The organism is Ruegeria sp. CDSB022, from assembly GCF_059611145.1.
In genome coordinates this window covers 1-40,525 of sequence record NZ_JBXWOZ010000023.1, presented here as the reverse complement: position 1 = coordinate 40,525, position 40,525 = coordinate 1, and the positions used below count along the sequence as shown (strand labels likewise).

Below are 40,525 nucleotides of genomic sequence, written 5' to 3'. Positions count from 1 at the left end.
ATTGCGGGCAATGGCCGGGCTTTTCTGGGATATTGGTGACCTTGCCAGGCCACTCTGACCGCGCGCCACAAAGGATTTCATCCATACCTGGATCGGGCGGGTATCGCACTCCCGACTGTAAATGACCGCTTTCACGGATTGCGGGAGTTGTTATCGCACATGCAGCGAACGTCTTCTTCCCGCCCGCTTGTGCCGAAAGCTATGTGTTGCAAATGGAGATAGCGATGGCTTAAGCCCCCTGCCCTCTAATAGCTTTGCGCATCTATTAAGTAGCCGCCCACAGGCTCGATAGAGGTGCCGCAAACATGTTGTCTGCAAAGGGTACAACCTGATCGTGGTCGTAGAGAACGAGCCCTTGAACAAATTTATCACCACACGCTTCTGCCAATTTGCGCATCCCGGAAAAGTCGCTGGAAGTAACCGTTGCAGACGACTTCACCTCGATCCCGACGATCTCTCCACGTCTGTTTTCCAGAACGATATCTACCTCGTTTCTGTCTTTGTCGCGGAAATGAGAAAACGTGCACCTTTGTTCGCTCCAGGTGCCAATCTTGCGCAATTCACTGAACACAAATGTTTCCAGGATCGACCCGAAGGGTGTCTTTTCCTTTTTGACAGTATCAGGGGTGACGTTGCGCATCGCTGCAAGAAGTCCTGCATCAAGAAAGTGCAGCTTGGGGGATTTGGTGAGGCGCTTCAGACGATTTGTGAACCACGGCTGCAAACTGTGCACGAGAAAAAGGCTTTCGAACACGCGCATGTATTTCTGGGTGGTCACATGATTCAACCCAACGGCGGCACCTAACCCCGAATAGTTGACCAGTTGACCGGAATGCTCCGCGAGAACTGCCAGTAGTTTCGGCATGATGGCGAGCTGTTCGATCTGGGCCACGTCGCGGACATCCCGCTGGACAATAGCGTCGACGTAATCGTGGTACCAATCCTGCTTTCGTCCCCATCTTTTCCGTCCAAGTGCCTCAGGATAGCCACCAGAAAGAACTGTCTCTACAAGGTCATCTCCGATGACCAGCTTGTCTACGACGGGGTTCTTTGCGTCAAACGCCCTGTCGATAAAGCCCGATTTTGTTTCAAGGATTTCTGTCTGGCTGAGGGGGAGGAGACGAACAATTTCCATTCGACCTGCAAGGGAGTCCGCGACCTTCGGTATGGTCATGAGATTGGCAGAACCGGTTAGCAGAAACCTCCCTGCCCTTCTGTCATCATCCACCGTTTTCTTAATTGCCAGTAGTAAGTCTGGTGCCCGCTGAATCTCGTCGATTACTGCCCGATCCAGTCCTCGTACAAAACCGACCGGATCATCGACAGCTGACTGCAAGACGGTCGCGTCATCCAATGTTAGAAAAGGAACCTTGTCGGAAGCGATGTCTGTGGCAAGCGTTGTCTTGCCAGACTGACGGGGTCCCGAGATAAGAACAACACGGGTGTCCGACAACGCCTCTTCAATTCTTGTTTTAGCGAATCTTGGATACATGCTTGAACCATCTCATTCTGACCGATTGAAAGTACGGTTACGACCAACTGAAAGTCAATGACCGACTAATTGAAAACCGCGATACTGAAGACTGAAAGCGCTGACTGAGTTTTGGTCGCCATAACAGGTGTACCTTTTTCATGGTATCTTTCAGTGGTCAGGACGAATTCTTATGAATACGAGCCTTTGGTGCCAACAGAGCTGTAGGTTTCATTTCACCACTGTCTAACTTCGCTAAAAGGGTAATCATGTAAGACACGTGAGACTGTATTTTCTCAGCGCGTTGGAAGATGTATCCCAAAACCATGAAACAAATAGCTGGGCCATGTGTCGACTTCATAGCATACCAGGTTTGTCCAAGTCGTAGATATGCAGCGATGTCGTCCATCAGACGATCACAATGTGCTTGATCCCGTGCAAAGCGTAGTTCGGAGCATAACCGTGGAAAACTGTGCTGCATTTGATCTGGGGAAACTTGAATCCGAGAGATTTTCTCTTTCTTAACTTCTGGATTCAATGAGTCCTCTTTGTGCCCCTCAATTTCAGTGTCATTGCCCCTCAAATTTTCTGTATCGGTTTGCGTAATCTCCGAGATTTCCACAGATATTTCAGACAGTAATTTGCTAAGTACGTTTGCGTCCGGTTTGCGGCGCAGAGCGTTGCGTACAGTCACCATCAGGTCTGAGATTGTGCTATCGTCTGCAACGAGTTCCCTGAGGTGAGCCAGGGCTGCCGAAACCTTGTCGCGGAGCACAGTGAATTCAAGAACACGGTCAGTATGTTTCTGAGCTTCCTGGATGAATTCCCCATGCCGCTCCGACAATGGCATCAGGGACAGCCCAGATGCGTTAACCACCCTGCCCTGTCGATCCCGGCGCGCCCAGCGTTTACCGTTTGCGCTCATGACGCGACGGATTAGTCCGAGCTCAACAAGTGCTGAGATGTGACGTTCAACAGTTTGAAGGCTGACGTGAGTTCGTTTGGCAATCGCAGCGTTGGAAGCGAAACAAACATGGTGATCATCCTGGTCCGCAGAAATCTGATCTACACTCACAAATGAGATCATTGCTCTCAGCACATTGAGGGATGTTGACTTGAGCCCGAGGGGTTCTCTGGCTTCTTCAACGGCTCGAAGAAGCATCCATTTTTTAGGCGTAATAGCCCCCTGCCCTGCCATTCTTGACAAGGTTGCTCCACTTGGAGCCAATCCTGTTAGTGTTTTCATGATTTTATGTCAGCAGACAAAGAAAACCTGTTCACCCAGAGGCGTTTTTTGTTGTCTCGTGATTCGCGGGCTGTTAGGGTTTAGGTGTCAAATCTATAACCACTAGTTGGTTTTCAGCCCTCGGAGCCTTAGGTTTCGGGGGTTTCTTTTTTGCTTTTCTCCTTTTGCTCATTGCCTCATGTAGAGTTAACACCTGTTAACTCGCTTATTCCTCGGCGCCTTCTTTGAAACGCTCGTAGGATTTCTCAATAATTTGACCAAGGTTTTCCTCAAGCCAACGTGCATAAGCTTCATTCTCCCCTGATCTTTTGATCGTCATGTTCACCGCTGAACTGTTGGTCTTGATGACAACGTCAGGTGCCGGATGAATTTCCTGTGCTGCTTCCTTGTGGGTCAAGCTACCTAGGAGCCCGTTCAATCGATCGTCGGAATCAGATGTATTGAGCTTATCTAGAAACCTTTTTGCCCTATCCGCTGTTATTACTTTCTTTCGCAATGCTTCAGCGAGAGCAGTCCACTTCGGGCGGCCAGACTTCGGCGCCGGCCCAATCATATCCCCGAGATCGTCAGGAATGTCGTTGGTGACTCGCTCCAATTGCGATAGCGTATTCTTGGATATCGCCAGTGCTGTGATCGCTTCCGAACGGTCATATCCTTGGTTGAGAATTTCGCGGGCGAACCGAGCCCTCTCATAATAGCTGAGATCAACACGCGAAGAGTTCTCCAGACCTTTCGCTTGAAGCGCCTCCTTGTCATCAAGCGTTCGCACCAGCGCGCGTACTGGCTGGTTTAGATGCTGACAGGCTAAGATACGACGGCGACCGTAAACTACTTCGAAGTGACCATCAACTTCCTCTGAAGGGCGCAGGAGGACCGGAACCTGCTGACCGCCTGCCTCCTTGATGCTTTCGGCCAGCTCAAGAACGGCTGAATCGACGTACGGTTCGGCTTCTGAGTTAACAGGTGTTAACTCGATACCAAGCCTGTCTTTTGGGCCCCAGGGCAAAATAAGCGAGGTATCGATGTCCTGGATGCCTCCGGCTCCAACACGGACTGATGCAATCGTGCCGCGAGGAAGTGCTGCATTTGCACGTTCCGTATTTGCAGGTGGAATAGGCGGGTTTCCGGCTGCCGCAGCAATCGCCGCTGCCATGCTGGTTTTGTTTTGTTTAAGTGCCATTTCAACGGCCCCACGCGGTTTGAATCATGTTTGAAACTTCATGTCCGACGGCATCCATGCTTGATCGGGCACGGTCATAGGTCGATCGCGTCATTTCCGATCGAACAACTTCGTACATTGTCATTTTCAGCATCGCGGCGTCGGCGATAGCCGTGCTTCTCAGCGCAGTCGCGCCAATTACCCGATCCTGAAACAATGCACGCATTAGGCTGACAATCTGTTGGGAAGGTGTATCAGATGGATCGTCTCTGGTTATGAGAAAGCGGAAATTGTCGTGAACAATAGGAATCCCGGAGTTCTCAAATTCTTCCAGGTAAGCCGAAGTCATTTCGAGAAACTGCTGGGTGGAGGCTACATCCAACATGCTTGGCGTTAATGGAACCATCACAGACGTCGCAGCAAACAAACCGGCAAGTGTCAAAAAGCCCAGAGAAGGAGGGCTATCGACGATGATTACATCATAGTTTGCTTCGACAGACTCAATCGCGCTGGCGAGCCGATTGTAGAAAGGAATGCCCTTTCGTGCGTACACAGCGGTTTCTGTCTCGAACTCTGATAGGATTAGTTGGGCGGGGGAGAGATCCAGTCCAGGAAAGTATGTGGTCCGAATGCACTCGCGCATTGAGACTGGATCCTCATAACGCAATGCGTCGTAGATAGAATTGCCGTCGAATTCGATTTCGGGTTGAATGCCGCAGAACCCAGTCAAGCTACCTTGGGGGTCAAGGTCGATTGCTAGAACGCGATAGCCTTGAAGTGCAAGATAATGACATAAGTGAATGGCCGAAGTGGACTTCGCTGAGCCACCTTTGAAGTTCATAAGTTGAATGACCTGAAGCCGGTCGTCGTCGCGACGGCCAGGAAGGTATTTACCAGGTTTTCTGGAGCTGCCCTCAAGGATCTGCCGCATTGCTAAGATTTCGGACCCGGAATAAAAGCGCCGACCGTTTTTGTTTACGCTCGGCTCGGGAAGTGAGCCTTCAGCGTGACCTTTTCTAAGGAACTGACCGGTTGTACCAAATAGGTCTGCCACTTCTGTCGCACTAAAGAGGCGGAGGGTTTTTGACAGCTCGGGAGAATACGCCTGAGTTAAGTGAGTCGTCAGTGCAACTTGTAGACGATCAGAGATTTCACGTGTAACGTGAGACTGCGTCGTCGCAGCAATGGGTGTGGTCTGTAGCATAGTTGCAGTTTTCCTGCTCATTTTTGTTTGGTTGCGCAACTTGGGTATATTTAGGCACTCGTATTCCGATTCATGTCAAGAGAAAAATCAATAACTTGTGGATCGTTTTGCAGCCAACACAAGCGCCCCGAAGTTAACAGCTGTTAACTCAGGTTGCCATCGAGCACTCAAGAGGCGATCGGGGAATGCAAATTACCGCTCAGAATTTGGCCTCGGATCCCGCTCTTTTCCGGGCTGTTTGATTTCGAGAAATTTGTCTTCCGAAACGAATCGACAGTCAATCTCGGGTGTGAATGTGCATTCACGACTTACTCAATTTGAAGTTCGACTGCTTTAGATATAGCGCAATACAGTAAATCGCCGTGGCGTCCGTACGTTGGTTGCGCCTGCTATCAGGCGACAGCTTTACCAGCTAGTTAGGGTCGGGCGGCAGGCATTTGATTGCCGAGTTTCTTGGCTGACGATCGTCGCTGTTGCAACTTTTTGGGCAATGATCTTCAGGGAGAGGGAAGCGGCGGAACAACAAATGGCGGCACTGCGGTTCAATTGAAGCGGTGTCGACTTTACCCCAACAAATCTGTTGCCGGGTTCTCGGCTATATCAACGTCATCGTAATATGTCTGCGCCTGGGCCATGGAGCGATGCAGAGACAGGCGCATGGCGGCCTGGATCGGGGCGCCGTCCAGCGCCGCCTGAGTCAGGAAGCCCGACCGAAGCCCGTGTGGGCTGGCGAAGTCCTCCGGTAGCCCAGAAAGCTTGAGCCGGTGCTTGACGATCTGATAGATCGCATCGGGGGACAGGCGCCGTTTCAGCACACGGTCGGCCTTGGATATCGGGCGAAAGAGGGAACCGTCGCTGATCTTCCCGACTTCAATCCAGTGCACCAGCGCCTGTGCGGCGCGGCCTTTGAGCACCAACCGTGGTGTTTCACCTTTGCGGGTGGTCTTGGTTTCCAGCAGGGACAGCCAGATCAAGCCTTTCTTCTCAACTTTATCGCATGACACGTCCTCGCGCATCAGCCCGGTGATCTCGGAACGACGTCTACCGCCCGAGGCCCAGCCCAGCATCAGGATGGCCCGATCTCGGCAATCGCGGCGGGAACCGCGACAGGTGGCCAGAAGCTGCTCAAGGATGTCACGCGTGATGGGATGGGCCGATTTTGGGGCAGGGGGCCGGGCTGCCGCCCGGCGCGCCTTGGCCCGGGCCTGTTTGACCTGTGGCGCACCAAAGGGGCTGGTGAGGTTCTTCATCCGGTGGAAGGCCAGCCAGGAGGCGATACGGCGGTCCAGTGTCGAGGGAGCCGGGCAGATGAGGGATCTGCGCAACCCTTGTGCGATCAGCGCTTCGGCGGTTTCACGGGCAACATCCGTTTCCAGTGCGTCGCTTAGGTCGCGCGCGTGATCAAGTATGAAGGCGAGGGCGGTGGCCTCGGATTCCGGCCAGTCCAGCGCCGTGCCAAAGCGTGCGGATTTCCAGGCGGTGATATACAACAGATCGCGCTCATAGGCGCGCAGCGTGTTCTCCGGTGTGCCGCGGACATAAAGATCGGTGAGCGCCTTCTGATCAGCAGCGGAGAGGGCAGGGGAGGCGGTGGGGAGATATAGGGCAGGGGGCTTCATGGGCACCAATTTACGCCGGTTTCTGCTGAAAATCAATTAAACATGATAAGGGGAACTTATCGGGTGTGATGGTGATTTGAAAACGCAACAAAAGTAACGAGCAAAAAGCTCGATTTATGAGCGTAAATCAAATTGAGGTTTTACTCTGTAACAGAAATCATGCAGGTGAGGGACACAGATCGAAGCGGAAAATTGAAAATCTCCACCACTAGACCGTCAACCGCCCTTTTTGGTTTGGTTCAGTCAAATATTCAATAATTTGCCAAGGCCCGTCTGCCAATTGCGCTCTGCTAAAAAAGGCTTGGTTCATCGCGCACCCATTTTCTGGCGCAGATGCCGTGCGAGCGCTGCCACTCGGCGAGGTTGGGCTCGGCTGGGCGGAAACATCATTTGCAGCGGCTTGGGTGGCGGGAGGTAGTCGCCCAATAGGGTTACCAGCTTTCCGGTTCTGACATCATCTCCGACATCCAGTTCCGACTTCAACACAATGCCATGGCCTGCCAGAGCCCAACTGCGGATAAGCGAACCATCATTTACAATCCGGTTTCCCTTAACCGGGATAAGCTGACGCTCGCGGCCTGCGCCAAACTCCCAAACGTTGTCGAGCGAACCACCAAAACGCATAATCAGGCAGTTATGATTTGTGAGGTCTTCGGGCAGTTCTGGTGCTCCATATGTCGCCAGATAGCTTGGTGCTGCACAGACGAACCGCTGGTAGCTCCCGAGATTGCGTATTCGGAGCGAGCTGTCGGTGATGTCTCCAAACCGAACAGCCAGGTCAAAACCCTGGCCCACGAGATCGACATAGGCATCGGATAGCGACAGTTCTATTGAAACGGCCGGATTCTCTTCGGTGAATTCAGCGATCACGTCAGAAACAATACCACGACCAAAATCGATAGGCGCACTGACGCGGATTGGGCCAGACAGGGTTTCGGCGCCGTGACGAATGCGAGTGTCGAGGTCTGAAACTTCACTGAGAACGCTCTTGGCGCCATCGAGCAGAACGCGGCCTTCTTCGGTCAGACTGATTGAGCGTGTTGTCCGGTTGAACAAAACCACACCATAGTGCGTTTCCAGCGCAGCGAGCCGTTCGGAGACGGTTGTGCTCGACAAACCAGTCTCTCGGGCTGCTGCAACAAGGCTGCCTTTCTCGGAAATGGTCAGGAAGAGGTGAAGGTTGTCGAGAAGCATTGGTCGGCATTTCCGGATTATGTGTCCGATGAGTGACTGTTTATCCTGTTTCGTCGGCGGCGTAAATCTACGACACCAACGAAACAGCAAAGGAACGACCTGATGGCCAAGCTGACCATTGTCGCCAACATCATAGCCAATCCCGACAAGATCGACCTTGTCAAAGCAGAGCTCACCAAGCTCATCGACATCACCCGGTCTGAAAGAGGTTGCATCAACTACGACCTGCACCAAGACAACGATAACCCGGCTCATTTCGTGTTTTTTGAAAACTGGGAAAGCCGTGAGTTGTGGCAGACCCATATGGGAGCCCCGCATCTGGCTGCATACATGACGGCGACTGATGGAGCCGTCGCCGAATTCACATTGAATGAGATGACCGCCATCGGTTGATGGGGAACCTTAGAGAGGAACACGTTATGAAGGCTGTTGGATATCGTGAGGCAGGATTGATTGATCGGGCGGACGCTTTGATCAATTTCGAGGCAGATAGACCGGAACCGTCCGGCCATGATTTGCTTGTTAAGGTGCAGGCTGTCTCGGTGAACCCGGTCGACACAAAAATTCGGCAGCAGCGTGCTCCTGAAGGCCGTGCTCCCGATGTGCTCGGTTGGGATGCCGTCGGGAATGTTGAAGCCGTCGGCGAAGCGGTTACCGCGTTTAACCCGGGAGATGTCGTTTGGTACGCAGGAGCAATCAATCGTCCAGGGACCAATGCCGAATACCATCTGGTGGATGAGCGCATTGTCGGCGCCGCCCCTAAGTCCATACCAGTTGCATCGGCCGCTGCGATGCCCCTTACGACTCTGACAGCATATGAAATGTTGTTTGACCGCTTGCGTGTAGAAGTGCCCGTGCCTAGCGGAACCAAAACTCTGTTGGTCATTGGGGGCGCGGGCGGTGTGGGATCGATCACCATTCAGTTGGCGAGGGCTTTAACCGACCTCACTGTGATCGCCACTGCGTCGCGACCCGAAACACAAGACTGGGTTCGGGAGTTGGGAGCGCACCATGTGATCAGCCATGCAGATCCGATGGGTCCGCAACTCGAAGCGCTTGGTGTCAAAAGCGTGGATTTTATCTACTCGACCAATCATTCTCATTTATATGCGGCCCAGGCGGGGGAAGTGATGACGCCTCAAGGTCGTTTTGGTCTGATCGATGATCCCGAAACTTTTGACATCATGCCATTCAAACCCAAGTCGATCTCAGTACACTGGGAGTTCATGTATACCCGGTCGCTGTTTGCGACTGGTGATATGCATCGACAGAGCGATATTCTGAATCACGTTGCCAGTTTGATAGATGAGAGAGAGATCAGGTCTACCGCGACTGAGACGCTTGGTTCGATCTGTGCTGCCAACCTGATCAAAGCCCATGCTATCCTCGAAAGCGGCAAGGCAAAGGGCAAGCTCGTCCTTGAAGGATTTTGAAATGGAAATTGAACGGCTCGATCACGTGAACATCGTGACCAACAGACTGCCTGAACTGGTGGCGTGGTATGAAGAGATACTTGGTTTGAAGCCAGGACCACGCCCCGACTTTCCGTTCCCCGGGGCTTGGATGTATGCAGGTGAACATGCTTTGGTTCACCTAGTGGGTCGTGAAGGACAACTCAGTGTTGGCTCAGAAGTGAAGCTGAAACTCGAACATTTCGCATTCTCGGCAAAGGGGATGAGTTCATTCGAGGACAACCTCGCGGAACGCAGACATCCGTTCAGAAGAACAAATGTCCCCCGCACCAATCTAGTCCAGTTTCATCTGGCTGACCCCGACGGCAATCATATCCATATCGACTTTGACGAAAGTGAATAGCTGGAGAAATCCTGGCGATAAGGGTGTCCAATATATCGCTGGCTCCGGTCGTTAAAAATGTGGGCGACGGTTCTGAGATAGTAAGTACTAACTATCGGGAACTTCTCCCGATGTACCTCGAACTTTCAGGGTCGCGGAATACTCGAAATGACGGACTGGTAGTTCGGGTGTTCGCATTCGGTCCAGAAGGATCTCGGCCAACCGCTTGCCTAACATTTTCGGGTCGATCGCCATGGTTGTTAGGCCGGGCGTCGAGACGGCAGCATCCTCGATGTCATCGAAGCCTACTACCGAAAAATCATGTCCGGGTTTCAAACCTGACTGGATCAAGCCGAAGCAGGCACCAAGCGCTACAACATCTCCGTTACAAACAATGCCTGTCACCTCGGGGTGTTTGTGACGGAGCGCTGCGACAGCGTCAAATCCGGCGCGCTTGGTCTCCTCACATGGCCAGATTATTGGGCGCACGCCATCCAGTTTTTCACAAACGCTAAGGTAACCGGCGATGCGCTCCTCGCGCACCGACGTTTGCTCGGTGCCGCCAAAATAGGCGATGTACCTGTGTCCCAAATCAATCAAATGCTGTGTGGCTTGAGCAAGAGCCTCTGTGTTTAGAACACCAACGTGATCAAGGGACTGTGATACCTTGCGCATGAAAGTAACAGCGGGAACACCGTGGGTTTCCAGAAGCTCCATAGCGTCCTCGTTCGTGTCGAGCGCCGGCACCCAAATCAAACCACGGCGACCAAATCTGATGCAGGCTTCCAGGAGGCGGTCCTGACGCTGAAGGTCTCCTTGTGCATCGAGGACCGACACCATGAAACCTTCGGTTTCGAGCAAGTCGACAGCGCCGCTGACAACCTCTGCGTTAAACGGGTTGGCCAATTTGTTAATGATGAAACCGATTTCGCGATTGTCGCCCGATCGCATTGCGGCCGCCGCTTGATTTGGGACGTAGCGCAGACGCTTGGCTGCGCTCAGGACTTTCTGACGGGTCTTCTCTGAAATTCGACCAGTGTCACGCATAACCTGGCTGACGGTTGGAACCGACACACCCGCTTCTTTGGCAACGCTGGATAAGGTGGGTTTTTTCGTCATGGGTCACAGTCTTGGTATAACGTTTGCCTAAAGTCGCAAGCGGTTTTGCAAATGGCAAGCAGTTTATGACGAACGCTTGGGCGCAAGAGGCTTGACTCATGATACAACGATATATCATAGTAACTGCATTCTCCCTCGGACTGATCCAAGGTTGTCGGCGAGGGAGGGAGGTTGCCTGGTTTTGGACAACCTCAGACATAGGGAGGAAAACATGTCTATTCATTCGAAGCTGGCGGGAGCCGTGTCCGGTGTGGCCATGCTTGTTGGCGCTGTCACCGTGCAAGCTGAAACTCTGTTCTGGTCGACCCAGGCCCGGCCAGCCGAAGAAGCGCAGGCGATGCGGACCGAGGTTCTTGGTGGCTTCGATGGTGGAGTGGATTACCAGCCGAACGAAGACGGCCCTTGGCTGACGCGTTTGCAAGCTGAACTACAAGCGGGCTCGGGTAGCATTGACTTGCTGGGTTCTTTGCACGGCAACTTCTCGGCGATGAACCCTGATGACCTAATGGATCTCAGTGATCTTGGCGTCATGTCGGCCTCAGACACTTTCAATGATCTGGCCAAGCTGGGAACTGACGGCCTGCACTACATGCCTTGGATGCAAGCGAGCTACATCATGGCCGCCAATAAGGAAGCGCTGCAATACCTGCCTGAAGGTGCGGACATCAATGCGCTGACCTATGACCAGTTGATCGCATGGGCGGCGAATGTAGAAGAAGCAACTGGCCAGAAGAAATTCGGCTTTCCTGCAGGACCCAAGGGTCTAAAACACCGCTTCTTCCAAGGCTACCTCTACCCGTCCTACACTGATGGTGTCGTGCGGACATTTGCATCGCCCGAGGCTGTGACAGCATGGGAGAAGTTCAAAGAGCTGTGGAGCCATACAAACCCTGCATCGACCAACTTCTCGTTCATGCAGGAACAGCTGTTGAACGGCGATGCCTGGATCGTCTTCGACCACACCTCGCGCCTTGCACAGGCGTTTAATGAGCGTCCTGACGATTTTGTTGCCTTCCCGGCGCCTGCTGGTCCGACCGGCCGTGGCTTCATGCCTGTTCTGGCAGGTGTTGCCATCCCACGCACCGCGCCAGATGCAGAAGGTGCCAAAGCGTTGGTGACCTATTTGATGCAGCCCGAAACACAGATTGCGACCCTAAAGGCCACAAACTTCTTCCCTGTGGTTGAAGTCGAACTGCCAGACGATCTGCCGCCTTCGGTCAAAGCTGCCGGCGAAGCGGTTGCCACGATGAGCGGCTCACCAGATGCTAATCCTGGCCTGCTGCCTGCAGGTCTGGGTAGCATGGGTGGGGATTTCAATCGTGTTTACGTAGATGCGTTCGAGCGCATTGTTCTGGCTGGTCAGCCCATCGAGCGGGTTCTGGAAGATCAAAAGAAACAGCTGGAAAAGATCATGACTGAAACAGGCGCGCCTTGCTGGGCACCAGATGCACCATCGGAAGGTGCTTGCCCGGTCGAATAAGACCTTCCCTGACTGCCGGGCCGCCGAAGCTGTGGCCCGGCTCCCCCAGCAAAATCCCAATTTAAAGGAGTGGTCCGATGGAAGCGCGGCTTTTGCCCTATTTTCTGATCCTCCCGGTGACGCTATTTCTTTGCCTGTTTTTCCTCTATCCGTTTGCGCTGGTTGCGCAGCAGGCTTTTGGAACAGGGAACGGCTTTTCACTGGATAACTTTCGCGAGGTCGTGAGCTACTGGAAGTTCCCGATCTCGATGAAGAACACCTTTCTTCTGGCCGCGGCCGTGGTACCGATCCAGCTGGCGTTGTCACTTCTGATGGCCACGATGGTCACGAAAATGGAAAAGGGCCGTGATCTGGTTCTGTATATTTGGACCATTCCGCTGGGTATTTCTGATCTTGCCGCCGGTATCATCTGGCTGGCGATCTTCGAGCAGTCGGGTTTCCTGAACTCGATGATGGTCGGGCTTGGTGTCACTGACCAACCTGTAAGTTTGCTGAGTTATCAAACACCGTGGGTAGTGTTCCTGGCGATTATGCTTGCTGAGATTTGGCGCGCAACTGCGATCATGCTGGTGATCCTTGTGGCGGGCATCGGCCTGATCCCCAAGGAATACTACGAAGCTGCGGATGTGTTTGGCGCCTCGCGCTGGAAACAGTTCACGCGTATCACCCTGCCGCTATTGCGCCCGTCGCTGCAAACGGCCCTGGTCCTGCGCGTCATCCTGGCCTTCGAGGTCTTCGCCGTGGTTGCAGCTCTTGGGGGCACGATCTTCCCGGTGCTTATGGGCGAGATCTACGCCTATCAGTTTGACCTGCAAAATAGTGGGGCAGCAGCAGCGCTGGCGATCATCGTTCTGATTATCTCTATCGTCTTCACTCTGATCATCATGCGCGCTCTGCGCGTCCCGAAAGGAGCCACGATATGATGGCTGTAGCAGACGTTGTGGCCCCTGACGCCCGCAAGGCGGGTAGGGGGCTCTATCGAGCAGGCGTGATCTTGCTGTGTGCCTGGGTGATCATACCGCTCTACTTACTGTTCGTGAACACAATGTCCTCACCGGATACGGTAAACAGTTTCCCCAAGAGCTTCATCCCGGAGTTCAATATGGGATCCCTGGAATTCTTCATGGGGTTCCAGGGAATGCTGAGGGCGCTGTGGAACTCGGTTGTGGTGGCTTTGATGACGATGGTGATGTCCATCGCCATCGGAGCCCCTGCGGGCTACGCCCTATCGCGGTTCGACTTCCGTGGGAAAGAGCTGTTCCGGCTGCTGATCCTGCTGACCCGGGCCTTTCCGCTGCCCTTGCTGGCGCTGCCCCTTGCGGTTCTCTTTATCCGCACAGGTCTGGATGACACGGCCTTCGGTCTGGCGCTGGTCCACACGACCCTGGCGATCCCATTCGCAGTGCTCATCACCTTTTCGCTCTTCTCGGGTATCCCGCTGGAGCTCGAAGAGGCAGCCTGGACGCTGGGCTGCACGCGGCTGACCGCCTTCACCAAAGTGATCCTGCCTTTGGTTCTGCCAGGGATTACAGCCTCAGCGATCTTTGCATTCGTGATCTCGTGGAACGAAGTGTTCGCAGCCGCTGTGCTGACGATCGAGAACCGGACATTGCCCGCATTCCTGTTGCAAACCCTGGGTGAGGCTCCGTTACACCTGAAGTTTGCAGGCGGATTCATCCTCGTGGTGCCTGCGCTGATCTTCATCTTCGCAGTGCGCAAATATCTCTTTGCCATGTGGGGCATCGCCAACCGCTGAGCGGTGGCTGAAAGGAAACTGAAATGGCTGAAATACAGATCAAAAACGTCGCCAAGAACTTTGGGTCCTACCAAGCTCTGCATGACATCAACCTGACCATCGCAGACCAGGAATTCATGGTCCTTCTGGGGGCATCGGGCTGCGGTAAGTCTACGCTTCTGCGTATCATCGCCGGACTTGAGACGGCTACAACCGGCGAAGTCTGGATCGGAGGGCGTCGTGTGGATCACCTATCGCCCAAGGATCGCGGCATCTCGATGGTGTTCCAGAATTATGCGGTGTTTCCGCACCTAACGGTGTTCGAGAACATTGGCTTTGGTCTGCGGATGCAAAAATTGCCCGATGATGAAGTTAAACGTCGAGTGGAGAGAACTGCTGGGTTAATGCACATCGAGCAGCTCCTTAAGCGCTATTCAGGCGAATTGTCAGGTGGTCAACGCCAACGGGTCGCGGTCGCACGTGCCTTGGCGATGCAGCCGGACGTAATTCTGATGGACGAGCCCCTATCAAACCTTGACGCACTGCTGCGGATGGAGATGCGTGCCGAGCTGAAGGGCGTTCTGGCCGAAAGCAAGACCACCGCAATCTATGTAACCCACGATCAGGTCGAAGCTATGTCCATGGCCGACCGGATCAGCGTTATGCATCTGGGCAAGATTGTTCAGGCAGCCACGCCCATCGAGGTGTACAGGGATCCAGCGGCCGAGTTTGTAGCCAGTTTCATCGGCAATCCGCCAATGAATTTCCTCCCCGCTGAAGCTGCGGGCTCTGGTCGCTGGACAGTGGCCGGGCAGAACCTTGACGGTCCGGCAAATGGTAAGGATCTGAAATGGGCCATCCGCCCGGAAGATCTACGCATTGCGGATCAGGGGTTTGGAGCGCGAGCCAAGGTTGTAGAACCTTTGGGCGCACATTTACTTGTGACTTGTGATGTAGACGGGCACCAGTTCCGTGCAGTTCTGGACAGTGAGCTCAGCGTGAAACCTGGTGATGTACTTACCCTGGCACCGCAAGAGGGAAGGGGGCGTTGGTTTGACCCCGAAACCACTCTGGCCGTCGCTTAAGGGGGAAACAGGATGAGCCAAGCTCTGATCGATCAGGCCCGAGGCGTCATGGAAGGAAATGATAGGGGCACCTACACCGTTCCTACCCATGGCCTCTATCCTTTCCAATGGAACTGGGACAGTGCTTTATCCGCGCTTGGCTTTTCGCATTTCGACATGGATCGGGCCTGGGTCGAGGTCGAGACTCTTATGGCCCATCAGTGGGACGACGGTATGGTGCCCCATATCATTTTCCACGAACCTGATGATGGGTATTTCCCGGGTCCTGACGTCTGGCAAACAGGTCGAGATGTGCCCACGACTGGAATTACCCAGCCAGCGGTTGCGGGTTTTGCGTTGCGCAAGCTTTATGATCGGACTGAAGACAAAGCGGTCGCGCGTGAGCGTCTGGCCAAGCTCCTGCCCAAGGTCCATGCATGGCACAAATGGTTCTACCGCGACCGCGATCCCAAAAGCACGGGATTGGTCGCAATCATTCACCCGTGGGAGTCTGGCAGAGACAACTCGGTGGATTGGGATGAAGGGCTGGACGCCGTGCCGATTGAGGGTGTCGCGCCATTTACTCGGCGCGATACGACACACGCCAACCCAGATCACCGCCCGTCGGACGAGCAATACAAGTGCTATATCTGGCTGGTCGAGTACTTCCGAGGGCTTGGATGGGATAATGCGAAGCTCCACGATGCCTCGCCCTTTTGCCTCGTTGATCCGGGCTTTAACGGCATCCTGATACGGTCTTGCGACGATGTTGCGGATTTGGCCGAGTTCTTAGGCGAATCTTCGATGGCTTCGGAGGCGCGTGAGATGGCCGCAAATGGCCGCGCGGCGCTGGAAAGCCTCTGGAACCCGGCGCTGGGGCAATACACGTGTTACAATCGTGCCGCCGGTCACCTGCAAGACACACCCACGATTGGTGGGTTGCTCGCTGCAATTGCCGATGTCCCTCATGTTCGAGCTGATGCGCTCGCACGGAGGATCGCTTTGTTGGCCGAGCAATGCGGCTATCTGGTGCCCAGTCACGACCCAATAGATGGCGCTTTTGACAGCCTGCGCTATTGGCGCGGACCGACATGGTTAATCGTGAACTATTTGATTGCTGAAGGTCTTAGCCGATCTGGGCAGGGGGGAACGGCACAACGCATCCTCGCAGACAGCCTGAAGCTTATTCAGAAAAGTGGCTTTGCGGAATATTATGACCCAAACAGCGGCGAGCCCTGTGGTGGTGGAGATTTCACCTGGACCGCAGCCATGGTGATCGAAATCCTCAAGACCCAAAAAGTGTCAGCATGAAACGTTCGCGCATCAATGAGATCATGGACCAAGCAGCTGAGTTCATTTGCTCTCATGGCTTTGCTTTGCCGCCCTTCGCCAATTGGAGTCCAGAGGAATTCAAGGCTCGTGAAAGTGATGCGCGTCATGTGATTGACGCACGTTGCGGTTGGGACATCACTGATTACGGTGACGGTGATTTTGACAGGATGGGCCTGTTCCTATTCACACTGCGCAACGGGTTGCAGAGTGATTTAGCCAAGGGCGGCGGCATGTGTTACGCCGAGAAACTGTTGATTTCAAGGCAAGACCAACTGTCGCCAATGCACACGCATGTTCTGAAAGCTGAGGATATCATCAACCGCGGTGGCGCAACTCTGATTGTTGAGCTTTTTGGCTCAGACGACGCGGGTGGTTTTGCAGAGGATCGCGGCGGTGAGGTCTGGCTGGACGGCATCCGACATCATTACCAACCGGGCGAGAAGCTGCGCCTGGCACCTGGTGAAAGCGTTACCCTGCGTCCTGGTGATTGGCACGCATTCTGGGGCGAAGGAGGGGATGTGTTGATTGGTGAGGTCTCAACCATCAATGACGACGAGACCGACAATATCTTTCGTGAACCCATCGGCCGCTTTGCCGAGGTTGAGGAGGATGTTGCTCCAACACATCTACTGGTCAGCGACTATTCTAAATGGCTTGGTTGATTGATGAAACTTGCAATGACCAACTGGCGTTGGCGTTGGAACGCAACTTGTTGGACGAGCTGCGTTGCCAACAATCGCAAGGTGATAACAGCACAATTAATTTGGTCTGCCAAACGGATGGCTCCCTGAAGGGCGGGCTTCTGGGCACAACATCTTATGGTTGGTTGTTGCTCAAAGTCTTGTGGGTGGCCCAGCCTTTCCGGCGTCAGGGGTTAGCCCGCGCTTTGTTCGACCGCGCCTGTACCTTGGCCAAGGCGAGTGGCTGTCACAGTGTATGGCTCGATACATCCAATCCCAAGGCGCGCGAGATCTATCTGCGTTGGGGGTTTGTACAGTTTGGCAAGCTAGAAAACGGACCGGATCGTGGGCCGTCAGAACACAGCCGTTGGTTCTTGCAACGGCCCATCACCTGATCCGCAACATAAATCCTATGATTGACCCCGCCAACAACCCTCGAAGCTTTCTGGAACACCTCTTTTCCTCCGCCGTTGCTGTGGCCGACCCCATGCTCGTGGTGCCCCGACACTTGCCAAAGCGCCCAAAGGGGCGGCTGCTGGTGATAGGAGCAGGCAAGGCCAGTGCCCGCATGGCCGAAGCCGTTGAGGCGCATTACGGCCCGTGTGAGGGACTCGTCATCACCCGGTATGGGTTTGCTCGACCCTGCAACGGCATCGAGATTGTCGAGGCGGCGCACCCAGTGCCGGACTCTGCGGGTGAAGCTGCAACGATCCGGATGTTGGAGATGGTTCAGGGTACGACTTCAGAGGATACGGTAATCGCCTTAATCTCGGGTGGGGGGTCAGCGCTGCTTTGTGCCCCGGCAGAGGGTGTAACCCTCGCCGACAAGGTTGCGCTCAACCAAGCGCTCTTGGCCTCTGGCGCACCGATCGGAGACATGAACATCGTCCGAAAACACCTGAGTCGCGTCAAAGGTGGACAACTGGCGGCGGCCTGTGCACCAGCACAGATGCTTAGCTTGCTGATTTCCGATGTGCCGGGTGATGATCCGGCGCTGATCGCCTCGGGCCCAACTGTGGGTGAAAAAAGCAGTGCAAAGGATGCAATCGATATCCTGAAGCACTACGGAATTACTGTATCAGAAGCGATGCTGTCTAATTCCAGCGTCATCCCTCCGGATGATCCCATCTTTTTGCGCGCAGAAACGCGCGTGATCGCTGCCCCGGTGCAATCCCTTGAGGCTGCTGCCGCGGAGGCAGAGGCCCAAGGCTGCAAGGTGCATCTTCTAGGAGATGCATTGGAAGGAGAAGCAAGAGTACTGGCAGCGCATCAGGCGGCGGAGGCCCTGTTGTTGCAGTCAACAATCAAGCGCCCGACCTTGCTGCTATCCGGTGGTGAATGCACCGTTACAAGGCGGGGAAACGGCATTGGAGGTCCCAATGCCGAGTTCACGCTGGCCGCGGCATTGGCTCTGAACGGGGCGGCGGGCATTCACATACTGGCTTGTGACACAGATGGCGTAGACGGTGCGGCAGAAGTGGCCGGTGCTTATGCAGGGCCCGATACGCTAGCACAAGCGTCCGGCAAAGGCGTCTCAGCCCGAGAAGTGCTGGACCGCAATGATGCCCATAGTTTCTTCGGTGCAATCGGAGGTCAAATCGTTCCAGGACCAACCCTCACAAACGTTAACGACTTTAGAGCGATTTTGATCCTTCCCAAGTGATTCAAGCACGAACATCGGGAATTAGAATGGGTCAATAAATCCTGGGCCCTGGGCATGTCTATGTACCGGAATATGTAGAGCGCAGCAGCTGATATCGTAACTTCAACAAAGTAAGCTACGGTATGTATTTTGAGGGTGCCACGATGGAAAGTTTGCGGTTGTTCGAAAACCCTTCTTTGCGCCGATGGGTTAACCCGCCAATCTGAACTATAACTTTGCAACACAACCCGACCCGGGCAACAAAGTCCAATAGATCCACCGAAAAAAGTCTTACAGGACTATCGGAAGCTTCAGCGTAACGCTCGCTCCTCTTTCGACCTGGTTGATTGAAATTTGCCCTCCGTGGCGGTGCGCCACGGCAGAGACGATTGACAAGCCTAATCCGCTGCCTTCGGAGTGTTCCAGTTGCGAAAACCGAGCGAACGCTGCGTCGCTTTGGTCAGGCGAAAGACCCGCTCCGTCATCGGCCACAGTTAAACTGACGGAGCCGCTGTCACACTGCAGCACAACTGAAATTCTGTTCAACTTAGCGCCGCCGTGCTTTACCGCGTTATCCAGCAGGTTCTTTATTGCTTCAATTAGGAATACTCGATCACCTGACACCATGATCGCTGCGCCAGGCATCGTGACATCAAATTCGATACCCTTCGCGAGGATGTGAACACCCATCTCTGCGCAGGCCTCCTCTACAACCGAGCGGAAATCAATCTCATCCATTTGATCTTGGTGCGTTGGTTGCCTGAGCCGCTCAAGCGACAACAGTTGTTCGGCCACAGTCGCAGAGTTTTTTGCTGCAATCACAAGCTCTGAAATACGCTTGCCCCGGTCCTCATCCGTTTTTGCTTCCTGAAGTGCTTCGGCCATGGATTGAACGGCTGCTGCCGGGTTTCGCAACTGATGCGCGGCTTCGGAAATGAAGGTCTGGTGGGCGTTGATACTGTGCTCCACCTGCGCAAAAAGCCGGTTCAGGGTTTTGACGATGCCTCGTACTTCGATCGGGACCGACCGTTTGATTACGCTGAGGTCGTCGGGCGACCTCAGCGCGATCGCTTCCTGTAAATCGAGCAACGGCCGTAGACCGCGGGCGACGCCGAACCACACGACAATGGCAAGCGTCGTCAACAAAATGCCCATCAGAATTGCAGCGCGGATCGACAACTGGTTGGCAAATGCGTTCCTGTCGGCCATGAGCTGCCACACAGTTACGGTCGCGTCTCCCACCAGATTTTCCAACGTGACGCGTTCGGTCATCCTGAGAACCCGGACTGGAACCTCCCGGTGAACAGACTCAAAAAGATAGGGTATGTAAGGGTCTTGCTGGGCGGATGAAGCAGATGTGGGTGGATATGCGTATCCAGTGACATAGCTGCCACCTGGACCAGTCACGTGATAGAATATCTCTCCACCTGATGCTTCGTGGATCATACTGCGCGTAGACGGCAGCAACGCGTCGCCGCCCGAGATTGCCACATCGCGTGAAATAGCGAGTCCCGCTGATAGTAAGCTCTCATCAAAGAGCTCCTGCGCGGTTTTCTGAGCAACGTTGAAACGCCAAAACCCAAGCAGAAACGCAAGCAAAACCAAAGGCGTGAGGATCAGCAGGAATAACCTTAACCTGAGCGACCGCTGCGGTATCACTTCTGCACCTCAAGCAGGTAGCCAAGCCCGCGGGCCGTTTTGATTCTGATGCCCAGATCCTGAAGCCGTTTTCGCAACCGCGACACATGGGGTTCCACGGCGGAATCCTCGATGTCCGCGCCGACACCATAGACATAGTCGGTCAATTGGCTTTTGGGGACAATCCTACCTCGACGTTCAAGCAGGCATTCAAGCACGGCCAATTCCCGGCGTGGCACGTCCATTACCTCTCCGTGAACGGTTACCTGCCGTGCAGAGCGATCGAATTCCAATCCGCCGATGGTTTCGCGCGCGCCATAATCGAGGTCCTTTCTGCGCGAAAGCGCCCGAATGCGGGCTTCCAACTCATCCATCTCGAAGGGTTTGACCAGATAATCGTCAGCGCCCATATCCAGACCCAACACACGGTCGCTTGTCTCTGATCTGGCGGTCAACAGGATTACAGGGGCGCCATCCCCGCGACTGCGCAAGGATTGCAGGATTTCCAAACCGGACCGACCCGGAAGGTTAATATCCAGGACGATCAGGTCTGCACCTTCCTGTTCCAAATAGACGTCAGCCTCGTCGCCATCGGTCAGCACGTCAGCCGCATGACCACGATCACGCAGGCGATAAGCAATTGCGTTGGCAAGTGGCTCATTATCCTCGACGATTACAATCCGCATCGGGTCTCCTGCAAGTTTCGCGCAAGGTTGGCCCTTCATGATTGCTAGATGGGAGGGGGAATCAACCCCACAGTTCTATTTGCGATCATGGTGGTGCCAAGCGTGCCGTCGTGGTTGTCTGGTCAACAGGGAGGAACCAATGACCAATTCCAACTTTACCCGTCGCGCGGTCGTGGGGCTGATCGCTGCCGCCGGAATGGCCGCGCCTGCCGCTGCCGAAGTCGATTTCTCGGGCAAGACCATCGAGTGGGTCATTCCGTTCTCGGAAACAGGTGGTTCGGCCAAATGGGCGAACTTCTTTGCGCCGCTTCTGTCGGAGGCGCTGCCGGGCCAGCCAACCGTTGTGGTAAAATTCATGCCAGGCGCAGGATCAACCAAAGGCGCCAACTGGTTTCAGGAACAAGAGCACGACGAAGGCACGCTTTTGTTCGGCACATCCGGTTCAACCCAGTTTCCGTATCTTCTGAGCGATCCGCGCGTGCGTTATGAATACAACGACTGGATTCCAGTCATGGCGTCGGGCACCGGGGGTGTCGCCTATCTGAACGCGGAAGATGGTGCGAAATTCGACGGATCGGCAAATGCGCTGAAGGACACAAGCTTTATCTATGGCTCGCAAGGCGCAACCCGGCTGGACCTAGTACCGCTACTGGCGTGGCAGATGCTGGGCATGGATGTTGAACCGGTCTTCGGCATTAAGGGTCGCGGTGATGGCCGTCTTATGTTCGAACGTGGTGAGGCCAACATCGACTATCAGACCTCATCGGGTTTTCTGGGCGGCTCGGCCCCATTGGTTGAGGCCGGTCAAGCTGTTCCGATGATGACTTGGGGTGCACTGGATGCCGATGGCAACATCGTGCGCGACCCGACGTTCCCGGATATCCCGACCTTCAAAGAGGTTTGCGAAGCAACCGATGGCTGTGAAACCAGCGGTGAAGCGTGGGATGCGTGGAAAGCCTTCTTTGTTGCGGGATTCCCGGTTCAGAAACTGGCCTTCTTGCCGGGTGATACCCCGCAGGATGTCGTCGACACGTACACAGCAGCCTTCCAAGCTGTCACTGAGCGTGCGGATTTTGCCGATATCTCGTCCAAGCGAGTTGGCAAGTACCCAGTGTTTGTCGGAGACGGCTCCAAAGCCGCCTTGCAAACTGCAACGAGTGTGGATGACAACGCCAAGCAGTATGTCCTGAACTGGCTTAAAGATTCCTACGGCGTGGAGCTGAACTAAGCCAGCCCTTCACGGCGCGTGCCCTCTCACACGAGGGCGGCGCCATCTGAATTTTAAAAAAAATTGAATGAAAGGCGGCCGCTATGGAGGTTTTCGCCACAGCCCTTCCTGCGCTTGGTGATGCGTGGGCTCTGATCCTGCAACCTATCGTTCTGGGCTATCTTGTGCTCGGCGTTGTCATGGGACTGGCCGTGGGAGTATTTCCCGGGCTGGGCGGTATCGCCGGCCTGTCGCTTTTGCTGCCTTTCATGTTCGGCATGGACCCGATCCTGGGTCTGGCGCTGATGATCGGAATGGTCGCCGTCGTGCCGACCTCTGACACGTTTGCTTCTGTCCTGATGGGGATACCAGGCAGTTCGGCCTCGCAGGCAACTGTGCTTGACGGCTTCCCGATGGCAAAAAAGGGAGAGGCCGCGCGGGCGTTGTCTGCTGCCTTTGCCTCATCCCTGTTCGGGGGTTTGGTCGGTGCAACATTCCTGACCATGTTCATTCTGATCGCACGGCCAATCGTTCTGGCCTTCGGCCTTCCCGAGATGCTAATGATCACCATCCTTGGCCTTTCGATGGTGGCTATTTTGGCGGGGCGCATCCCGTTGAAAGGCGTTGCCGCCGCTGGGCTCGGTCTGATGGTTGGTACCATCGGCGAGGCGGACGCGGGTGGCTCGCTGCGTATGGCCACCTATGACATTCCCTATCTGACCGATGGCCTGAAGCTGGTCATTGTCGGCTTGGGCATTTTTGCCGTCCCTGAAATCGTTTCCCTGCTCCGTCAGGATCGGTCGATTGCCAAGGGAGCTTCGTTGGGGGCCGGATGGCTGGATGGCGTCAAGGACTGGTTCGCCAATATCTGGCTTTCGGTTCGATGCTCAATCATCGGTGTGATCGTAGGTGTTATTCCCGGACTTGGGGGCTCGGTTGTTGACTGGATCGCCTACGGCCATTCCGTGCAGACAACCAAAGACAAGAGCAACTTCGGCAAAGGTGAAGTGCGTGGTGTGATCGGGCCGGAAAGCTCGAACAATGCAAAAGAGGGCGGCGGTCTGGTGCCGACGCTACTGTTTGGCATCCCCGGATCCGGGTCGATGGCGATCTTCATCGGAGCCGTAGCTTTGCTGGGTTCAGGTGATATCGAGGTTGGCCCCAGCATGTTGCAAGACAATCTGGATATCACGTATTCGATCGTCTGGTTGCTGGCTCTGGCCAATGTTGTAGGCACCATTCTGTGTATCGCGGCTTCAGGCGGTATCGCTAAGCTGACCACAATCCGATTTACCTACCTGGCACCGTTCCTGTTCATGCTGATCAGCTTTGCGGCGTTCCAGTCGGGTCAGAATTTCGAAGATCTGTTGGCCCTGTTCGTGATCGGCCTGATCGGCATCTTTCTGCGCCGCTTCGACTGGTCGCGCCCGGCGTTTCTAATTGGCTTCGTGCTGTCGAACCCGGTTGAAAAGTTTACCAACCAGGCATTCCAGATTGCTTCGTTCCGTTTCCGCAAAAGCTTTGGCGAGGGTATGGAATATGTTTTCAGCCCCATTGTGATAATTCTGATCGTAGTCACGATTGTCTCAATCATTCTGGGCATCCGTCAGGCCAAGATGATCATGGCCGAGGGAGAGGTTCAATCCGGCAGCAAACGCGCGCCGCTGGTCTTCCTGCTGGCGATCATGGCTTATCTGGCCGTTGCTTTGATCAACGCCAACATGATCCCGGACTACAATATGACCGACAAGATCATCCCTCTGGTGATTGGGTATGTATCGTTATTTTGCTGTGTCGTTCTGCTGATCCAGATGATGCGCCGGCCCGAGGGCGATGCGATCTTTGCCGACAAGGAAGTTGCCGGTGAGGACGCCAGCGCGCCTCACGGCTTGTGGTCCACACTCGCATGGTTCGCAAGCCTGATCGCGGCAACCTGGGTTGTGGGTTTTATCCTCGCGCTGATCGGGTTCCTGATTGCGTTCCTGCGCGTTCGGGCCGGGTCCAGCTGGCAGATGACGCTGATCCTGACAGCCTGTGGCATCGGTTTCATGTGTGTCATGGCAGGCGCGTTGAACCGCGATTTTCCGCCGGGTTTGTTGCAGGACATGGTTGACCTGCCATGGCCGCTGAAATGAGTCCCGCCGTCGCAGGCGTGCGCGATACCCGAAGGGGCGCGACATGACCCAGACCGGAATTCCGTTCATTTTCATGCGGGGTGGCACATCTCGCGGACCCTACTTCCGACGCTCTGACCTGCCGGAGGATCGGGAGACTCTGGCAGAGGTTCTGATCGCTGCGGTTGGCGCTGGACACCCGTTGAATATTGACGGGATAGGCGGCGGCGCGGCGGTCACGACTAAGGTCGCGATGCTGTCGGCTAGTGACGAAAACTGGGCAGATATCGATTACTTCTTCGCCCAGGTTTCGGTTGAGGAAAAGCTGGTCGATTTCAAACCCACCTGCGGGAACATCCTGTCGGGCGTCGGCCCTGCAGCAATCGAAATGGGTTTGGTCGAGCCGCGGGGCGATGAAACCGAAATCCGCATTCGCGCTGTCAACACCGGAGCGCAGGTGGTGGCTAAGGTGCCGACACCTGGCGGTGAGCTGACCTATCAGGGTGATGTGGAGATTGCCGGCGTGCCGGGGCGTGCCGCACCAGTGCACCTAAGTTTCATGGGCGTTGTGGGTTCATCCACCGGCGCATTCCTGCCCACTAGTCATCTGCGCGACACAGTGCAGGGTATCGAGCTAACCTGCATGGACGTCGCGATGCCGATGGCCATTGCGCGCGCCTCTGATTTTGGTCTTACCGGATACGAAAGTGCAGAGGAACTGGACAGCAATCGCGCGTTCTTTGACCGGATGGAGGCCGTTCGGATTGAAGCGGGGTTGTTGATGGGAATGGGCGATGTATCCCAGTCCGTGACCCCAAAATTCGGCATACTTGCCCCTGCTCGGGACGGGGGCACACTTGCAGTCAGGTATTTCATGCCGTGGAATACACACCCGACGATGGCGGTAACAGGGGCACAATGCATGGCCTCCTGTGCGTTGACGCCGGGAACTGTTGCAGATGGGTTATTGGAACGAGCCGCATCTGGGCCTGCCGAAGTCGTTCTTGAGCACGCTTCGGGTAAAATCGATGTTCTTGTGGATTTCTCCAGCGAAGATGGTTTCACTCTCAATGCGGCGGGATTGGTGCGAACGGTGCGCAAGCTGGTAGATGGCAAAATCTATGTACCGCAATCTGTGTGGGATGGGAGTTGAACAGGCATAAGCTAAATAGTATACTACGGTATACATAAGAGGAGATGTCACGATGAACGACTACTCTGAATGCCTCGATATTGCCCGGCAGGAACTTAAATTGGCGCAGGCTGCATTGCGTCTGGATATGGCGAATTATCCGACGCCAATCGCTGGCTGCGATGAGCAATTCAATCATTTGCTGGATCAGAGCCAACGTGTCTGCAATGCGCTCGCGGCGCTTGAGGCACCGAATTTTGTTCCAACACCTAGAAAACTGGAAACCGGGCAAGGTATTGAAAGTCGATGAAAATCCACGTTCTGGATGACTGGTTTAACACGCTACGCGGCCTGCCTTGTTTTGCAAAGCTTGCAGATCATGACGTGACGGTTTGGACAGATCACGTCGAAGACATCGGCGTGTTGGCATCGCGGTTACAGGATGCCAATGCTGTGGTTTTGTTCCGGGAACGCACCAATATTACCCGAGCGTTACTTGAGAAGCTGCCTAACCTGCGGCTGATCAGTCAGCGCAGCGTATATCCCCACGTCGATGTGCAGGCATGTTCTGATCACAATGTACTTTTATGTTCGAACATGCACGGCGGCACGCCGTCTTATGCCGCGGCCGAACTCACATGGGCACTGATCATGGCCGGAATGCGTGATCTGCCTTCGCAGATGACATCGGTCAAGGCAGGGCACTGGCAGGCCGGAGTGGGCAAGACGCTACGTGGTCGCCAATTGGGGCTTTATGGCTATGGCCGCATTGCTCGTGCCGTTGCAGGCTACGCTCAGGCGTTCGGGATGAATGTTGTCTGGTGGTCATCTGAGAATGGCCGGTCACGTGCACAGGCCGACGGAGCTACGGTCGCGCCGAGCCGGGAGGCGTTTTTTGCTGATAGTGATGTGGTGTCGGTCCATGTGCGCCTGAAACCGGACACGCGTGGGATCATCACCGCATCGGATTTTGCACAGATGCAGCCCGGAGCGATGTTCGTGAATACTTCGCGGGCCGGGCTTCTTGCTTCGGGTGCATTGCTCGAGGCGCTTAGTGTCGGTCGCCCCGGCAAAGCCGCAATCGATGTGTTCGATACGGAGCCGTTGACCGACCCAACCGATCCGTTGCTGGCGCATCCCAACCTGATCGCGACGCCGCATATCGGTTTTGTGACCGAGGACGAGTTCGACTTGCAATTTGCCGACATCTTCGATCAGGTAAACGCCTATGCCGATGGCGCTCCGATCCACATGATCAATCCCGAGGTTTGGACCAACGCAAAATAAGACCGGCCGCGATCGGTGCGCCGATGATCACCAGTACGATCCGTGTCAGGTGGTGGGTGATTACAAACCCCAGATCAGCGCCAGAGACTATGGCAAGAACGGTCATCTCAGCCTGACCTCCAGGCGCAAACGCAAGAAACGCCTCGAGCGGTTGACCCAAGCTGAGTGTAGTCAAAACTGCCGTGAAACCGGCAGCCAGAATGGCGAGTATAACAACGTAGGCAACGCCAGCAGCAACAACCCGACGAAGCTCAGCCCATGTCACACCAACGAAATTTACACCTATCCCGCATCCGATGAAGTACTGCGCCGCTAGAATGGCTTCGCGGGGCGGTCGGGCATGGATGAAATCCCCCAGAGACAATGCAGCCGTCAGGATCATCGGCCCAAGGATGGACGCTCCGAACAGGCCAATTCTTTCGCCGCCCTTCCAGCCAACAAAGGCTGCTACCACCATGAGCAGAAGCTCGTTAACCGGTAGTTCACTGGCGGGCTGGCCAATAGGTTTGGTGAGTTCGGCATCGTAGAAAATCGTCAGAAACAGTGGTGCTAGCGTCACGATGATCAACACGCGCGTTCCGTGGATCAGCGACAGTGTTCTCGGATCAGCACCGGCCTCAGTGCCAAATATGATCATGTCTTGAAGGCCACCCGGCATGGCGGCGTAAAACGCTGTCTTGTCGTCGAACCCCCAGACCTTGCGGAAGAACGGCACGCCGACCAATGCGATTAAGAAGATGAAAAAAGGGATCAGCATGATTGACGCTGCCATTTTCGGCAGGTCGGCAAATAGGCTGGGTGTGATCGATGCGCCAACCGCGACGCCCAGAATGGTTCTGGCCGCGACCGAGATCTGGCCGAACCCTGCCATCGGCGCATGGGCAAGAGCTGCAATCAGACATGCTGTCATGGGGCCAAACAGAAACGGCAACGGCAGATTTAACGCCCAGAAGATTAGCGTTCCAAGCGTCGCAAGGCCAAGTGTCATTGACCTTTTCATCAGCATAGCTGGTTGGTTTTCCGAGCTGGGCAAAACTTGGTTTCCGGGGTCATTGACTCGCTTTGTATCCAAGTGTATACATCTGGACTCAGATTGCAAGCGTGAGTGCTATGACCATCCAGGACGATCCAAGACAGCCCGGCCCACAAGGCAATTCCACCTATCAGCGCCTTCTGGACGAGGTTCGCGAAGGAACCCTTCTTCCTGGCGACCGCCTGAGGGAAATTGAATTGTCCGAACGGTTGGGCGTCAGCCGGACGCCGATCCGCGAAGCGATCCGGCAGCTTGAGGCGGACGGGCTGGTTACCCATGTGCCAAGGCTGGGCGCAACGGTTCGCAGCCTCGATTATGCCGAAGTAATGGAGCTTTACGAGATGCGCGCCGTGCTTGAAGGCACAGCCGCCCGATTGGCAGCACGGGCAGCATCAGATGTTGAGCTTGATGAGTTGGAGGTTCTGAATGATCGGCTGGCCGAGGCTGGCACAGGTCTGGACGCAGCCCGGATAAACCGGATTTTTCACGCCACTTTGTTGGATGCGGCCAAGAACCGGTTTCTGGCAAAGTCCATGCTGTCTCTGCAAAAGGCACTGCTGATCCTCGGGCCATCGCAATTGTTGGACAGTGATCGGACAGAAACTGCGGTGGCCGAGCATCGGCACATCATGGCCGCCCTGAAATCGCGCGACGGGGCCGCAGCAGAAACCGAAATGCGCGCGCATATCCAGGCAGCCCAACGAATGCGCATCCGCGCGCTGCAGGAACGAGACCGCACAAGCGATCAAAGCCAGTAGGAATACGGGACATGGCCACCCAAACGGAAGCTTATGATATCGCGGTGATCGGTGGGGGAAACGCGGCCCTATGTGCGGCAATGACCGCGGCCGAAGCAGGCGCGAGGGTCCTGATTCTGGAAACCGCGCCCAAACCGTATCGCGGGGGAAACTCTCGCCACACGCGCAACTTTCGCTGTATGCACACCGGCCCTCTGGGGCCCTTGATCGAGGAATACAGCGAGGATGAATACCTTTCCGACCTGTTGAAAGTCACAGGCGGCAAGACTGACGAACATCTGGCGCGTTTGGCGATCCGAACCTCGGAAGATTGCTTGCCGTGGATGGAAGAGCACGGGGTTCGCTTCCAACCGTCTCTTTCCGGTACGTTGTCCCTTGCCCGGACTAATGCGTTTTTCATGGGGGGCGGCAAATCTCTGGTGAATGCCTACTATCGGACAGCCGCCGGGTTGGGGGTCGACGTCCGGTACGAAGCCGCAGTCACGCATTTGGAGCTGAATGGTGATCAGATCGAATGGGTCGATTTCACCTTTGAAGGTCAAGAACATCGTATCACTCCCAAAGCCGTGATTGTCGCATCAGGCGGGTTTCAGGCCGACACTGATTGGCTCACCCGTGCTTGGGGCGAACCTGCAAAGAACTTCCTGATCCGCGGTACGCCTTACAATCGAGGTGTAGTGCTGGCCGACCTTCTGGATCAAGGCGTCGAGAGCGTTGGCGATCCGACCCAGTGCCACGCCGTTGCCATCGACGGGCGCGCGCCGAAGTTTGACGGCGGTATCGTCACCCGTCTGGACTGCGTTCCATTCTCAATTGTCGTCAACAAGGACGCCGAACGATTCTATGACGAGGGCGAAGACGTCTGGCCGAAGCGCTATGCGATCTGGGGTCGACTTGTGGCTGCGCAACCGGATCAGGTGGGGTACGTCATCATCGACGCAAAGTCGCTGAACCTGTTTATGCCATCCGTGTTTCCACCGCTTAAGGCGGACACGTTGGAAGAACTGGGCGGGATGATGGACCTACCAGCCGACAAGCTGACGGCGACCGTCGCCGAGTTCAATGCTGCGTGCGGGGATACCAGCAGGTTTCATTCGACCGAATTGGATGGCGTAACGACCTCTGGTCTGACGCCGCCCAAGACCAACTGGGCTCGCCCTATTACTGAGCCTCCTTTCTACGGCTATTCGCTGCGCACCGGTGTGACCTTCACCTATCTGGGCCTGAAGGTAGATGAAACCGCGCAATGCTCGACGACAAACGGCAAGATACAGAACCTTTGGGCGGCAGGAGAAACTATGGCCGGGTCAATTTTGGGGCAGGGGTATCTGGCCGGGTTCGGCATGACCATCGGAACCGTTTTCGGACGCATTGCAGGACGAGAGGCCGCTTCTTATGCAAACTGACCTGATTCAGGAAGCCCGCCGTCAGGCCGAGATCTGCAATGCCTGCAGGTATTGCGAAGGCTATTGCTCGGTCTTTCCGTCGCTACATGCCGAACGCGCATTCTCGGATGGCGATATCACGCAATTGGCCAATCTGTGTCACAACTGCCGAGGATGTTACTATGCCTGCCAATACACTGCCCCGCATGAGTTCGACCTGAACCTGCCCAAGGCACTGGCCGAGGTCCGACGTGACAGTTGGGAAAGCTTCGCCTGGCCGCAACCCCTAGCGCGCCGCTTCCATACTCATGGTGGAGCTATCGCTCTGGCTCTGGTCGTTGGCTTCGCGCTTTTGTTTTGGGCAATTCGTATGATCGGCTCGGCTGGGGGTGAAGGCTTCTACGCAGTGCTCTCTCACAACGCGATGGTAGCGATCTTTGCTCCGGCTTTCTTGCTGCCACTGTTCAGCATCGGCATCAGCCTTCGGCGCTACTGGTATGTAGTTGGAGGCAAACCTATCCAACTCCGCGACCTGAAAGCCGCGCTAACCCGAGCAGCCAGGATGCAGGACCTGGCTGCGGGCCATGTGGAGGGTTGCAATTTCGAGGACGAAGATCGCTTCAGCCAGGCCCGACGCCACGTGCATCATGCGATCATGTACGGGTTTCTGCTGTGTTTTGCTTCGACCTCGGTGGCTACGATCATGCATTACGGGTTCGACATGCACGCACCTTACGGGTTCTGGTCATTGCCAAAGCTGTTTGGCGTCACAGGGGGCGTTTTGCTCACCGTTGGTTGCTGCGCGATGGTCTTGCTGAAGCAGAAATCAGACCGCAACCTCGGCGACGCATCAGCTTGGGGCGGAGACTTCGGATTCATCTTACTGCTTGGGTTTGTGGCGTTAAGCGGGCTTGTTCTCTACGCTCTCGGTTCATCGGTCCTGATGCCTGCGCTGCTTGCTATACATCTTGGATCGGTCCTGGCGCTCTTCCTCCTTACGCCCTACACAAAAATGGCTCACGGTTTCTATCGGATGGCTGCGTTGGTGCGGGATGAGCAACGTCACAGGAATTGAGGTGCACATGGGGCACTAGGTCTAGTTGACAAAAGGGATTAACATCGTTCGGCGGGCATGAATCAAGCTGGTATCTGCGATGGAGACCAGCTTGGCACGAAACCTAATGTCGGACGAGGAGTGGGCGTTCTTTGAACGGTTCAGTTTTTTGGTCAGTTCCCCGAGCGGGCGCGAACTTACCAACCATCGCCTTGTTCTTGATGGTGTTTTCTGGATTGCACGTACAGGTGCCTCATGGCGAGACCTGTCTGAGGAGTTTGGGAAGTGGTCGAGTGTCTACCGACAGTTCCGCCGATGGACTCTCGCGGGGCTCTGGGAACAGATCCTGGAAGCCTTGAACCAAAGTGGAGCTGTGCCGGATGCCTTCCAAAAGTTTGCGACAAAACTGTATGAAAGCCCGATTTCGAGCTGCGCTTTCAAGTCAATCCGATCTTCATCAACACGTCAGGGTCCCTTCCAGCCGCTATTCATCGTCCAGCTTCGTGGCATTGACTGCCAGTTTGAGAAGTATGTCCGAAAAAGCTTTGCGGTCATCAGCACTGAGCGCCGCCAAAACTCTGTCTTGTCTTGTCTTGAGGTATTGCGCGGCCTTGTCTTGTAGGGCTCGTCCGGCAGGTGTGATCCTGAGCAGGGCCTGCCGTCCATCCTCTGCATCGGGTGAACGTTCTATATATCCTTCCGCCACCATCCGGTGAACAGCCCGGGACACTGTGTTGCGCGGTCTGCGCGATATGTCGGCGATGTCTTGCGCCTTCATTTCATCGAAGTGCGCCAGACAGGCGAGTAGAACGAACTCAGCGCGAATGATTCCAAAGTCGCTCTTGATCGCATCATAGGCTGGACCAGCGATTGAACCGGCCAAATAAGTGATGCGGTAAGCTTCAGGAAAGCCAATCGTTTCAAAAAGCGAGATAAAATCCTCGGCTGGTTTGCCCTGCTTTTCGTGCGTCACGCGTGCTTTCCCTTTCCCGACATCTCCGGGCTTGCCAGAATCGTTGGCTCATTGCAAGTTGTTCCACGTGGAACAACATCGGCATGTGTGAAACCTGATACCGAAGGAGACGGCGATATGTCTGGAGCGCGCAATCGGCTGACCATTCCTGACCTCGCTGCAAAGAAAGCGGCTGGCGAACGTCTGGTCATGGTGGCCGTTGGCGAAGCGCTAACAGCTTCTTGGGCAGAACGCGCGGGTGTAGACATTGTAGGGGTGGGTGACAGTCTGGGTATGACGCTTCACGGGCACGAGAATACGCTCGCGATAACGGTCGACCAGATGATAATGCATACGCAAGCCGTACGGCGGGGTGCGCCGAACACTATGAACATAGTGTCGATGCCCTACGGGTCTTACGCGACGCCGGACATAGCCGTGAAGAATGCTGTGCGGATGATGAAAGAAAGCGGGGCTGATGCGCTTAAGCTGCAACTGGGCCGCGAGGGTGCGCATATCATAAGCGCTGTCGCGGATGCGGGCGTCCCGGTGATGAGCCATGTAGGACTTTTGCCGCACAAAGTGCATTTGTTTGGCGGTTTCAAAATACAGGGGCGGACGGCAGAGGCCGCGATGGAGATCCTGGAAGACGCGCGCGCCATTGAAGCGGCAGGAGCCATTGGTCTTGAGATTGAGGCAATGCCTTATGAAGTCGGAAAAGCCGTAGACGAAGCGGTGTCAATCTTCACTTTTTCAATCGGATCAGGATCGGCTGGCACCTGCCAGTTATTGAATGGCTACGATCTGCTTGGTGCCTTTGACACATTCAAACCAAAATTCGCAAAACGTTATGCAAACCTTGCTGAGATCGCCACTGCGGCCTTCGCTGATTGCGCCGAAGACGTTCGGTCCGGAAACTTTCCTGACGCCGATCACAGCTACCAAATGAAACCCGAAGAAATCGAGCGCTTTGCAGCGCTGTGCGCCACAGGAGGATGACATGGACGGAAACGAACCCATCACCCGGAACGGTCAGCGTATCCCCAACGGGATGCTTCAGGACAACTATCCTCGCAACATGTGGTGGGTCGCTGCACATAGTCGCGAGGTGACGAGCAAACCGCTAGCGCGGTGGATATTAGAGACGCCAGTAGTTCTCTACAGGCTTGAAGACGGTACACCCGCCGCTCTGTATGACCGTTGCCCCCACCGGTGGGCCCCTTTGTCAGAAGGTCACGTCGATGGTGACAAAATCGTCTGCCCTTACCACGGCATGGAATTCAATACGGAGGGGCTTTGCACTAAAGCACCGACCCAGCACATGAAGCCCAAGCGGGCCGAGATTCCCTCGTTTGCTGTGCGCGAAGCAGGTGCTTTCATATGGATATGGATGGGCGATCAGGACAGCATCGACTGCGATCCGCCTGAGGTGGACTATCAAGTCGATCCGAATTGGTCGTTCCTTGACGGTTACTATGAAGTCGCGGCCAACTGGGTGCTGATACGCGAGAACGTGATGGATCTGACGCATATAGCTTTCCTGCACAAGAACACGTTCAAGCAGAATGACTGGGTCACCCCACCGGATCATTACATGGAAGGCGACACTGTCTGCTACGAGCAGGACTTTGACCTTGCGCCGCTCTCACCGCTTTTCTGTGCTGGTATGGGCTTGCCCGAAGACAAGCCAGTCAAGCGCACGCAGAAGGGGCGGATGCCGTCGTTGTCTATCTCTTTTTCGGACTGGGTTGTGCATGATCCAATGCCAGAACCCGACGCACGCGCTGATTTCGTTATGCGGGGCTGCCATATTGTGACCCCTTCAGTCAGAGGCAAAACGCACTACTTTTGGGGCGCGGCCTTTGACGTACCGTCAATAACTGATGATGTGGTTGAAAAGACCAAGGCCAGCATCGTTGCCGCTTTCGACGAGGACAGACATCTGCTGGAAATCATGCAAAAACAGATCAGCAAGGATCCGCGCAGGCTCGATTTTCTTGAAGTCACATTGGGCGCTGATGGCGCTGGCATCTTTGTCCGCCAGATTTTGAATAAGAAACTCAAGGCCGAAGGCCGACCTCTCTGACACGTTAAATGTTGTCTTAGGAGTAAAGTAAACATGCTCAACACGGTAGCCACCAAAACAACATCGCAGATGCCGCTGACTGTGCGTGAGCGGCGCTCGGCTTTCTGGGCCAGCAGCGATGCCCATAATCCCAATGGTTATATGGTTTACAATCACACATTGATCCCTTCGACCTTTGGTGAGGCGGAGCAACAGTACTACCACCTGAAATCGGCTGTGCAGCTGTGGGATGTGGGTTGTGAACGGCAAATCGAGCTGGTCGGTCCGGACGCCGCGAAACTCGTTCAGATGTCGACACCACGAGACATCAGCCAGATGACACATGATAGGTGTTTCTACATTCCCACCGTCGATGGGAAAGGTCATATGACTAACGATCCAGTTCTGCTGCGTCTGGACGAGGACCGGTTTTGGGTCTCAATTTCCAACAGCGATCTAATGCTCTACTACAAGGGAATAGCCGCCGCGTTGAACCTCAAAGTAGAGGTTTTCGAACCGGCGGTCTCGCCATTGGCAATTCAAGGTCCGAAGGCTGACGAATTGGCCGCGCGTGTATGGGGTGGCAAAATCCGCGATCTTAGGTTCTTCCGCCACATGCGCGTGGACGTGAACGGCACGCAAATGATCCTCGCTCGGTCAGGTTTTTCCACACAAGGTGGCTTTGAACTTTATTTCGAAGGCAACGAGGATGGTGATGTGGTCTGGAACCAGCTTATGGAAGCTGGTCGCGATCTGGACGTGCGGGCAAGTGCGCCGCACCAATCCGAGCGTATCGAGTCGGGAATGCTGTCATTCCTAGCAGATATCACTTTCGACATGACGCCATTTGAGGCTGGTCTGGGAAGTCTGTGCGAGACAGAGCGCGACATAGGTTGCCTTGGATGGGCGGCCCTACGCGAAAAGCGCGAGCCGGATCGGCAGCTACGCCCTATCGAGATTGCCGGTGATGGGCTGCCGCCTCAGGGTGAATTCTGGAGTGTTATCGCAGACGGCCGTCCTGTCGGACGGATCTCGTCCTCATGCCGCGCATATAGCTTCGACTGTAACGCGGCAATCGGTTTGATTGATCGTAGTCATTGGAGTCCGGGCACTGCTCTCGAGATACTTACGTCCGATGGTTTGCGCGAAGCGACGGTCAAAGAGAAGTTCTGGGGGAGGTTCTGATGGCCGCACGTATTGCCCGCCCGCGTCGGAGTTTCATTTTTACACCGGGTCTGCGCCCAGACATGTTTCCGAAGGCCCTGGCAAGCGGTGCTGATATCGTCTGTGTCGAGTTGGAGGACGGGATAGCGCCAAAGGACAAAGCTGAAGCGCGAAAAAAAGCACTGGCTCTTTTCGAAACGCCGCAAGCCGACGACGGTGTCGATCGTATTGTACGGATCAATTCAATGCGCGAACGGTTCGGAATCGAGGATGTGAACGCGATCCTTTCTACTAATACTCCGCCACCAGCCCTGATGATGCCAAAAGTCAGGACCCCTGACGAGGTCGTTATTCTGGACCAGCTTTTAAGCGAAGCGGGCCACACCACTCGGCTGCACGTCATCATCGAAACAAATGAAGGGTTAGAGGCGGCGTTTGAGATTGCCCGAAGTTCAGATCGGATCGACGCGATGTTTTTTGGGGGCGTTGACATGGCTGCCGAGCTTAGATGCCAAAACAACTTCCAGTCCCTGATTTACGCCCGATCTCGGGTCGTTCACGCCTCGGCTGCCGCCGGCCTCGATGTGATCGACGTTCCATTTCTCGACCTCGATGATCCGGATGGAATGCGCAAGGAGGCCGAACTGGTACGTGAACTGGGCTTCGCAGGAAAAGGATCCGTGCATCCCAAACAAATTGCGAAGCTGAATGAGATCTTCACGCCGACGGATGCACAGATTTCCACTGCGCGCCGCGTTATCTCCGAGTTTGAGAAAGCCGACACCGGACTTGTTGTGATTGACGGCAAACTGATTGAGAAACCGGTACTGCGTGAAATGCTCCGCATCGTTGCAATAGCTGATCGTTTGGAAGCGTAAGCGAACATTGGTGTACTATACTAAATTCGATCAAGTTGGGCTCGAAGAGACCGTTGGCGGTCCGAAGCAAACATTTGAACAGCTTGTAATAGTGGCGGAACCTAGAAACTCACTGGAACCAGATAATGTTTTTCTGGCGCGCCCAAATCGAGCGGCAACGGAACTAAGATTTTGCCCGCTCGCGATAAAACGCGGTCCTCGGTTGCACGGATCGCCAAGTTCGGGCAAACGACTTCAGTCTTCCGCCCGGTAGAGAATTGTGCCTCTCTGATTGATGAGACGCACTTCGCCGGAGGAAGGATGGAAGTAAGCTTCTACACGCTTGCCATCTGGCATGCTCCCATAAACCTCCCAGCATCCGCCATCCTGCTTCATCCGGTTCACCGTCCAACCTTCCGCGGTGATCTTCTCGGTCAGTTGCTCTTCCGTAAGCCAATCCTCGGCTGCGACGTTCTCGCATTGATACATGCCAGTTGCTTGGGTCATTGTCGGCAATGCAATCGAAATCACCAAAATCCACGTTTTCATTTGTTGTCCTTTCGTTAGGCGGTGCGAGTGCGTTTGCGGTTGAGATTTTTCCAGATCCTGAACGCTTCGAGTCCCGCCAAAGGCACGAAGTGTACAAGAGCAGGTCCAAGGTTGTTGTGGACGAATATCCAATGCATCAGCGTTGCGACTGCCGCCGCATAGACCCAGCGCTGAAGCGACTTCCAAGCCGGGCCCAATGTACGGACTGACCAGTCGTTGGAAGTCAGAGCAAGTGGCACAAAAACGAAGAATGCGAGCCAACCGGTCCAAATTCCCAGTGCCAGTGCTTCTCCGAGGACCGCCTGTAAGCTACCCATGTCAAACAGGTAGAGAACAGTATGAAACGCCGCATAGGCAAAGGCCCCTACACCAAAATATCGGCGTCGCTTCATCATCCACTTCCAGAACCCGGAGGCCGGAAAGAGCATGCGCATCGGAGTGAGCATCATTGTGATGATCAGGAACCGGGCGGAGAATTCACCCGTCGGATGCAATAGCATCTCGGCAACAGGCTCACCTTCACTCCCAGGTTGACCGGAGACCAGGGCAAGAACCATCGGAAACGATGGCAGCGCAATGAGACCCCACACAAGACAACGAGAGTTTAGTATCTGCCTAAGCACTGAGAGCCTCATGGTTTGAGCGCACGCATTCTTCGTTGAACGCGTCAGCGGCAAAGTTCCGTCGAAAATTCGCGCGGCTATGGTTTTCTTTTCAGAATGAAAAGACTGATGATCAACTCAGTTTGCCGAAGAACCCAAGCCTGTCACAAAGCCATAAGATGCTTCGACCAAGTCGAAGACGACATCCAATTCCGCCGTGTTCATTGGCGTGAAGATCATGACGAAACCGCCCCAGCCGGGTCTTTGATCTGCCCAAGGATGGCTGACAGCCCAACCTTTTTCAGTTGCTACTTTCGCGAGCGCTGGCGAAAGCGACGCATGCAAGCTGCCGTCAGGGTGTATGTGGCCAAATTCACGCCCGCCTACAATGACCTCCGGTCGTGCCAGCGCCTGACCTTCGTTGATCCAGAAACCCAAGGCTCCGGGCAGGGATACAATCGTTGGCTTGATCTGAACGCCCGGCAAACCAGAAACTCTTTTCAGAAGCGCTTCTGAAATTCCCGGCACCGGCTCTACCCCGATCTGAATATGCGGCACACCATCCGTTGTAAGAGGGATGGGTGTCTCACGCATTGGCAGGTTTGTAAGGTCAGCAAGTGCGTGGGACGCCCCAAAAGCGCATACAAGGGAAGCTATACAAAGCAGGCGATCTACCTTCATGTTTCTATCTCCCTTTGGCAGGCGTTAGCCATGATAGGCTTGGCTGACCGCGAAACTGTCTTCAAACCAATGCCACAAAACCACCTGACCGTCGCGAACCTTGGCGCGCAGTGCGAACGTAAATTCGCCAATATCCTTGCCGGACTTTGTCGTTTTCCCGTTCATCTTACCGAAGACCGCAACCGTGTCGCCAGACGCGAAAACATCGGTATTCTCCCACATCGTGGTTTCAAAGTTGGACGAGAATACACCGAGGAACTCAAAAATTGCCTCTTTGCCTTCGGCGCCACCCACCCAGGGTAATGTGGTGTCGCCTTCGTTATGCCAGACCATGTCGTCAGCCATCAGATTGGCCATGCTCTCCATGTCGCCGCTGCCCATAGCGCCCATGAACGCCATGACTGTCTCAAGACTTGCCTGCGTGTCTTCACTTCCATCAGCCGCCGACACCTGAGTACCCAGGGCAGCCGCCAAAGCCGAAAGGCCCAGGGCCTTCAGCGCAATTCTTCGTTCCATTTTCGGTTTCCTTTCATAACCTCCAGCCCGGCATTTTTCAGGGGCCAAGCTGTCTGGATTGTCGGATTAGCGACCGGCGAGCTGTTGCAGCGCACCCGCCCAGTCTTCGACGTGGTAAGAGCGGACGATCTTGCCGTCGTCCAGTTCGTGGATATCGATGGTCATGATGTCGAAGCTCCGGCCCTCACCGTCGACACCGAACATCAGACCAACGGGTGTGCCGGTGGCTCGGCTGCGGACGATGACGAAATCACCGGCCTGGTGCATGGCTTGCACCGACCATTCGAGGTCCGGAATGAGCTTTCCGAAACCACCGATTTGGCCAAGAAAGGCGTCGCTGGATTTGTTGGACCCCGAATAGTCGCCGATGCTTTCCCAATCGTCAGAGATTGAAGCTTCAAAGGCCGCCACGTGATCTTGCGACGCAGGGTTACTCAACAGGTCGTAGAAGTTTTGCACGGTCGCGGTGTCGTCCGCCCATGCTCCGCCTGCAACTGAAACAAATGCAAATGAAAGCGCCAGGTTTTTGATCGTCATGTGATGCTCCAGATCAATGATGAGGGGTGGGTTCACTCATGGCACTCTGCGGTGTTTCCGCCGGGTGGTTCCATTCCAATTCCGGGTGTTCGCGGAAGGCGAAACGTTCGAGATAGCTGGTTACGACCTGAACCACCCGATCCAGATCCGCCTGAGACGTCGCACTCATCACCAAGCGCAGACCCGACGCGTCCTGTTTGAGATCACACCGACCAAATGGGAATTTCACCCAAACGGTATCCGCATCGCACCATGCTTCGACCTTGCGACCGAAGTGATGACAAAGGCTGTCAGATATCGCCCGCCTCGTTGGGTTGAAAATGTCGCGTGCAGTTGCATCGGTTGGCTCCGTAAGGCTTGCACCCAAAGTATTTCCGCTGCATTGTTTTGAAAATTGACTGATTGCCGACAATATAATTCCGCAAAGCAGAACAATGATCGATCATCTCAGACATATGGCGATTTTCGCGCGCGTGGTCGACGAAGGATCGTTTCGTGGCGCCGCAAAAAGCATTGGCCTGGCACCGTCACGGATCAGCGAAACGGTGACAGACCTAGAGAACTTTCTCGGCATCACCTTGCTCTATCGCACAACCCGAAAGATCGCGCTGACCAATGAAGGGCGTGTGTTCTATGGCCGTGCGGTGGAAATGATCCGGAGTGCTGAAACCGGCTTGAACGAGTTGAACGCGTTGTCAGTGGAACCTGTCGGAGCGCTACGGGTCTCCGTGCCTGCTTTTATGTCGTCGTCAGCGCTTTTGACGGCAATGGGTGAGTTCGCAAGAACGCATCCGCATGTAGCGTTGTCGCTGTCATTTACCGATCGCCCCGTAGATCTCATCGATGACGGATTTGACCTGAATATCCGAGTGGGATGGCTCGACGACAGCTCGATGATGTCTCGAAAACTTGGTGAAATCGGGCGAACACTTGTCTCTGGCGCCGAATATGCAGCGTGTCGGCCAAAACCAAAACATCCCGATGATTTGGAGGACTGGGACTGGATCAACTATGCCCAGCGATCTGATACCATTAAGTTTATTTCGCGGAACGAAAAGATCGCGAGGGTGGCAGGCAAATCCCAGATTCGAGTGGATAACGTGGATGCATTGCACCACCTTACACAACAGAACCTTGGTATTACTGTGTTGCCTCACTATCTGGCGGAACGCGGCCTCAGATCGGGGAGCTTCGTAGACCTTCTGCCCGATTGGAAACTCCGACCACTCGGAATTTACGCGGTGTGGCCAGATCAATCGCGGCGCGAGAACCTGACTGTGCACTTTGTACGTTTTCTGGCGGAGAACCATCAGAGTTGAGCATTGTGCTTGGCCGGTCAACCCGCTCAGGAAGGTAGTCAATACTTCGGTGACCTGCGTCATTTGGAACCAGCAGCTCGATCCAGGCATTGGCGACGAAGGTACTGCCGAGCTTTCGCCCGGATTGAGCAAGCTATGTCGGTGCCATGTTTATTCCGAGCCACATGTCGCGCCTGAAAGTCTTCCGCTACCCCCGCATTTCCCAATGTTTAACAATCGGACTCAAACAATTTGGCAAAACCAGCCAGAC

General features: G+C 54.9%; 41 protein-coding genes and 1 pseudogene. 25 read left to right on the top strand and 17 right to left on the bottom strand.

Annotated elements, in window-relative coordinates:
- Positions 1 to 265 precede the first annotated feature (265 nt).
- The 6 genes from AC2FIZ_RS19990 to AC2FIZ_RS19965 all read right to left on the bottom strand — a co-directional run bounded on the left by AC2FIZ_RS19990 (position 266) and on the right by AC2FIZ_RS19965 (position 7,893).
- Entirely contained in the window at positions 266 to 1,492 is a 1,227-nt protein-coding gene (locus AC2FIZ_RS19990) for an ATP-binding protein (protein WP_496791565.1), read from the bottom strand.
- Between the two features lie 157 nt (positions 1,493 to 1,649).
- Positions 1,650 to 2,717 carry a helix-turn-helix domain-containing protein gene (locus AC2FIZ_RS19985; protein ID WP_496791563.1) on the bottom strand — a complete coding sequence of 356 codons (1,068 nt, stop codon included), beginning with the start codon at positions 2,715 to 2,717 and terminating at the stop codon, positions 1,650 to 1,652.
- A gap of 205 nt (positions 2,718 to 2,922) precedes the next feature.
- Entirely contained in the window at positions 2,923 to 3,897 is a 975-nt protein-coding gene (repB, locus tag AC2FIZ_RS19980; protein WP_496791562.1) for a plasmid partitioning protein RepB, read from the bottom strand.
- 1 nt (position 3,898) lies between these two features.
- A complete protein-coding gene (repA, locus tag AC2FIZ_RS19975) occupies positions 3,899 to 5,101 on the bottom strand; it encodes a plasmid partitioning protein RepA (RefSeq protein WP_496791561.1) in 1,203 nt (400 codons plus the stop codon).
- 542 nt (positions 5,102 to 5,643) lie between these two features.
- Positions 5,644 to 6,699 (bottom strand): tyrosine-type recombinase/integrase, encoded by a 1,056-nt coding sequence (locus AC2FIZ_RS19970; RefSeq protein ID WP_496791560.1) that lies wholly within the window; start codon positions 6,697 to 6,699, stop codon positions 5,644 to 5,646.
- Between the two features lie 306 nt (positions 6,700 to 7,005).
- Positions 7,006 to 7,893 carry a LysR family transcriptional regulator gene (locus AC2FIZ_RS19965; protein ID WP_496791558.1) on the bottom strand — a complete coding sequence of 296 codons (888 nt, stop codon included), beginning with the start codon at positions 7,891 to 7,893 and terminating at the stop codon, positions 7,006 to 7,008.
- 102 nt (positions 7,894 to 7,995) lie between these two features.
- Here AC2FIZ_RS19965 and AC2FIZ_RS19960 point away from each other — a divergent pair, with 102 nt between their 5' ends.
- The 3 genes from AC2FIZ_RS19960 to AC2FIZ_RS19950 are packed head-to-tail and all read left to right on the top strand — an operon-like array spanning position 7,996 to position 9,708.
- Positions 7,996 to 8,286, top strand: a complete 291-nt coding sequence (locus tag AC2FIZ_RS19960) for a putative quinol monooxygenase (protein WP_496791557.1) — start codon at positions 7,996 to 7,998, stop codon at positions 8,284 to 8,286.
- Entirely contained in the window at positions 8,286 to 9,326 is a 1,041-nt protein-coding gene (locus tag AC2FIZ_RS19955) for a zinc-binding alcohol dehydrogenase family protein (protein ID WP_496791556.1), read from the top strand. The genes AC2FIZ_RS19960 and AC2FIZ_RS19955 overlap by 1 nt, the downstream gene beginning before the upstream one ends.
- 1 nt (position 9,327) lies before the next feature.
- Positions 9,328 to 9,708, top strand: coding sequence for a VOC family protein (locus AC2FIZ_RS19950; protein WP_496791555.1), 381 nt, complete (start codon positions 9,328 to 9,330; stop codon positions 9,706 to 9,708).
- 87 nt (positions 9,709 to 9,795) lie between these two features.
- On the opposite strand, the gene AC2FIZ_RS19945 is transcribed toward AC2FIZ_RS19950, so the two are convergent.
- Positions 9,796 to 10,806, bottom strand: a complete 1,011-nt coding sequence (locus AC2FIZ_RS19945) for a LacI family DNA-binding transcriptional regulator (RefSeq protein WP_496791553.1) — start codon at positions 10,804 to 10,806, stop codon at positions 9,796 to 9,798.
- Between the two features lie 211 nt (positions 10,807 to 11,017).
- Between AC2FIZ_RS19945 and AC2FIZ_RS19940 the strand changes: the two genes are divergently transcribed.
- From AC2FIZ_RS19940 to AC2FIZ_RS19905, 8 genes are all read left to right on the top strand, one after another.
- Positions 11,018 to 12,286 carry an ABC transporter substrate-binding protein gene (locus tag AC2FIZ_RS19940; RefSeq protein WP_496690237.1) on the top strand — a complete coding sequence of 423 codons (1,269 nt, stop codon included), beginning with the start codon at positions 11,018 to 11,020 and terminating at the stop codon, positions 12,284 to 12,286.
- Between the two features lie 77 nt (positions 12,287 to 12,363).
- Entirely contained in the window at positions 12,364 to 13,209 is an 846-nt protein-coding gene (locus AC2FIZ_RS19935; RefSeq protein ID WP_142640343.1) for a carbohydrate ABC transporter permease, read from the top strand.
- A complete protein-coding gene (locus AC2FIZ_RS19930; protein ID WP_496791552.1) occupies positions 13,206 to 14,042 on the top strand; it encodes a carbohydrate ABC transporter permease in 837 nt (278 codons plus the stop codon). Before AC2FIZ_RS19935 ends, AC2FIZ_RS19930 begins: the two co-directional genes overlap by 4 nt.
- Positions 14,043 to 14,065: 23 nt before the next feature.
- Entirely contained in the window at positions 14,066 to 15,106 is a 1,041-nt protein-coding gene (locus AC2FIZ_RS19925; protein ID WP_496791551.1) for an ABC transporter ATP-binding protein, read from the top strand.
- Between the two features lie 12 nt (positions 15,107 to 15,118).
- Positions 15,119 to 16,396 carry an MGH1-like glycoside hydrolase domain-containing protein gene (locus AC2FIZ_RS19920; protein ID WP_496791550.1) on the top strand — a complete coding sequence of 426 codons (1,278 nt, stop codon included), beginning with the start codon at positions 15,119 to 15,121 and terminating at the stop codon, positions 16,394 to 16,396.
- On the top strand, positions 16,393 to 17,079 hold the full coding sequence (locus AC2FIZ_RS19915; protein WP_496791548.1) for a D-lyxose/D-mannose family sugar isomerase: 687 nt from the start codon (positions 16,393 to 16,395) through the stop codon (positions 17,077 to 17,079). The genes AC2FIZ_RS19920 and AC2FIZ_RS19915 overlap by 4 nt, the downstream gene beginning before the upstream one ends.
- Positions 17,067 to 17,492 (top strand): GNAT family N-acetyltransferase, encoded by a 426-nt coding sequence (locus AC2FIZ_RS19910; RefSeq protein WP_496791547.1) that lies wholly within the window; start codon positions 17,067 to 17,069, stop codon positions 17,490 to 17,492. The genes AC2FIZ_RS19915 and AC2FIZ_RS19910 overlap by 13 nt, the downstream gene beginning before the upstream one ends.
- A gap of 17 nt (positions 17,493 to 17,509) precedes the next feature.
- A complete protein-coding gene (locus AC2FIZ_RS19905) occupies positions 17,510 to 18,760 on the top strand; it encodes a glycerate kinase type-2 family protein (protein ID WP_496791546.1) in 1,251 nt (416 codons plus the stop codon).
- Positions 18,761 to 19,030: 270 nt separating this feature from the next.
- On the opposite strand, the gene AC2FIZ_RS19900 is transcribed toward AC2FIZ_RS19905, so the two are convergent.
- Both AC2FIZ_RS19900 and AC2FIZ_RS19895 read right to left on the bottom strand, forming a co-directional pair.
- Complete coding sequence (locus AC2FIZ_RS19900) at positions 19,031 to 20,398, bottom strand: sensor histidine kinase (RefSeq protein ID WP_496791545.1); 1,368 nt, start codon at positions 20,396 to 20,398, stop codon at positions 19,031 to 19,033.
- Positions 20,395 to 21,063 (bottom strand): response regulator transcription factor, encoded by a 669-nt coding sequence (locus AC2FIZ_RS19895; RefSeq protein ID WP_299668801.1) that lies wholly within the window; start codon positions 21,061 to 21,063, stop codon positions 20,395 to 20,397. Before AC2FIZ_RS19895 ends, AC2FIZ_RS19900 begins: the two co-directional genes overlap by 4 nt.
- Positions 21,064 to 21,202: 139 nt before the next feature.
- Here AC2FIZ_RS19895 and AC2FIZ_RS19890 point away from each other — a divergent pair, with 139 nt between their 5' ends.
- The 5 genes from AC2FIZ_RS19890 to AC2FIZ_RS19870 all read left to right on the top strand — a co-directional run bounded on the left by AC2FIZ_RS19890 (position 21,203) and on the right by AC2FIZ_RS19870 (position 26,803).
- Positions 21,203 to 22,291: a tricarboxylate transporter gene (locus tag AC2FIZ_RS19890; RefSeq protein WP_496791543.1), complete on the top strand. Its 1,089-nt coding sequence runs from the start codon at positions 21,203 to 21,205 to the stop codon at positions 22,289 to 22,291.
- 83 nt (positions 22,292 to 22,374) lie between these two features.
- Positions 22,375 to 24,405: a tripartite tricarboxylate transporter permease gene (locus tag AC2FIZ_RS19885; RefSeq protein WP_496791542.1), complete on the top strand. Its 2,031-nt coding sequence runs from the start codon at positions 22,375 to 22,377 to the stop codon at positions 24,403 to 24,405.
- 43 nt (positions 24,406 to 24,448) lie between these two features.
- Positions 24,449 to 25,537, top strand: coding sequence for a 4-oxalomesaconate tautomerase (locus tag AC2FIZ_RS19880; protein ID WP_496791541.1), 1,089 nt, complete (start codon positions 24,449 to 24,451; stop codon positions 25,535 to 25,537).
- Between the two features lie 52 nt (positions 25,538 to 25,589).
- Positions 25,590 to 25,826 (top strand): hypothetical protein, encoded by a 237-nt coding sequence (locus tag AC2FIZ_RS19875; RefSeq protein ID WP_058283467.1) that lies wholly within the window; start codon positions 25,590 to 25,592, stop codon positions 25,824 to 25,826.
- Positions 25,823 to 26,803, top strand: coding sequence for a D-2-hydroxyacid dehydrogenase family protein (locus tag AC2FIZ_RS19870; RefSeq protein ID WP_496791539.1), 981 nt, complete (start codon positions 25,823 to 25,825; stop codon positions 26,801 to 26,803). Before AC2FIZ_RS19875 ends, AC2FIZ_RS19870 begins: the two co-directional genes overlap by 4 nt.
- On the opposite strand, the gene AC2FIZ_RS19865 is transcribed toward AC2FIZ_RS19870, so the two are convergent.
- Positions 26,772 to 27,791: an AbrB family transcriptional regulator gene (locus AC2FIZ_RS19865; protein ID WP_496791538.1), complete on the bottom strand. Its 1,020-nt coding sequence runs from the start codon at positions 27,789 to 27,791 to the stop codon at positions 26,772 to 26,774. The two genes, AC2FIZ_RS19870 and AC2FIZ_RS19865, sit on opposite strands and share 32 nt — an antisense overlap.
- 122 nt (positions 27,792 to 27,913) lie before the next feature.
- Between AC2FIZ_RS19865 and AC2FIZ_RS19860 the strand changes: the two genes are divergently transcribed.
- From AC2FIZ_RS19860 to AC2FIZ_RS19845, 4 genes and pseudogenes are all read left to right on the top strand, one after another.
- On the top strand, positions 27,914 to 28,594 hold the full coding sequence (locus AC2FIZ_RS19860) for a GntR family transcriptional regulator (protein ID WP_496791537.1): 681 nt from the start codon (positions 27,914 to 27,916) through the stop codon (positions 28,592 to 28,594).
- Between the two features lie 11 nt (positions 28,595 to 28,605).
- On the top strand, positions 28,606 to 30,000 hold the full coding sequence (gene tcuA, locus AC2FIZ_RS19855) for an FAD-dependent tricarballylate dehydrogenase TcuA (protein ID WP_496791536.1): 1,395 nt from the start codon (positions 28,606 to 28,608) through the stop codon (positions 29,998 to 30,000).
- Positions 29,990 to 31,054 (top strand): tricarballylate utilization 4Fe-4S protein TcuB, encoded by a 1,065-nt coding sequence (gene tcuB, locus AC2FIZ_RS19850; RefSeq protein ID WP_496791535.1) that lies wholly within the window; start codon positions 29,990 to 29,992, stop codon positions 31,052 to 31,054. Before tcuA ends, tcuB begins: the two co-directional genes overlap by 11 nt.
- 79 nt (positions 31,055 to 31,133) lie before the next feature.
- A pseudogene (locus tag AC2FIZ_RS19845) lies at positions 31,134 to 31,424 on the top strand (transposase); the annotation flags it as partial.
- 93 nt (positions 31,425 to 31,517) lie between these two features.
- Here the strand turns inward: AC2FIZ_RS19845 and AC2FIZ_RS19840 are convergent.
- The gene (locus AC2FIZ_RS19840) at positions 31,518 to 32,006 is read right to left on the bottom strand and encodes a MarR family winged helix-turn-helix transcriptional regulator (protein WP_299986052.1); all 489 of its coding nucleotides are present in this window, start codon (positions 32,004 to 32,006) and stop codon (positions 31,518 to 31,520) included.
- 117 nt (positions 32,007 to 32,123) lie between these two features.
- On the opposite strand from AC2FIZ_RS19840, the gene panB reads away from it, so the two are divergent.
- The 4 genes from panB to AC2FIZ_RS19820 are packed head-to-tail and all read left to right on the top strand — an operon-like array spanning position 32,124 to position 36,092.
- Positions 32,124 to 32,984, top strand: coding sequence for a 3-methyl-2-oxobutanoate hydroxymethyltransferase (panB, locus tag AC2FIZ_RS19835; protein WP_299986050.1), 861 nt, complete (start codon positions 32,124 to 32,126; stop codon positions 32,982 to 32,984).
- 1 nt (position 32,985) lies between these two features.
- Positions 32,986 to 34,071 (top strand): Rieske 2Fe-2S domain-containing protein, encoded by a 1,086-nt coding sequence (locus AC2FIZ_RS19830; RefSeq protein ID WP_496791533.1) that lies wholly within the window; start codon positions 32,986 to 32,988, stop codon positions 34,069 to 34,071.
- A 33-nt stretch (positions 34,072 to 34,104) separates the two neighbouring features.
- Positions 34,105 to 35,235 carry a dimethylsulfoniopropionate demethylase gene (locus AC2FIZ_RS19825; protein ID WP_496791532.1) on the top strand — a complete coding sequence of 377 codons (1,131 nt, stop codon included), beginning with the start codon at positions 34,105 to 34,107 and terminating at the stop codon, positions 35,233 to 35,235.
- Positions 35,235 to 36,092, top strand: coding sequence for an HpcH/HpaI aldolase/citrate lyase family protein (locus AC2FIZ_RS19820; protein WP_496791531.1), 858 nt, complete (start codon positions 35,235 to 35,237; stop codon positions 36,090 to 36,092). The genes AC2FIZ_RS19825 and AC2FIZ_RS19820 overlap by 1 nt, the downstream gene beginning before the upstream one ends.
- Positions 36,093 to 36,326: 234 nt before the next feature.
- Here AC2FIZ_RS19820 and AC2FIZ_RS19815 read toward each other — a convergent pair whose 3' ends face one another.
- From AC2FIZ_RS19815 to AC2FIZ_RS19790, 6 genes are all read right to left on the bottom strand, one after another.
- A complete protein-coding gene (locus AC2FIZ_RS19815; RefSeq protein WP_496791530.1) occupies positions 36,327 to 36,620 on the bottom strand; it encodes a PepSY domain-containing protein in 294 nt (97 codons plus the stop codon).
- A 14-nt stretch (positions 36,621 to 36,634) separates the two neighbouring features.
- Entirely contained in the window at positions 36,635 to 37,177 is a 543-nt protein-coding gene (locus AC2FIZ_RS19810) for a protein-methionine-sulfoxide reductase heme-binding subunit MsrQ (RefSeq protein ID WP_496791528.1), read from the bottom strand.
- 183 nt (positions 37,178 to 37,360) lie between these two features.
- On the bottom strand, positions 37,361 to 37,816 hold the full coding sequence (locus AC2FIZ_RS19805) for a luciferase domain-containing protein (RefSeq protein WP_496791527.1): 456 nt from the start codon (positions 37,814 to 37,816) through the stop codon (positions 37,361 to 37,363).
- Between the two features lie 111 nt (positions 37,817 to 37,927).
- Positions 37,928 to 38,419: a nuclear transport factor 2 family protein gene (locus tag AC2FIZ_RS19800; RefSeq protein ID WP_496791526.1), complete on the bottom strand. Its 492-nt coding sequence runs from the start codon at positions 38,417 to 38,419 to the stop codon at positions 37,928 to 37,930.
- Positions 38,420 to 38,485: 66 nt separating this feature from the next.
- Positions 38,486 to 38,956: an ester cyclase gene (locus AC2FIZ_RS19795; protein ID WP_496791525.1), complete on the bottom strand. Its 471-nt coding sequence runs from the start codon at positions 38,954 to 38,956 to the stop codon at positions 38,486 to 38,488.
- A 13-nt stretch (positions 38,957 to 38,969) separates the two neighbouring features.
- Entirely contained in the window at positions 38,970 to 39,323 is a 354-nt protein-coding gene (locus tag AC2FIZ_RS19790) for a DUF2218 domain-containing protein (RefSeq protein WP_496791523.1), read from the bottom strand.
- Positions 39,324 to 39,390: 67 nt separating this feature from the next.
- Between AC2FIZ_RS19790 and AC2FIZ_RS19785 the strand changes: the two genes are divergently transcribed.
- The gene (locus AC2FIZ_RS19785; protein WP_496791522.1) at positions 39,391 to 40,275 is read left to right on the top strand and encodes a LysR family transcriptional regulator; all 885 of its coding nucleotides are present in this window, start codon (positions 39,391 to 39,393) and stop codon (positions 40,273 to 40,275) included.
- The last annotated feature ends 250 nt before the right edge of the window (positions 40,276 to 40,525 follow it).

Bases quoted from the DNA above. Each gene is read 5' to 3' on its own strand.
- AC2FIZ_RS19970 (WP_496791560.1), bottom strand. From the start codon at position 6,699: ATGAAGCCCCCTGCCCTATATCTCCCCACCGCCTCCCCTGCCCTCTCC.
- AC2FIZ_RS19820 (WP_496791531.1), top strand. From the start codon at position 35,235: ATGGCCGCACGTATTGCCCGCCCGCGTCGGAGTTTCATTTTTACACCG.
- AC2FIZ_RS19960 (WP_496791557.1), top strand. From the start codon at position 7,996: ATGGCCAAGCTGACCATTGTCGCCAACATCATAGCCAATCCCGACAAG.
- AC2FIZ_RS19935 (WP_142640343.1), top strand. From the start codon at position 12,364: ATGGAAGCGCGGCTTTTGCCCTATTTTCTGATCCTCCCGGTGACGCTA.
- AC2FIZ_RS19965 (WP_496791558.1), bottom strand. From the start codon at position 7,893: ATGCTTCTCGACAACCTTCACCTCTTCCTGACCATTTCCGAGAAAGGC.
- AC2FIZ_RS19920 (WP_496791550.1), top strand. From the start codon at position 15,119: ATGAGCCAAGCTCTGATCGATCAGGCCCGAGGCGTCATGGAAGGAAAT.
- panB (WP_299986050.1), top strand. From the start codon at position 32,124: ATGTCTGGAGCGCGCAATCGGCTGACCATTCCTGACCTCGCTGCAAAG.
- AC2FIZ_RS19810 (WP_496791528.1), bottom strand. From the start codon at position 37,177: ATGGTTCTTGCCCTGGTCTCCGGTCAACCTGGGAGTGAAGGTGAGCCT.
- AC2FIZ_RS19925 (WP_496791551.1), top strand. From the start codon at position 14,066: ATGGCTGAAATACAGATCAAAAACGTCGCCAAGAACTTTGGGTCCTAC.
- AC2FIZ_RS19870 (WP_496791539.1), top strand. From the start codon at position 25,823: ATGAAAATCCACGTTCTGGATGACTGGTTTAACACGCTACGCGGCCTG.
- AC2FIZ_RS19865 (WP_496791538.1), bottom strand. From the start codon at position 27,791: ATGACACTTGGCCTTGCGACGCTTGGAACGCTAATCTTCTGGGCGTTA.
- AC2FIZ_RS19945 (WP_496791553.1), bottom strand. From the start codon at position 10,806: ATGACGAAAAAACCCACCTTATCCAGCGTTGCCAAAGAAGCGGGTGTG.
- AC2FIZ_RS19895 (WP_299668801.1), bottom strand. From the start codon at position 21,063: ATGCGGATTGTAATCGTCGAGGATAATGAGCCACTTGCCAACGCAATT.
- AC2FIZ_RS19915 (WP_496791548.1), top strand. From the start codon at position 16,393: ATGAAACGTTCGCGCATCAATGAGATCATGGACCAAGCAGCTGAGTTC.
- AC2FIZ_RS19890 (WP_496791543.1), top strand. From the start codon at position 21,203: ATGACCAATTCCAACTTTACCCGTCGCGCGGTCGTGGGGCTGATCGCT.
- AC2FIZ_RS19905 (WP_496791546.1), top strand. From the start codon at position 17,510: ATGATTGACCCCGCCAACAACCCTCGAAGCTTTCTGGAACACCTCTTT.
- AC2FIZ_RS19955 (WP_496791556.1), top strand. From the start codon at position 8,286: ATGGGGAACCTTAGAGAGGAACACGTTATGAAGGCTGTTGGATATCGT.
- AC2FIZ_RS19805 (WP_496791527.1), bottom strand. From the start codon at position 37,816: ATGCGTGAGACACCCATCCCTCTTACAACGGATGGTGTGCCGCATATT.
- AC2FIZ_RS19985 (WP_496791563.1), bottom strand. From the start codon at position 2,717: ATGAAAACACTAACAGGATTGGCTCCAAGTGGAGCAACCTTGTCAAGA.
- AC2FIZ_RS19815 (WP_496791530.1), bottom strand. From the start codon at position 36,620: ATGAAAACGTGGATTTTGGTGATTTCGATTGCATTGCCGACAATGACC.
- AC2FIZ_RS19950 (WP_496791555.1), top strand. From the start codon at position 9,328: ATGGAAATTGAACGGCTCGATCACGTGAACATCGTGACCAACAGACTG.
- AC2FIZ_RS19785 (WP_496791522.1), top strand. From the start codon at position 39,391: ATGATCGATCATCTCAGACATATGGCGATTTTCGCGCGCGTGGTCGAC.
- AC2FIZ_RS19795 (WP_496791525.1), bottom strand. From the start codon at position 38,956: ATGACGATCAAAAACCTGGCGCTTTCATTTGCATTTGTTTCAGTTGCA.
- tcuA (WP_496791536.1), top strand. From the start codon at position 28,606: ATGGCCACCCAAACGGAAGCTTATGATATCGCGGTGATCGGTGGGGGA.
- AC2FIZ_RS19930 (WP_496791552.1), top strand. From the start codon at position 13,206: ATGATGGCTGTAGCAGACGTTGTGGCCCCTGACGCCCGCAAGGCGGGT.
- AC2FIZ_RS19825 (WP_496791532.1), top strand. From the start codon at position 34,105: ATGCTCAACACGGTAGCCACCAAAACAACATCGCAGATGCCGCTGACT.
- AC2FIZ_RS19990 (WP_496791565.1), bottom strand. From the start codon at position 1,492: ATGTATCCAAGATTCGCTAAAACAAGAATTGAAGAGGCGTTGTCGGAC.
- repB (WP_496791562.1), bottom strand. From the start codon at position 3,897: ATGGCACTTAAACAAAACAAAACCAGCATGGCAGCGGCGATTGCTGCG.
- AC2FIZ_RS19800 (WP_496791526.1), bottom strand. From the start codon at position 38,419: ATGGAACGAAGAATTGCGCTGAAGGCCCTGGGCCTTTCGGCTTTGGCG.
- AC2FIZ_RS19875 (WP_058283467.1), top strand. From the start codon at position 25,590: ATGAACGACTACTCTGAATGCCTCGATATTGCCCGGCAGGAACTTAAA.
- AC2FIZ_RS19860 (WP_496791537.1), top strand. From the start codon at position 27,914: ATGACCATCCAGGACGATCCAAGACAGCCCGGCCCACAAGGCAATTCC.
- repA (WP_496791561.1), bottom strand. From the start codon at position 5,101: ATGAGCAGGAAAACTGCAACTATGCTACAGACCACACCCATTGCTGCG.
- AC2FIZ_RS19940 (WP_496690237.1), top strand. From the start codon at position 11,018: ATGTCTATTCATTCGAAGCTGGCGGGAGCCGTGTCCGGTGTGGCCATG.
- AC2FIZ_RS19910 (WP_496791547.1), top strand. From the start codon at position 17,067: ATGGCTTGGTTGATTGATGAAACTTGCAATGACCAACTGGCGTTGGCG.
- AC2FIZ_RS19830 (WP_496791533.1), top strand. From the start codon at position 32,986: ATGGACGGAAACGAACCCATCACCCGGAACGGTCAGCGTATCCCCAAC.
- tcuB (WP_496791535.1), top strand. From the start codon at position 29,990: ATGCAAACTGACCTGATTCAGGAAGCCCGCCGTCAGGCCGAGATCTGC.
- AC2FIZ_RS19880 (WP_496791541.1), top strand. From the start codon at position 24,449: ATGACCCAGACCGGAATTCCGTTCATTTTCATGCGGGGTGGCACATCT.
- AC2FIZ_RS19885 (WP_496791542.1), top strand. From the start codon at position 22,375: ATGGAGGTTTTCGCCACAGCCCTTCCTGCGCTTGGTGATGCGTGGGCT.